Annotated in this window: 54 protein-coding genes; 25 read left to right on the top strand and 29 right to left on the bottom strand. The window is 72.5% G+C overall.

Annotated elements, in window-relative coordinates:
- Positions 1-114 precede the first annotated feature (114 nt).
- Positions 115-1,290, bottom strand: coding sequence for an elongation factor Tu (tuf, locus tag ACFVIU_RS20920; protein WP_385844177.1), 1,176 nt, complete (start codon positions 1,288-1,290; stop codon positions 115-117).
- A gap of 315 nt (positions 1,291-1,605) precedes the next feature.
- Here tuf and ACFVIU_RS20915 point away from each other — a divergent pair, with 315 nt between their 5' ends.
- Positions 1,606-2,346, top strand: coding sequence for a TVP38/TMEM64 family protein (locus tag ACFVIU_RS20915; protein ID WP_385844175.1), 741 nt, complete (start codon positions 1,606-1,608; stop codon positions 2,344-2,346).
- 53 nt (positions 2,347-2,399) lie between these two features.
- Entirely contained in the window at positions 2,400-2,870 is a 471-nt protein-coding gene (locus ACFVIU_RS20910; protein ID WP_385844174.1) for a winged helix-turn-helix transcriptional regulator, read from the top strand.
- A gap of 22 nt (positions 2,871-2,892) precedes the next feature.
- Here the strand turns inward: ACFVIU_RS20910 and ACFVIU_RS20905 are convergent, their stop codons facing one another.
- The 3 genes from ACFVIU_RS20905 to ACFVIU_RS20895 are packed head-to-tail and all read right to left on the bottom strand — an operon-like array spanning position 2,893 to position 5,689.
- On the bottom strand, positions 2,893-3,618 hold the full coding sequence (locus ACFVIU_RS20905; protein ID WP_385844172.1) for a cupin domain-containing protein: 726 nt from the start codon (positions 3,616-3,618) through the stop codon (positions 2,893-2,895).
- Positions 3,615-4,544, bottom strand: coding sequence for a PmoA family protein (locus ACFVIU_RS20900; RefSeq protein WP_385844171.1), 930 nt, complete (start codon positions 4,542-4,544; stop codon positions 3,615-3,617). Before ACFVIU_RS20900 ends, ACFVIU_RS20905 begins: the two co-directional genes overlap by 4 nt.
- Positions 4,541-5,689: a Gfo/Idh/MocA family protein gene (locus tag ACFVIU_RS20895; protein WP_385844170.1), complete on the bottom strand. Its 1,149-nt coding sequence runs from the start codon at positions 5,687-5,689 to the stop codon at positions 4,541-4,543. The genes ACFVIU_RS20900 and ACFVIU_RS20895 overlap by 4 nt, the downstream gene beginning before the upstream one ends.
- 429 nt (positions 5,690-6,118) lie before the next feature.
- Between ACFVIU_RS20895 and ACFVIU_RS20890 the strand changes: the two genes are divergently transcribed.
- Positions 6,119-6,634, top strand: coding sequence for a GNAT family N-acetyltransferase (locus tag ACFVIU_RS20890; protein WP_385844168.1), 516 nt, complete (start codon positions 6,119-6,121; stop codon positions 6,632-6,634).
- 337 nt (positions 6,635-6,971) lie between these two features.
- Positions 6,972-7,151 (top strand): hypothetical protein, encoded by a 180-nt coding sequence (locus tag ACFVIU_RS20885; protein WP_385844167.1) that lies wholly within the window; start codon positions 6,972-6,974, stop codon positions 7,149-7,151.
- Between the two features lie 36 nt (positions 7,152-7,187).
- On the opposite strand, the gene ACFVIU_RS20880 is transcribed toward ACFVIU_RS20885, so the two are convergent.
- Entirely contained in the window at positions 7,188-7,817 is a 630-nt protein-coding gene (locus ACFVIU_RS20880; RefSeq protein ID WP_385844165.1) for a DUF4291 domain-containing protein, read from the bottom strand.
- A gap of 95 nt (positions 7,818-7,912) precedes the next feature.
- Between ACFVIU_RS20880 and ACFVIU_RS20875 the strand changes: the two genes are divergently transcribed.
- Positions 7,913-8,395 carry a nuclear transport factor 2 family protein gene (locus ACFVIU_RS20875; RefSeq protein ID WP_385844164.1) on the top strand — a complete coding sequence of 161 codons (483 nt, stop codon included), beginning with the start codon at positions 7,913-7,915 and terminating at the stop codon, positions 8,393-8,395.
- A 7-nt stretch (positions 8,396-8,402) separates the two neighbouring features.
- Here the strand turns inward: ACFVIU_RS20875 and ACFVIU_RS20870 are convergent, their stop codons facing one another.
- Positions 8,403-8,816, bottom strand: coding sequence for a GNAT family N-acetyltransferase (locus ACFVIU_RS20870; protein ID WP_385844163.1), 414 nt, complete (start codon positions 8,814-8,816; stop codon positions 8,403-8,405).
- Between the two features lie 134 nt (positions 8,817-8,950).
- On the opposite strand from ACFVIU_RS20870, the gene lnt reads away from it, so the two are divergent.
- On the top strand, positions 8,951-10,543 hold the full coding sequence (lnt, locus tag ACFVIU_RS20865; protein WP_385844162.1) for an apolipoprotein N-acyltransferase: 1,593 nt from the start codon (positions 8,951-8,953) through the stop codon (positions 10,541-10,543).
- On the opposite strand, the gene ACFVIU_RS20860 is transcribed toward lnt, so the two are convergent.
- Both ACFVIU_RS20860 and ACFVIU_RS20855 read right to left on the bottom strand, forming a co-directional pair.
- Positions 10,461-11,372, bottom strand: a complete 912-nt coding sequence (locus tag ACFVIU_RS20860) for a Gfo/Idh/MocA family protein (RefSeq protein WP_385844161.1) — start codon at positions 11,370-11,372, stop codon at positions 10,461-10,463. The two genes, lnt and ACFVIU_RS20860, sit on opposite strands and share 83 nt — an antisense overlap.
- Positions 11,369-12,562 (bottom strand): FAD-dependent monooxygenase, encoded by a 1,194-nt coding sequence (locus ACFVIU_RS20855; protein WP_385844160.1) that lies wholly within the window; start codon positions 12,560-12,562, stop codon positions 11,369-11,371. Before ACFVIU_RS20855 ends, ACFVIU_RS20860 begins: the two co-directional genes overlap by 4 nt.
- Positions 12,563-12,646: 84 nt before the next feature.
- On the opposite strand from ACFVIU_RS20855, the gene ACFVIU_RS20850 reads away from it, so the two are divergent.
- The 3 genes from ACFVIU_RS20850 to ACFVIU_RS20840 all read left to right on the top strand — a co-directional run bounded on the left by ACFVIU_RS20850 (position 12,647) and on the right by ACFVIU_RS20840 (position 14,425).
- Positions 12,647-13,237 (top strand): TetR/AcrR family transcriptional regulator, encoded by a 591-nt coding sequence (locus tag ACFVIU_RS20850; protein WP_385844159.1) that lies wholly within the window; start codon positions 12,647-12,649, stop codon positions 13,235-13,237.
- 57 nt (positions 13,238-13,294) lie between these two features.
- Positions 13,295-13,807, top strand: coding sequence for a DinB family protein (locus ACFVIU_RS20845; protein WP_385844158.1), 513 nt, complete (start codon positions 13,295-13,297; stop codon positions 13,805-13,807).
- A gap of 114 nt (positions 13,808-13,921) precedes the next feature.
- A complete protein-coding gene (locus tag ACFVIU_RS20840) occupies positions 13,922-14,425 on the top strand; it encodes a hypothetical protein (protein ID WP_385844157.1) in 504 nt (167 codons plus the stop codon).
- 31 nt (positions 14,426-14,456) lie between these two features.
- On the opposite strand, the gene ACFVIU_RS20835 is transcribed toward ACFVIU_RS20840, so the two are convergent.
- The 7 genes from ACFVIU_RS20835 to ACFVIU_RS20805 form a co-directional block, all read right to left on the bottom strand.
- Positions 14,457-14,957, bottom strand: coding sequence for a hypothetical protein (locus tag ACFVIU_RS20835; RefSeq protein ID WP_385844156.1), 501 nt, complete (start codon positions 14,955-14,957; stop codon positions 14,457-14,459).
- A 166-nt stretch (positions 14,958-15,123) separates the two neighbouring features.
- A complete protein-coding gene (locus ACFVIU_RS20830) occupies positions 15,124-15,807 on the bottom strand; it encodes a uracil-DNA glycosylase (RefSeq protein WP_385844155.1) in 684 nt (227 codons plus the stop codon).
- Positions 15,808-15,898: 91 nt separating this feature from the next.
- Positions 15,899-17,476 carry an ABC transporter substrate-binding protein gene (locus ACFVIU_RS20825; protein ID WP_385844154.1) on the bottom strand — a complete coding sequence of 526 codons (1,578 nt, stop codon included), beginning with the start codon at positions 17,474-17,476 and terminating at the stop codon, positions 15,899-15,901.
- 188 nt (positions 17,477-17,664) lie between these two features.
- The gene (locus ACFVIU_RS20820) at positions 17,665-18,423 is read right to left on the bottom strand and encodes an SDR family oxidoreductase (RefSeq protein ID WP_385844153.1); all 759 of its coding nucleotides are present in this window, start codon (positions 18,421-18,423) and stop codon (positions 17,665-17,667) included.
- A 12-nt stretch (positions 18,424-18,435) separates the two neighbouring features.
- A complete protein-coding gene (gene fabG / locus ACFVIU_RS20815) occupies positions 18,436-19,197 on the bottom strand; it encodes a 3-oxoacyl-ACP reductase FabG (protein WP_385844152.1) in 762 nt (253 codons plus the stop codon).
- Positions 19,198-19,347: 150 nt separating this feature from the next.
- Positions 19,348-19,797: a DUF3037 domain-containing protein gene (locus ACFVIU_RS20810; RefSeq protein ID WP_385844151.1), complete on the bottom strand. Its 450-nt coding sequence runs from the start codon at positions 19,795-19,797 to the stop codon at positions 19,348-19,350.
- Positions 19,794-20,558: a HipA family kinase gene (locus tag ACFVIU_RS20805; RefSeq protein ID WP_385844150.1), complete on the bottom strand. Its 765-nt coding sequence runs from the start codon at positions 20,556-20,558 to the stop codon at positions 19,794-19,796. Before ACFVIU_RS20805 ends, ACFVIU_RS20810 begins: the two co-directional genes overlap by 4 nt.
- Before the next feature lie 164 nt (positions 20,559-20,722).
- On the opposite strand from ACFVIU_RS20805, the gene ACFVIU_RS20800 reads away from it, so the two are divergent.
- Complete coding sequence (locus tag ACFVIU_RS20800; RefSeq protein ID WP_385844149.1) at positions 20,723-21,151, top strand: Rieske (2Fe-2S) protein; 429 nt, start codon at positions 20,723-20,725, stop codon at positions 21,149-21,151.
- Here the strand turns inward: ACFVIU_RS20800 and ACFVIU_RS20795 are convergent.
- The gene (locus ACFVIU_RS20795; RefSeq protein WP_385844148.1) at positions 21,138-21,779 is read right to left on the bottom strand and encodes a cysteine hydrolase family protein; all 642 of its coding nucleotides are present in this window, start codon (positions 21,777-21,779) and stop codon (positions 21,138-21,140) included. The genes ACFVIU_RS20800 and ACFVIU_RS20795 overlap by 14 nt on opposite strands.
- A gap of 89 nt (positions 21,780-21,868) precedes the next feature.
- On the opposite strand from ACFVIU_RS20795, the gene ACFVIU_RS20790 reads away from it, so the two are divergent.
- The gene (locus tag ACFVIU_RS20790; protein WP_385844147.1) at positions 21,869-22,339 is read left to right on the top strand and encodes a pyridoxamine 5'-phosphate oxidase family protein; all 471 of its coding nucleotides are present in this window, start codon (positions 21,869-21,871) and stop codon (positions 22,337-22,339) included.
- Positions 22,340-22,343: 4 nt separating this feature from the next.
- On the opposite strand, the gene ACFVIU_RS20785 is transcribed toward ACFVIU_RS20790, so the two are convergent.
- On the bottom strand, positions 22,344-23,252 hold the full coding sequence (locus ACFVIU_RS20785) for a LysR family transcriptional regulator (protein WP_385844146.1): 909 nt from the start codon (positions 23,250-23,252) through the stop codon (positions 22,344-22,346).
- Between the two features lie 38 nt (positions 23,253-23,290).
- Between ACFVIU_RS20785 and ACFVIU_RS20780 the strand changes: the two genes are divergently transcribed.
- The gene (locus ACFVIU_RS20780) at positions 23,291-24,301 is read left to right on the top strand and encodes a DMT family transporter (RefSeq protein ID WP_385844145.1); all 1,011 of its coding nucleotides are present in this window, start codon (positions 23,291-23,293) and stop codon (positions 24,299-24,301) included.
- Between the two features lie 29 nt (positions 24,302-24,330).
- Here the strand turns inward: ACFVIU_RS20780 and ACFVIU_RS20775 are convergent, their stop codons facing one another.
- Positions 24,331-25,662: an aminotransferase class I/II-fold pyridoxal phosphate-dependent enzyme gene (locus tag ACFVIU_RS20775; protein ID WP_385844144.1), complete on the bottom strand. Its 1,332-nt coding sequence runs from the start codon at positions 25,660-25,662 to the stop codon at positions 24,331-24,333.
- Between the two features lie 47 nt (positions 25,663-25,709).
- Here ACFVIU_RS20775 and ACFVIU_RS20770 point away from each other — a divergent pair, with 47 nt between their 5' ends.
- Positions 25,710-26,390, top strand: a complete 681-nt coding sequence (locus ACFVIU_RS20770) for a pyridoxamine 5'-phosphate oxidase family protein (protein ID WP_385844143.1) — start codon at positions 25,710-25,712, stop codon at positions 26,388-26,390.
- Between the two features lie 37 nt (positions 26,391-26,427).
- Here ACFVIU_RS20770 and ACFVIU_RS20765 read toward each other — a convergent pair whose 3' ends face one another.
- Both ACFVIU_RS20765 and ACFVIU_RS20760 read right to left on the bottom strand, forming a co-directional pair.
- Positions 26,428-27,432, bottom strand: coding sequence for a DMT family transporter (locus ACFVIU_RS20765; RefSeq protein ID WP_385844142.1), 1,005 nt, complete (start codon positions 27,430-27,432; stop codon positions 26,428-26,430).
- 84 nt (positions 27,433-27,516) lie between these two features.
- Positions 27,517-28,095 carry a Clp protease N-terminal domain-containing protein gene (locus ACFVIU_RS20760; protein WP_385844141.1) on the bottom strand — a complete coding sequence of 193 codons (579 nt, stop codon included), beginning with the start codon at positions 28,093-28,095 and terminating at the stop codon, positions 27,517-27,519.
- A gap of 226 nt (positions 28,096-28,321) precedes the next feature.
- Here ACFVIU_RS20760 and ACFVIU_RS20755 point away from each other — a divergent pair, with 226 nt between their 5' ends.
- The gene (locus ACFVIU_RS20755; protein WP_385844355.1) at positions 28,322-28,516 is read left to right on the top strand and encodes a hypothetical protein; all 195 of its coding nucleotides are present in this window, start codon (positions 28,322-28,324) and stop codon (positions 28,514-28,516) included.
- A 98-nt stretch (positions 28,517-28,614) separates the two neighbouring features.
- On the top strand, positions 28,615-29,043 hold the full coding sequence (locus ACFVIU_RS20750; RefSeq protein ID WP_385844140.1) for an SRPBCC family protein: 429 nt from the start codon (positions 28,615-28,617) through the stop codon (positions 29,041-29,043).
- Between the two features lie 71 nt (positions 29,044-29,114).
- Here ACFVIU_RS20750 and ACFVIU_RS20745 read toward each other — a convergent pair whose 3' ends face one another.
- A complete protein-coding gene (locus ACFVIU_RS20745; protein WP_385844139.1) occupies positions 29,115-29,762 on the bottom strand; it encodes a PadR family transcriptional regulator in 648 nt (215 codons plus the stop codon).
- A 120-nt stretch (positions 29,763-29,882) separates the two neighbouring features.
- Positions 29,883-30,338 (bottom strand): nuclear transport factor 2 family protein, encoded by a 456-nt coding sequence (locus ACFVIU_RS20740; protein WP_385844138.1) that lies wholly within the window; start codon positions 30,336-30,338, stop codon positions 29,883-29,885.
- A gap of 170 nt (positions 30,339-30,508) precedes the next feature.
- On the opposite strand from ACFVIU_RS20740, the gene ACFVIU_RS20735 reads away from it, so the two are divergent.
- Complete coding sequence (locus tag ACFVIU_RS20735) at positions 30,509-31,153, top strand: AAA family ATPase (RefSeq protein WP_385844137.1); 645 nt, start codon at positions 30,509-30,511, stop codon at positions 31,151-31,153.
- Positions 31,154-31,184: 31 nt separating this feature from the next.
- Positions 31,185-31,601, top strand: coding sequence for a DUF6193 family natural product biosynthesis protein (locus ACFVIU_RS20730; protein ID WP_385844136.1), 417 nt, complete (start codon positions 31,185-31,187; stop codon positions 31,599-31,601).
- 34 nt (positions 31,602-31,635) lie between these two features.
- Here the strand turns inward: ACFVIU_RS20730 and ACFVIU_RS20725 are convergent, their stop codons facing one another.
- Positions 31,636-32,001: a MerR family transcriptional regulator gene (locus ACFVIU_RS20725; RefSeq protein ID WP_385844135.1), complete on the bottom strand. Its 366-nt coding sequence runs from the start codon at positions 31,999-32,001 to the stop codon at positions 31,636-31,638.
- Between the two features lie 92 nt (positions 32,002-32,093).
- Between ACFVIU_RS20725 and ACFVIU_RS20720 the strand changes: the two genes are divergently transcribed.
- Together ACFVIU_RS20720 and ACFVIU_RS20715 are read left to right on the top strand one after the other, a co-directional pair.
- Positions 32,094-32,528 (top strand): hypothetical protein, encoded by a 435-nt coding sequence (locus ACFVIU_RS20720; protein ID WP_385844134.1) that lies wholly within the window; start codon positions 32,094-32,096, stop codon positions 32,526-32,528.
- Positions 32,529-32,572: 44 nt separating this feature from the next.
- A complete protein-coding gene (locus ACFVIU_RS20715; RefSeq protein WP_385844133.1) occupies positions 32,573-33,388 on the top strand; it encodes a PhzF family phenazine biosynthesis protein in 816 nt (271 codons plus the stop codon).
- A 20-nt stretch (positions 33,389-33,408) separates the two neighbouring features.
- Here ACFVIU_RS20715 and ACFVIU_RS20710 read toward each other — a convergent pair whose 3' ends face one another.
- Both ACFVIU_RS20710 and ACFVIU_RS20705 read right to left on the bottom strand, forming a co-directional pair.
- Positions 33,409-34,209, bottom strand: a complete 801-nt coding sequence (locus ACFVIU_RS20710) for a CPBP family intramembrane glutamic endopeptidase (RefSeq protein WP_385844132.1) — start codon at positions 34,207-34,209, stop codon at positions 33,409-33,411.
- 240 nt (positions 34,210-34,449) lie between these two features.
- Complete coding sequence (locus ACFVIU_RS20705) at positions 34,450-35,967, bottom strand: glutamate--cysteine ligase (protein ID WP_385844131.1); 1,518 nt, start codon at positions 35,965-35,967, stop codon at positions 34,450-34,452.
- 567 nt (positions 35,968-36,534) lie between these two features.
- On the opposite strand from ACFVIU_RS20705, the gene ACFVIU_RS20700 reads away from it, so the two are divergent.
- Both ACFVIU_RS20700 and ACFVIU_RS20695 read left to right on the top strand, forming a co-directional pair.
- Positions 36,535-37,137, top strand: a complete 603-nt coding sequence (locus ACFVIU_RS20700) for a hypothetical protein (protein WP_385844130.1) — start codon at positions 36,535-36,537, stop codon at positions 37,135-37,137.
- Between the two features lie 323 nt (positions 37,138-37,460).
- A complete protein-coding gene (locus ACFVIU_RS20695) occupies positions 37,461-37,667 on the top strand; it encodes a DUF5999 family protein (protein WP_061918215.1) in 207 nt (68 codons plus the stop codon).
- Positions 37,668-37,724: 57 nt separating this feature from the next.
- On the opposite strand, the gene ACFVIU_RS20690 is transcribed toward ACFVIU_RS20695, so the two are convergent.
- From ACFVIU_RS20690 to ACFVIU_RS20675, 4 genes are read right to left on the bottom strand one after another with little or no spacing between them, the layout of a single operon-like run.
- Positions 37,725-38,783 carry an endo-1,4-beta-xylanase gene (locus ACFVIU_RS20690; RefSeq protein WP_385844129.1) on the bottom strand — a complete coding sequence of 353 codons (1,059 nt, stop codon included), beginning with the start codon at positions 38,781-38,783 and terminating at the stop codon, positions 37,725-37,727.
- A 29-nt stretch (positions 38,784-38,812) separates the two neighbouring features.
- Positions 38,813-39,643 carry a carbohydrate ABC transporter permease gene (locus tag ACFVIU_RS20685; RefSeq protein WP_385844128.1) on the bottom strand — a complete coding sequence of 277 codons (831 nt, stop codon included), beginning with the start codon at positions 39,641-39,643 and terminating at the stop codon, positions 38,813-38,815.
- Positions 39,640-40,638 carry a carbohydrate ABC transporter permease gene (locus ACFVIU_RS20680; protein WP_385844127.1) on the bottom strand — a complete coding sequence of 333 codons (999 nt, stop codon included), beginning with the start codon at positions 40,636-40,638 and terminating at the stop codon, positions 39,640-39,642. The genes ACFVIU_RS20685 and ACFVIU_RS20680 overlap by 4 nt, the downstream gene beginning before the upstream one ends.
- Positions 40,639-40,676: 38 nt before the next feature.
- Positions 40,677-41,969 carry an extracellular solute-binding protein gene (locus ACFVIU_RS20675; RefSeq protein ID WP_385844126.1) on the bottom strand — a complete coding sequence of 431 codons (1,293 nt, stop codon included), beginning with the start codon at positions 41,967-41,969 and terminating at the stop codon, positions 40,677-40,679.
- A 436-nt stretch (positions 41,970-42,405) separates the two neighbouring features.
- Between ACFVIU_RS20675 and ACFVIU_RS20670 the strand changes: the two genes are divergently transcribed.
- From ACFVIU_RS20670 to modA, 4 genes are all read left to right on the top strand, one after another.
- Positions 42,406-42,936: a universal stress protein gene (locus tag ACFVIU_RS20670; RefSeq protein ID WP_385844125.1), complete on the top strand. Its 531-nt coding sequence runs from the start codon at positions 42,406-42,408 to the stop codon at positions 42,934-42,936.
- A 420-nt stretch (positions 42,937-43,356) separates the two neighbouring features.
- On the top strand, positions 43,357-45,315 hold the full coding sequence (locus tag ACFVIU_RS20665; RefSeq protein WP_385844124.1) for an amino acid transporter: 1,959 nt from the start codon (positions 43,357-43,359) through the stop codon (positions 45,313-45,315).
- 101 nt (positions 45,316-45,416) lie between these two features.
- Positions 45,417-45,812 carry a molybdopterin-binding protein gene (locus ACFVIU_RS20660; protein WP_385844123.1) on the top strand — a complete coding sequence of 132 codons (396 nt, stop codon included), beginning with the start codon at positions 45,417-45,419 and terminating at the stop codon, positions 45,810-45,812.
- A gap of 238 nt (positions 45,813-46,050) precedes the next feature.
- Positions 46,051-46,866, top strand: coding sequence for a molybdate ABC transporter substrate-binding protein (modA, locus tag ACFVIU_RS20655; protein WP_385844122.1), 816 nt, complete (start codon positions 46,051-46,053; stop codon positions 46,864-46,866).
- Positions 46,867-47,101: the final 235 nt, after the last annotated feature.

Here is a 47,101-nt window from a genome sequence, read left to right as displayed (position 1 = left end):
TAGCACGCGGAGGGGGGGGGGGGGGGGGGGGGGGGGGCGGGGGTGGGTTTCTCCCCCCCCCCATTGACCCGGGGGGGGGGGGCGCCCGGCCCCCCGCCCCCGGCCCCCCCCCCGCTACGACTCCACGGAGACGACCGTCCCCGCTCCGACGGTCCTGCCGCCCTCCCGGACGGCGAACCCCAGCCCCGGCTCCAACGGCACCTCCCGCCCCAGCTCGACGGTCATCTCCACCGTCTGCCCGGGCCGGGCGACCCCCGCCTCGCCGAGGTCCACGGAGCCGACCACGTCCGCCGTGCGGATGTAGAACTGCGGCCGGTACCCGGTCACGATCGGCGTCGTACGACCGCCCTCGCGCCCGGACAGCACATACACCCGGGCCGTGAACCGCCGGGCCGGTACCACGCTCGCCGGCGCCGCGACGACGTGCCCGCGCCGGACGGCGTCCCGCGGCACACCCCGCAGCAGCACGGCGACGTTGTCCCCGGCCTGGGCGTCCTGCATCGGCTTGCCGAAGGTCTCCAGCCCGGTGACGACGGTCTCCACGTCCGCGCCGAGCACCGACACCCGGTCCCCCAGGCGGAGCGTGCCGCGTTCCACGGCGCCCGTGACGACCGTGCCCCGGCCGGTGATGGTGAGCGCGTTCTCCACCGGCAGCAGGAACGGCGCGTCCAGGTACCGCTCGGGCATCGGCACATAGGTGTCGACGGCGTCGAGCAGCGCCTCGACGGACGCCGTCCAGCGCGGGTCGCCGGCCAGCGCCCGGAGGCCGGAGACCCGTACCACGGGAACGGTGTCGCCGGGGTAGCCCTGCGCGGTGAGCAGGTCGCGGATCTCCAGCTCGACCAGGTCGGTCAGCTCCTCGTCGGCCGCGCCGTCGGCCTTGTTGAGGGCGACGACGATGTGGTCGACGCCCACCTGCCGGGCGAGCAGCACGTGTTCGGCGGTCTGCGGCATGACCCCGTCGAGCGCGGAGACGACGAGGATCGCCCCGTCGAGCTGCGCGGCGCCGGTGACCATGTTCTTGACGTAGTCGGCGTGGCCCGGCATGTCGACATGGGCGTAGTGCCGGGTGTCGGTCTCGTACTCGACGTGCGCGATGTTGATGGTGATGCCGCGGGCGGCCTCCTCCGGGGCGCGGTCGATCCGGTCGAACGGCACGAAGGTGCCGGTGCCGCGCTCGGCGAGGACCTTGGTGATGGCGGCGGTCAGGGTGGTCTTGCCGTGGTCGACATGACCCATGGTGCCGATGTTCAGGTGCGGCTTGGTGCGCACGTAGGCCGTTTTGGACATGGGTGTACCTCGGAGCCTCTCCGGTCGTACGGGATGCGGGACCCCAAGGAGTGCGCCGACCCTCCCCCTGCGGGGTCCGCCGGTCTGTCCGGAGAGGGTCAGCTTCGGGCGCCGTGGGCAGCGGCCGGCAGAAGCGGGGCGGCAGCCTTCGGCGCATCCGCGACGGCGGATGCTGCGAGGAGGAAGGCATACCGGAACATGTCGTCGATCATCGCCGACACCGCACCCCGCGTCGAACGGTTTTCCGCGGTGCGCCAGGGTCGCCCCGCCCCGGCCCGGCGGCGATCAGGGCCCGGTGTCGGTTAGTGTCACCGGATGCTCGATGCCACCAGCACCGTCGCCGAGGCGCCCGCTCCGGCGGCGATACCGCTCCCCCGCACCGGGTTCGCCGCCCGCTGCACGCGTGCGCTGCTGTCGCCGTACGCCCGGCTGTCGCTGCTGCTGGCGCTGCTCGCGGGGGCGGCCGTGGCCGTGCTGGTGTTCGAGCCGCAGCGGCTGCTGACGCGGGGCTGGCCGCCGCAGCTGAGCGGGGCCGCGGCGGCGCTGGTGTTCGCGGGGGCGTACGGGCTGTGCAGCGTGGCGTTCGTCCCGCGTCCCCTGCTGAACCTGGCGGCGGGCGCGCTGTTCGGCGCGCCGCTCGGGCTGGCGACGGCGCTGGCGGGGACGGTGCTGGGGGCGGGCGTGTCGTTCGGTCTGGGCCGGGTGCTCGGGCAGGACGCGTTGCGTCCGCTGCTACGCGGCCGGTGGCTGAAGGCGGCCGACGGACAGCTCAGCCGGCACGGTTTCCGGTCGATGCTGGCGGCGCGGCTCTTCCCGGGGCTGCCGTTCGCGGCGGTGAACTACTGCGCGGCCGTGTCCCGGATGGGCTGGCTGCCGTTCCTGCTGGCCACGGCGCTCGGCTCGGTCCCCAACACGGCCGCCTACGCGGTGGCCGGGGCCCGCGCCTCGGCGCCGACCTCCCCCGCCTTCCTGCTCGCGCTGGCGGGCATCGCCGTACCGGCGCTCGCGGGGGCGCTGGTGGCCTGGCGCAAGCGCCACCAGCTGCGCGCCCGCTGAGCACACCGGCTCTCCGAGGGTTGGAAAACCGAACCCGCCACTAGACTGGGCGCATGGCCGCCACGAAGGATCCGCGCCCCTGCTCCATCGCCGACGCCCTCGCGCTCGTCGGCGAGAAGTACTCCCTGCTCGTGCTGCGCGAGGTGTTCCTGGGCAACGGCCGCTTCGACCAGCTCGTGCGCAACATCGGCGCCCCGCGCGACATCCTGGCCACCCGGCTGCGCCGCCTGGTGGACGCCGGGATCCTCGCCAAGCACGTGTACAGCGAGCGCCCGCAGCGCTTCGAGTACCGGGCGACACCGGCGGGCCTGGAGCTGGAGCCGGTCCTGATGACGCTCAAGGAGTGGGGCGACCGCCATCTCCGCAAGGGCGTCGACCTGCCCATGGTCGTCGAGCACAGCTGCGGCGCCGAACTGGTCCCGGTCGTCACCTGCCGGGCCTGCGGGGAGGAGGTCCGGCACGAGGACCTCACGGCCCGCCCCCAGGCCCCGGGCTGGACACTCACCGGCCCGACGGCGGCCTGACGGCACCGCAGGGCCACCGCGCCTACCGCGGCGGCCCGTACACGTCCAGCCGCCCGCACATGCCGAACCGGCCGCGATCGGCGGGCAGTTCGGCCCGTACGACGGCCTCGGCGAGGTGTCCGGGATCGCCCTCCGCCAGCCGGTCCAGATGCCGCCCCGTGGTCTCGGCCGCCGCCTGCGCACCCCGCCGCCACCGCTCTCTCCACTCGGCGACCCGGGGCCGTACGAGCGCCACAGCGGCCTGATGGAAGGCGGCCAGCGCTTCCGGCTCCCGAGCGGCCCGCAGGGCTCGGTAACCCTCCAGAGCCAGGTCACGCCGAGCGCGGGCGACCCGCTCCCGCTCCGCCTCCGGCGCGTCCGCCGGGATCGTGGTCGCGGCGGCGTACGCCTCCGGGTCGGCGAGGTACTCGGGCGGCAGCGTGAGCACCGCGTCCCCGGCCTCGGGCAGCCCGCTGTTCTGCATGAGGACGGTGATGCGCAGGTCGTCCTCGTTGACCAGCCGGTGGATGGTGCCCGGCGTGAACCAGGCCACCGTGCCGGGCGCGAGCGGGGTGACCTCGTAGCCGGACGCGGTCAGGGTCTGCACCGCGCCCCGGCCGCCGGTGACGACGTACGCCTCCGAACAGGCCAGGTGCACATGGGGGGTGCCGCCGCGGACCCCGTCGGCGGCGGGCCAGTCGTACACGCACAGCCGGGACACGGCGACCCCGCCCGGCAGGCCCGGGAACCCGCTCCCCGCGGCGCTCACCACGGGTGCGCCGCCAGGTACGCGACGACGTCCTCGCGCTGCCAGGCACCGTCCGCGACGACGATCCGGTAGCGCCGGCGGAGGGTGTCGCCGGGGGCGAGTTCCAGTTCCTCGAAGAAGGCCCAGGAGGGGGCGACGGCGGCGAACGGGTCGTTGCGGACGAACCAGTGCGCCGGGTGGGTGCCGGCGGCGCCGGAGTGGTCGTTCTCGGGGGCGTGGGCGAAGACCAGGGTGGCGTGGCCGTCGGTGCCGTCGTGCTCGCCGGAGTACGCCAGCCACGGCGCCCGGGTGCCCATCAGCGCGGGCCCCTCGCCCTCGGGTGCGAGGATCCGCCCGTCCCGGAAGGACCGCGGGCCGCGCCAGAACAGGCCGGTGTAACCCGCGAGTTCGCGTCCGGCGGTGGTGGGGCTGCCGAACCGCAGCGGCTCGGCACGGCGGTTGGTGATCGCGCTGGTCCAGGTGAGCGCCCAGGAACCGGCACCGGGGTCGACGTCGTGGACCTCGATCCGCCGTTCCTCCTCGGCCCACAGCTCACCGTCGTACGGGTGCCAGGTCAGCCGCTCGGCGATCAGTGCCCGGCCGTCGTCCGCCACGATCTCGTCGAAACCGGCGTGCCGCATCGAGCCGACCCGCTCGGGGAGTTCGAGATAGCCCTGCCCGGGCACATAGGTGTTGCCGCCCCACAGGTTGGCGCCGGACAGGTGCGAGGCGGTCAGGGACAGGCCCTTGTGCCAGCGGTGGTCGTGCGGGCGGTAGCCGGTGACCACGTCACCGGCGAGGGTGCGGACCGGGTGGAGGTAGGGCCGGGGTGCCTCCCAGGCCGCCTCGGGACGGTAGACGTAGGCGAACAGCTCGACGCCGGTGGTGGGTTCGGTGACGGTGATCCGGTCGCCGAGGACGTGCGCCGTCCGCAGTCCGCCGCTCACGCCAGGGCCCCCTCGGCGGTCACCGGCGCCCAGCCGGGGGCGCCGCCGTGCAGGGCGGTGTAGTACGGGTCGCCGGGCCCGATCTCCCCCGCGCGCACGGTCGTGTCCGTGAACGCCGCCTTGTACAGCGCGGTGATCAACTCCAGGCTGGTCCGGCCGTCCGCGCCGCTGCTGCGCGGGCGCTCACCGGCGCGCATGTCGGCGATCAGCTCGCGCAGCTGGGCGAGGTGCGAGCTGGGCACGTCCGGCCCGAAGTCCCGCCACCGCTCGGCCTGTTCGGCGGGGACACCGGGGGCCGGGGTGATGCGCCAGTCGTCGTTGGCGTGGCCGTAGAGGTGGGTCAGCTCCACGGTGGCGCGCTCGCAGTCGATACGGATGCGGCTGACCTCGTCGGGGCTCAGCACGCTGTTCACCACGGTGGCGAGGGCGCCGTTGTCGAACCGGACCAGTGCGGTGGAGACGTCCTCGGTCTCCACGTCGTGCACCAGCCGCCCGGCCATCGCCCGCACCTCCCGCCACGGCCCGAGCAGATCGAGCAGCAGGTCCATCTGGTGGATGCCGTGGCCCATGGCCGGCCCGCCGCCCTCGGTGTGCCAGCGGCCCCGCCAGGGCACGGCGTAGTAGGCGGTGTCGCGGTACCAGGTGGTCTGGCAGTGCGCCACCAGCGGCCGCCCGAAGGCGCCTTCGGCGAGCAGCCGGCGCACATGGGCGGAGCCGGATCCGAAGCGGTGCTGGAAGACGATCGCCGCGTACGGCCCCCCGTCGGCGCCCTCCTCGGCCTCGATCGCGTCGAAGTCGGCGAGCGAGGGCACCGGCGGCTTCTCGCACCACACCCAGGCACCGGCGCGCAGCGCGGCCACGGTCTGCGCGCGGTGCAGGGTGGGCGGGGTGCAGATGGTGACGAGGTCGGGCCGCTGCTCGGCGAGCATCCGGTCGAGGTCGGTGTAGGCGTGCGGAACGCCGGCCTCGGCGCGGAGGGCTTCGACGGCGTCCCGGTCGATGTCGACGGCGGCGACGACCTCCGTCTCGCCCTCCTCGGCAAGCCGCGCCAGCGCGGGCAGATGGGAGCCGCGCCCGATGGCACCGGCGCCGACGACCGCGGCCCGGATGCGCCGGCCGGCGAAGGGAAGTGAAGAGCGGGGCATGGGCGGGTTCAGCACTCCTCCGAACGCGGCGGGCGCGCAGCCGGCCGAGAGACCCAGCAAGCGCTTTCTCCTGCGCTGCAACGTAAGCGGCGGCGCCCGGAACGGTCAACAGCGCGGACCGCTTTGCAGGCCGGGGGCGCCGTCGGGCGTCTCCGTAGACTAGGGCCTGTCTTTCGGATCAGGTCGGCTGCGGCGCCGGCGCCTTCTCGGCCGACCCGAGCGGGCTCATGGGGGTGCCCCCTGCTCGAGCGGAGTCGAGAGCTTGGGGGAGCGTGCAGATGCAAGGCGGAGGAGGGAAGCGACGCGGAGCGATGGGGGTCCCCCCGCGCGAGCGCAGCCGAGCGTGGGGGAGAGCGACGACAACACAGCAGATGTGCGTGCCAGAGCCCGCGACGCCGACAAGATCCGAAAGAGAGGCCCTAGGGGCTCGTGATCGCTCTCCGGCCCGGCCTCATCCGTACCGAGCGGCTGACCCTGCTGCCCCTGCGGGTCGAGCATGCCGAGGAGATGGCCGCGGTGCTGTCCGATCCCGGCCTGCACGCCTTCATCGGCGGCGCCCCGCACACCGCTCAGGCGCTGCGGGCCCGCTACGAGCGCCTCGTCGCGGGCTCGCCCGACCCGGCCATCTCCTGGTGCAACTGGGCGATCCGGCTGCGCGACGCGGCCTGTCTGACCGGCACGGTCCAGGCGACCGTCAGCGCCGACGACCGCGGAGCCACAGCGGAGATCGCCTGGGTGGTGGGGACCTCCTGGCAGCGGCGCGGTATCGGCACCGAGGCGGCCCGGGGCCTGGTCGCCTGGCTGCGCGGGCAGCCGGTGCACACGGTCACCGCGCACATCCACCCGGACCACACGGCGTCCGCCGCCGTCGCCACCGCGGCGGGCCTGACCCCGACCGACCAGTGGCACGACGGAGAGGTCAGGTGGCAGATGGCGGTCGGCTGAGCCCACGGGCGCGCCCCCGGCCGGCTCGGTCGCCGTTTCCGGACATCTCCCGGGCGCCGGGGGGGGCGCCGCGACGGCAGGCCCAGGGGGACGGCCGCGACGGTCCGCGCGGTGGCCGCCGCCTGCGGATACGCGGCTCCAGGGGCGGCATACAGGCCGGTCGCCCGGCGCGGCCGGCCTCCGCCTGTGCCGGACCCAGCGGGCGATCGCGTCGGGCATATGCGCCCTGGGCTGGTTCGACCCGGCGCGTGGCCCTCCGTCGGCGGTGACCAAGCCCATACGGTCTGCGTAGCCGAGCGGTAGCGCAGTGTCAGTTCTTGCCCCTAGGCTGGCCCGCATGTCCCCCGATTTCATGCCCCTTGGTTCCGTGCGGTCTGCCGCCGAAGTGAACGAGCAGATCCGGGCGTTATGGCTGCGTGCGGGCGGCACCCTGTCGGCCCAGGAGCGCGCGGAGTACGAGTTGTTGGTGATCGAGTGGGCGAGGGCGGTCCGCGACGGGATCATCGAGGCGGCCTGAGATGAGCCGACGACTCCGGCCGGCCGGACCGCGCGGTCACGCCCGCAGATGCGCGAGCGCCTCCTCGGCGATCGGGTACGGCCGCTCCTCGGGCAACAGCCGTGCCGCCGCCTCCTCTTCACCGGCCCGCACCAGCGCGTGGATCTCCGCGGCCAGCGGGGTCACGTCCTCGATGCCGACGATCCACTCGTCGGCGTACCGGGCCGCCGCGGCGCCGGCGAGGCCGAGCTGCAAGGAGCGGTACGGCAGCGGGTTGTGGTGCAGATCGCGCTCGGGGTCCCACTGGACCCGCGCCGGGGACTGCCGCAACTGCCGCTGCCAGTCGGCCTTCTCACCGTGCAGCTCCGCGACATGATGCGACAGGCAGGCGTGGCGCAGCGCCCACTCGAAGCCCCCGCGGTCGATCTCGACGGCCAGGACCGTCTCCTGGCCCTCCTTGGTGCCCCAGCCGCAGCGGTACATCATCCACAGGAAGGACGGCTTGATCCAGGTCATGCGGTCCCGCTTCCAGGAGGCCGGGAAGCGACCGGTGCGGGCCGCCGGCCCGCCGATCTCCGGGCGGTAGGCCTGGTAGACGGTGACCGTGGACTCGGTGTGCCGGGCCCGGATGCGGAACGTCGGTTCGGGGGCGAGGGCTTGGTCGTTCGTGTCGTTCTGATCGTTCACAGGGACAGGTTCGGCGCTCGGTGCCGCTCCGTACCACCGAATATCGGGCGCGCACGCCTCTTGGCTCCGCGCCGCGCGTGCCCAACACTTGGCCGATGACGCAGCGTGTGGAACTCGCGACCGTGCGGGACCGGATGGCCGTGGACGAGCTGATCACCGAGTACGCGGCGGCGGTGGACGACGGTGACTGGGCGGCGTACCGGGGGCTGTTCACGGCGGACGGGCGCGCCGACTACCGTTCGGCCGGCGGCGTCGAGGGCGACGCGGGGCGGGTCGCCGGATGGCTTGCCGAGAGCCTGGGGCTGTTCGCCGTACGGCAGCATCTCATCGTCAATCGCCGGATCCGGTTCGAGGTCCTGGAGCAGGACACCGGGGACACGGCCCGGGTCCGGGCCGACTATGTGAACCCGATGCGGTTCACGGACGCCGATCGGTCCGGCGCCCCCGACCTGGTGTGCGGCGGCCGGTACGCGTTCGCGCTGCTGCGCACGGCCGAGGGATGGCGGCTGCGTGAGGTGGTCGTGCAGGAGAAGTGGCGCCGGCTGCCGGACCGCGGCGCCGCGCCACTGCCCGGCTGAGCCTCGGCTACCCGGCCGCCGTCGCCGAAAGGTCGAGCAGCCCCGCCTCCGTCGGCCGGAAGCCGCAGCCCTCCAGATAGAAGGGGCGCAGGTGGGCCTCGTAGTCGGCGTGCAGCCAGGCGCAGTCCGCCGCGCGGGCGGAGCGTGCCGCGGTGGCCACCAGGCCGCTGCCGACACCGCTACGGCGCAGGTCGGCGGCGACCATCGTGTCGAGCAGAAAGGCGTGGGCGCCGCCGTCCCAGGCGACGTTGACGAAGCCGACCAGTCGGCCCTCCGCCCGGGCGCAGACCCAGCCGAGGCTGTGCCGGTGCAGGCGCGTGTGCCAGTCGACGGGGGTCGAAGGATGCCCGAACGCCTCGGCGTGCAGGGCGTCGACGGCGGCGTTGTCGAAGGCGCCGCGCCATTCGTACATGATCGTCATGGCCCGCATCGTAGAGCGCGGCCGGTCCGCGCCGACGGGGGTTCCCGCAGGTCCCGGGCTGTCCCACCGGCCCATCTGTCGGAGATCGGCGCGGGCGCGCACACTGGGAACCTGCCTGGGTAGGGAGAGTCCGTATGAGGATGATCGACCACTGGCTGACCTCCCCCTGGCGGCGCTCCTGCGCCGCCGCGCTCGCGGGCGCGCTGCCCGTGCTCGCGTTCCCTGCTCCGGCGCTGTGGTGGTTCGCCTATGTCGCCCTGGTCCCCTGGATCCTGCTGGCCCGCTCGGCGCCCACGGGGCGGCGGGCGGCGTACGACGGCTGGTGCGGCGGCTTCGGCTTCATGGTCGCCCTGCACCACTGGCTGCTGCCGAGCCTGCACGTCTTCATCTTCCTGATCGGCGCGCTGCTGGGCGCGCTCTGGGCGCCCTGGGGCTGGCTGGTGCGCCGGTACCTCGGCGGGCTGCCCTCGCCGGGCCGGTGCGCGGCCGCGCTGCTGGTGCTGCCCTCGGGCTGGCTGCTGGCGGAGCTGGTGCGGTCCTGGCAGGGGCTGGGCGGGCCGTGGGGGCTGCTGGGCGCCAGCCAGTGGCAGGTGGGCCCGGCGCTGCGGCTGGCCTCGGTCGGCGGGGTGTGGCTGCTCAGCTTCCTGGTGGTGGCCGTGAACGTGGCGGTCGCGGTGCTGCTGGCCGTGCGCGCCGCGCGGCTGCCCGCCGTGGCCTCGCTGGTCGCCGCAGCCTCGCTGGTCGCCGTGGCGGCCGCGACCTCCGCGGCCTGGGCGTGGGCGCCGCGTCCCCGGATCGACGGGCGGGCGCGGATCGCCGTCGTACAGCCGGGTGTCGTGGGCGGGCGGGACAGCGCCGAGCGGCGGTTCGATCGCGAGGAGCAGCTGACCCGGCGGCTCGCCGGGCGGGGCGTGGACCTGGTGGTGTGGGGCGAGTCCAGTGTCGGCTTCGACCTGGCGGACCGGCCCGACCTGGCCCGGCGGATCACCGCGCTGTCCCGGCGGACCGGTGCGGACGTGCTGGTGAACGTGGACGCCCGCCGCTCCGACCGGCCCGGCATCTACAAGAGTTCGGTGCTGATCGGGCCGGACGGCCCGACCGGCGCGCGGTACGACAAGATGCGGCTGGTGCCGTTCGGGGAGTACATACCGGCGCGTTCGCTGTTCGGCTGGGCCACCTCCGTGGGCAAGGCGGCCGGCGAGGACCGCCGGCGCGGCACCGCGCAGGTGGTCATGGAGGCCGGGCACGGGCTGCGGATCGGCCCGTTGGTCTGCTTCGAGACTGCCTTCCCCGACATGAGCCGGCATCTCGCGGGGGACGGTGCGGACGTCCTCCTCGGCCAGTCCGCCACCTCCACCTTCCAGGACAGCTGGGCACCGGCGCAGCACGCCTCACTTGCCGCGCTGCGCGCCGCGGAGACCGGCCGGCCGATGGTGCACGCGACCCTCACCGGGGTCTCCGCCGTGTACGGGCCGGGCGGGCAGCGGCTCGGACCGTGGCTCGGCACCGGTGCGAGCACCGCCCGGGTGTACGACGTACCGCTCGCGCACGGTGTCACGCCGTACGTCCGCTACGGCGACTGGCCGGTGCACGGCGCGCTGCTGGTGCTGGTGGTGGTGTGCGCGGCGGAGGGGACACGGGCGCTCAGGCTGCGCCGGAACGCTCCTGAACCGCTCGTACCACCCGCTCGCACAGCTCATGGGTCGCCAGCGCGTCCCGGGCGCTGAGCACCTTGCCGGCCCGCACGGCGTCCAGGAAGGCGAGGACCGCCTGCTCGATGCCGCGCTGCCGGGCGACCGGCACCCAGTCGCCGCGCCGGCGCACGGTCGGCTGGCCCTTGTGGTCGACGACCTCGGCGAGGTTGAGCACCTGGCGCTTGGTGTCCTGGCCGGAGACCTCCAGGATCTCCTCGGTGGAGCCGCTGAGCCGGTTCATCACGCCGAGCGCGGTGAAGCCGTCCCCGCCGAGCTGGAGCACGACGTGGTGCAGCAGACCGTCCCGGACGCGGGCGCGGACCGTGATGTCGTCGACCGGGCCCGGCACCAGGAAGCGCAGGGTGTCGACGACATGGATGAAGTCGTCCAGGATCAGCGAGCGCGGCTCCTCGGGCAGTCCGATCCGGTTCTTCTGCATGAGGATCAGCTCGCGCGGGTGGTCCAGGCACTGCGTGTATCCGGGGGCGTGGCGCCGGTTGAAGCCGACGCAGAGGGAGACGCCGCGCCGCTCGGCGAGGTCCACCAGCCGTTCGGAGTCGGCGAGTTCGTAGGCCAGCGGCTTGTCGACGTAGGTCGGGACGCCCGCCTCCAGCAGCCGGGTGACGATCTCGGGGTGGACGGCGGTGGGCGCGTGCACGAAGGCGGCGTCGAGGCCGGCGGCGAGCAGCGAGTCCAGGTCCGCGTGGCGCTGCTCCCGCGGCAGGTGCAGGGCGTCGGCGACCCGGTGGAGGGTCGCGGGGGTACGGGTCTGGAGGTGGAGTTCGGTTCCCGGCTGGGTGCCGAGCACCGGCAGATACGCCTTCTGGGCGATGTCCCCGAGTCCGATGCAGCCGATCTTCACCTGTGTCTCCCCTGCCGCTGTCCGGCGTGTGCCTGCTCGGAAGCATACGGGGGCCGCCAGTCGGCGATGCCGTCGAAGCCGCGCAGGAACAGCGCGGGTCCGGCCTTCGACAGCACGGCGACCGCGGTGTCGCGTACGGCGACGGCCGCCCGGCCGCGGGCCAGGTTCACGCGGGCCACCTTGACGGCCCGGCGGGCGATCCCGGTGGTCCGCGGCAGCCGGTCCGCGGTGTAGGCGACGAGGTCGGGCGCGTGGTGGGCGAGCACCACCGCGTCCTCGATGGCCTGGTTGCCGCCCTGGCCGAGGGTGGGCGGCATGGCGTGGGCGGCGTCGCCGAGGAGGGCGGTGCGGCCCAGGTGGTAGGCGGGCAGGGGCGTGGCGATGTGGTGCACGTCGTGCCGGAGGACGTCCTCGGGACGGGCGGCGGCGAGGACGGCGGGGATCGGCTCGTGCCAGTCGCCGAAACGGCGCAGCAGTTCGGCCTTCTCGCCGTCGGCGGCCCGCTCGCCGGCCGGGGCCAGGGCGGCCGCGTACGCGTAGACCCGGCCGTCCTTGAGCGGGTGGGTGCCCCAGATCCGGCCGCGGCCCCAGGTCTCGTGGGAGGCGAACCGCGCGCCGGGCAGGGGCAGCAGCAGCCGCCAGGTGGTGAACCCGGCGTGGACCGGCCCGGGGTGCAGGGGGAACAGTGCGGCGCGCACCCGGGAGCTGATGCCGTCCGCGGCGACGACGAGGTCCGCTTCCCGTTCGGTGCCGCCGGTGGTGACCCGGGCGGGCCGGTCGCGGTCGCCGGGGTCGGTGAGGGTCGCGGCGGAGGCGGTCCGGACGGCGCCGGGCGGGAGCAGGGCGGCGAGCCGGTCGACCAGGGTGGCGCGGGGCAGCAGGACCAGAGGTCCGCCGAAGCGGTCGGCGGCGGCCCGGGCACTGGACCGGGACAGCCAGCGGCCGCTCGGCGTGCGCAGCCCGCCGTCGCCCTGCCAGGCGGCCAGGTCCCGGATCTCCTCGCCGACGCCGAGGACGTCCAGGGCGGCGAGGGCGTTCGGGGCCAGCGAGATGGCCGCGCCGACCGGCTCCAGCGAGCGGGCCCGCTCCAGCACGGTCACCTGCCAGCCGCGCCGGTGCAGGGCCGCGGCGGCGGTCAGGCCGCCGATCCCGCCCCCGATGACCACCGCACACGCCGACCGCTTCACCATGACCCCTCCACCCAATCACTACAGATGTAGTTAACCGATGCGTCGACCGTACTACAGAAGTAGTGACTCGGATAGGGTCACCCCATGCCCGCAAGCAGCCCGAACGCCTCCCGCGCCGAACTCGTCGCCGACGCCGCCCTCGCCCTGCTCGCCGAACGCGGGATGCGCGGGCTGACCCACCGGGCGGTGGACGAGACGGCCGGGCTGCCGCCGGGCTCGACGTCGAACGTGGCGCGCACCCGGCAGGCCCTGCTGGAACTCGCGGTACGGCGGCACGCCGAGCGGGAGGCGCGGGTACTGGCCCTGGACGAGACCCCGGACCCCGGGGACGGACCCGATGCGCTGGCCGAGGGGCTGGCCCTCGCGCTGCACCGCTCCCTGACCCGCAACCGCGAGCTGCTCATCGCCCGCTACGAACTGGCCCTGGAGGCCACCCGCCGCCCCGAACTCCGCGCCTTCTACGACGCGACCGGCGCCGTCTTCAAGGAGCAACTGGCCGCACTGCTCACCGCCGCCGGCTCCCCCGACCCGGACCGGCATGTGCTGTCGCTGGTCGCCTGGGCGGACGGGCTGATGTTCTCCTGCGCGGCGGGCTCCTTCGGCGCACGGACCCCGGGCCTGGCCGAGATCCGCACCGGCCTGCGCGAGCTGCTCACCGGCATGCTGGGCCGCTGAGCCCCGGAGCCGAAAAACCGATGGTTTCCCCGGTCCGCACCGGGTGAGGATGCCGTCATGACCATGGAACGCCGTGAACCCGCGACCACCGCCGACGAACGCACCATGCTGGAGGGCTGGCTCGAATACCATCGCCAGACCCTGGCCCACAAGTGCGAGGGCCTGACCGACGCCCAGCTCCGGACCGCGTCCGCGGAGCCGTCCATGCTGTCTCTGATGGGGCTGGTGCGGCACATGGCGGAGGTCGAGCGGAACTGGTTCCGCCGGGTGCTGGCGGACGAGCAGGCCGGGCCGATCTACTTCACCGAAGAGGGCCCCGACGGCGACTTCCGGGTCACCGAGTCGGACACCTGGGCGGAGGCCCACGCCACCTGGCAGGCCGAGATCGAGGCGGCCCGGCGGCACGCGGCCGGCTTCGCTCTGGACGACCTCTCCAAGGGCCGGCACCGGCGCACGAACGAGTCGTTCAACCTGCGCTGGATCTACACGCACATGATCGAGGAGTACGCCCGGCACAACGGCCACGCCGATCTGCTCCGCGAGCGCATCGACGGCGTCACCGGCGACTGAACGTCAGCCCCGAGCCGCCGAAACCCCTCGTCCGGGGCACGCAATCACCCGTGCGGGGGTCCGAACCTTCGCTCCCCGGTGCGAAACGACGGGCCGACCCAGCATTCTTGCGCGGTGCATCGAACGACCACCACCGCAGCGCTCCTGGTCACCATGGCCGTATCGGCCCTCACGGGCTGTATGACGGTTCCGCGCCCGGCACCTCCCGGGCCCCCGCCCGCATCGGCGACCGCGCTGCCGCCGGTGCCCCGGCCGGACGGCAGCGGGGAGCCCCGGGTGGTGCAGGCACCGGCCCGTGAGGCGCTGGAGATGGTCGGGCCGTACCCCCCGCACCCGAAGCACTCCGGGCCGGCGACTCCGCACCGGCCCGCCGCCGCACCCCCGGCCGTCCACCACCCGCACATCCCGGCGGCTCCGGCCGCTCCGGCGGCACCGCCGCGCCCGCGCGCTCGGCCGCACCACCCGCATCACCACCACCGGCGCACCCACACCCGCGTTCCGGGCCTGCCCCGGACGATCCCGAAGACCCCGGACGTCTGCGCGCTGGGCAGGCAGTACGGCGGCTGGCGCAAGGACAGCCCGGAGGCGGTGATCTGCGAGGAGACCTACGGCCGCTGACCGGCGCCGCCGATCGGCAGCGCCCCGCCGGCTACCGCTGGCGCGGCGGCCCGCAGCTGCCGTCGCCGTCCTCCCCCAGCCGCACGGCCAGGCGCCTGATCGCCGCCCGCACGCCGGCCCCGTACCCGTCGTCCGTGAGCGTGCCCGCGGCACTGCGGGCCCGGCGGAGGTGGCTGCGGGCGGCCTCGGGGCGGCCCAGCTTGGCGTAGTCCGCGGCCAGGTTGAGATGCAGGGAGGGAAAGAAGCCCCGGACGGTCAGCGGATCGCCGCCGCGCCCGTCGGCCAGCTCCTCCGCCGCGGACAAGGCCCGCAGGTCCCAGGCGAGTTCGTCCGCCGGATCGTCCTGGGTGTCGGCGAGGTAGTGGGCGAGGGTGCAGCGGTGCAGCGGGGCGCCGTGCTCGCCGACCTCCGCCCACAGGTCGAGGAAGCGGCTGCGGGCCTCCTCCCGGTCGCCGCCGTGGTGCAGCATCACGACCTGGCCGATCCGCGTCAGCAGGGCGTCCGGCGCCGCCTGGTCCTGTCGCTCCACCACCGCGTCCTCCGGGCCGTCGTCAGGTGTCTGTCTTCGACGCTAACCGGCTATGCGGGGTTTCCGGGTCAGGCGGCGCCGTTGTGCTTGCCGGCCGCGGTCGGGTGCGGCATCGTCGTGGCTGGTCGCGCAGTTCCCCGCGCCCCTTCGGGGCGCTCAGCCTCGGCGCTCAGCCCAGGTTCGGGATGGTCCAGTCGATCGGGGTGTGGCCCTGGCGCGCGATCGCCTCGTTGATCTGGGTGAAGGGGCGGGAGCCGAAGAACTTCTTCGCGGAGAGCGGGGAGGGGTGGGCGCCCTTCACCACCGCATGCCGCTCCTGGTCGATCAGCGGGAGCTTCTTCTGGGCGTAGTTGCCCCAGAGCACGAACACCGCCGGGTCGCTGCGGTCGGCCACCGCGCGGATCACCGCGTCGGTGAACTTCTCCCAGCCCTTGCCCTTGTGCGAGTTCGCCTCGCCCTCGCGCACGGTGAGCACCGCGTTGAGCAGGAGCACGCCCTGGCGGGCCCACGGCATCAGGTAGCCGTTGTCCGGGACCGGCAGGCCCAGCTCCTCCTGCATCTCCTTGTAGATGTTCCGCAGCGAGGGCGGGGTCTTCACCCCGGGGCGCACCGAGAAGCACAGGCCGTGCCCCTGGCCCGGGCCGTGGTACGGGTCCTGGCCGAGGATCAGCACCTTGACCTGGTCGTACGGCGTGGCGTCCAGCGCGGCGAAGACCTCCTCGCGCGGCGGGTAGACAGGACCCTTCGCCCGCTCCTCCTCGACGAACTCGGTCAGCTCCTTGAAGTAGGGCTGTTGCAGCTCGTCGCTCAGAACCCCGCGCCAGGACTCGGGCAGCATGGCGGTGTCGGTCACGTCAACGTCCTCACGATGTGCGGTCACTTGCTCGCCTCAGAACCTACAGGCGACCACTGACAACCGGCACGACAAGGGTCGGGCACCGGGCTCACCAGCTGGTCTTGCGGTGCAGCATCCACATCATCATGATCGTCGACGGGTCGAGGGCCTGCTCGCCGCCGGAGATGTCGTCGCTCGCGGCCACGTACTGCCGGCCCTGCCACAGCGGGATCAGCCGGGCGTCGTTCACCAGGATCTGCTGGGCCTGTTCCACGTCCTTGACGGTCTGCGCGCGGTCGCTCTGCGCGCGCGAGTGGGGCAGCAGCTTGCCGGTGATCTCCTTGGCCGGGTACGGCGTGCCGAGCGCGTTGTGCTCGCCCACGAAGGGGGCGATGAAGTTGTCCGCGTCGGGGAAGTCCGGGAACCAGCCGCGCCCGAACACCGGGTACTCGCCCTTCTGGTAGCCGACCACGTAGCTCTTCCAGGGGCGGCTCTTGAGGGTGATGGTGAACAGCCCGGAGGCCTCCAGCTGCCGCTTGAGCTCCTGGAACATCTGGCCCGTCTCGGAGCCGTAGCGGTCGGTGGTGTACCAGAGGGTGAGCGGGACCGGCTGGTGGATGCCGGCGGCGGTCAGCAGGGCGCGGGCCTTGTCGGCGCTGGGGTCGCCGTAGTCGTCGAAGAAGCCGGTGGTGTGCCCGGTCAGGCCCTTGGGGATCATGGAGTACAGCGGGTCGACGGTGTCCTTGTAGACCTTGTGGGCGATGGCGCCCCGGTCGATGACCTGGGCGACGGCCCTGCGCACGGCGGGCTGCTTGGCCCAGGGGTCCTTGGGGTTGAAGACCAGGTAGCTGATGTCGGTGCCGGCGCCGTCGACGAGCTGGAGGTCGGTGGTGGCGTGCTGCTGGAGGGCGAGGATGTCGTCGGCGGCGAGACCGCGGTAGGTGACGTCGATCTGCTTCGCCCGCAGGGCCTTGACCATGCTGGACGAGTCCTGGAAGTAACGGATGGTCACCGCGTCGTTCTGCGGCTGGGCGAAGCCGTGGTAGTTGCCGTTGCCGACGAGGACGGCCTCCTTGTCCTCCTCGTACGACTGGAGCTGGTAGGGCCCGGAGCCGAAGACCTTGCCGTCCGTGCGCAGCGAGCGGGCCGGGTAGTCGTCGGGGTCGACGATCGACATGGCGGGGGTGGCCAGCACGAACGGGAAGGTGGCGTCGGACTGGTTGAGATGGAAGACGATGTTCCGGTCGCCGCTCGTCTCCACCCGGTCCAGGCTGTCGAGCAGGCCCGCGGGGCCGCCGGGGGCGTTGATGGTGCGGATGCGGTTGATGGAGTAGGCGACGGCCCGGGCGGTGAGCGGGTCGCCGTCGGCGAACTTCAGGTTCGCGCGCAGGGTGCAGCGGTAGGTGCGGCTGCCGGAGTCGGTGAAGGAGCAGCTCTCGGCGGCGTCGGGCTGCGGGGTGGTCGCGCCGTTCGGGTAGGCGAGGAGCGTCTGGTAGATGTTGCGGTACAGCTCCCAGGAACCGTCCCAGGCGCCGGCCGGGTCCAGGGTGCTCGGCGCACTGGTGGTGCCGACCACGATGGGCCCCTTGCCGGCCGGGTCTCCGTCGGAGAACAGACCGCATCCGGTCAGCAGGGATATGGACGCGATCGCCGCGACTCGCCGCAGGAATCGGTTCCGGTTGAACACGCGCACGCTCCTCGATCTGCCGTACCAAGGGTCGGCAGACCATACCGCAGCGTCCGGCTAGTCGAACCACCCCTGGAATCCCGGCTCTTGATCGATTGCGCTGTGACGACGTTGTCATCCCACTGGGTGGATCGTGTACGGCGTTCCGGGCGCCGATCCGTCGGAAGTTCGGCGCCCGGAACGGACGATCAGCTGACGCCGGCGTTGAGGAAGATGCCGCCGTCCAGGACGAGCGTCTGACCGGTGATCCAGTCGGACTGACCGGAGGTGAGGAAGGCCGCGGCGCCACCGATGTCGGAGGGCAGGCCGAGCCGGCCGAGCGGGTAGGCGGCGGCCGCCTCGTCCTCGCGGTTCTCCCACAGCGCCTGGGCGAACTTGGTCTTGACCACGGCCGGGGCGATCGCGTTGACCCGGACCTTCGGCGCGAACTCGTGCGCCAGCTGCTGGGTCAGGTTGATCATCGCCGCCTTGCTGACGCCGTAGGCGCCGATGAACGGCGAGGGCGCGAGGCCCGCGACCGAGGCGATGTTGACGATCGCGCCGCCGTTCTCCTTCTGCCAGGCGTGCCAGGCCTTCTGGGCGAAGCCGAGCGCGGAGATCACGTTGGTGTCGAAGACCTTGCGCGCGACGTTCAGGTCGAGGTCCGCGAGCGGCCCGAAGACCGGGTTGGTGCCCGCGTTGTTGACCAGGAAGTCCAGGCGGCCGAAGGCCTCCATGGTGCGTTCGACGGCCTCGGTCTGGTGGTCCGGGTCATGGGCCTTGCCCACGACGGCGATGACCCGGTCGGCGCCGAGCCGGTCGACGGCCTCCTTCAGGCTGTCCTCGGTGCGGCCGGTGATGCAGACCCGGTCACCGCGCGCGACCAGGGCCTCGGCGATGCCGTACCCGATGCCGCGGCTGGCGCCCGTGATGAGGGCGACCTTGCCGGAGAGTTCCACGGAAGTCATGGTGCGTGTTCCTTAGTTGAGCGGGCCGCCGGCGACGTACAGCACCTGGCCGGAGACGAAGCCGGCCGCCTCGCCGGTGAAGAAGGCGATGGCGTTGGCGATGTCCTCGGGCTCGCCGACGCGCTGCACCGGGATCTGGGTGGCGGCGGCCTTCTTGAAGTCGTCGAAGCCCATGCCCACCCGGTCGGCGGTGGCCTTGGTCATCTCCGTGGCGATGAAGCCGGGGGCCACGGCGTTGGCGGTGATGCCGAACTTGCCCAGCTCGATGGCGAGGGTCTTGGTGAAGCCCTGGAGACCGGCCTTGGCGGCGGAGTAGTTGGCCTGGCCGCGGTTGCCGAGCGCCGAGGAGGAGGACAGGTTGACGATCCGGCCGAAGCCCGCGTCGACCATGTGCTTCTGCACGGCCTTGGTCATCAGGAAGGAGCCGCGCAGGTGCACGTTCAGGACGGTGTCCCAGTCCGAGACGCTCATCTTGAACAGCAGGTTGTCGCGGAGCACCCCGGCGTTGTTGACCAGGATGGTCGGCGCGCCCAGCTCCGCGGTGATGCGGGCGACGGCCGCCTCGACCTGCGCCTCGTCGGACACGTCGGCGCCGACCGCGATCGCCGTGCCGCCGGCGGCGGTGATCTTCTCGACGGTGTCCTTGCAGGCGGCCTCGTCCAGGTCGATCACGGCGACCGCGCGACCCTCGGCGGCCAGCCGTACGGCGGTGGCGGCCCCGATGCCGCGCGCCGCTCCGGTGACGACCGCGACCCGCTGTTCAGTGGTGGACATTACTGCTTCTCCTCGCCCTTGAGAGAACCTGTCGGGCCCCTCGGCAGGGACCCCTCGTGCGCGGTGAGCGACCGCTTAGTACCTTCAGCACCCGTGACGCTAGAAGGCCTGGCACCCGGTGTCAACGGGGCGCCCGGCCGGTGTGATCCATTACCTCACCAGGAGGTCCAGCAAGCGCTCCGCCTCGGCCGCCGGGTCGGTGGTGAGTCCGGTGTGCACCGGACCCGGCTGGACGACGGTGGAGCGGGGCGCGATCAGCCAGCGGAAGCGCCGGCCGGCGTCGTCCCGGGCCGCCTGCCCGGCCTCCTCGCCGCCCGCGCAGATCCTCTCCACGGCACCGAGGGCGGCCCGGATCCCGTCCGCGTCCGCCGCCGGGTCCAGGGCCCGCAGCCGGGCCTCGTCCAGATGGGTGCGGGCTCCGACGTAGCCCCGCGCCCGGCAGTAGAGGATCACGCCGGCGTTGATGTACTCGCCGCGCTCGATCCGCGGCACGACCCGCAGCAGCGCGTACTCGAACACGTCCCGGTCGCCGCCCTGGCCCGCCCGGGTGATGTGCCGCTCGGTGACATGGCCGGCCACGTGGATGTGCCGCTCGCTCACTTGCCCTCCTCGATACCGGTGATGCGCTCGGCGATGACGGCCGCCCGGGCCAGCAGCGGGCGCGCATAGGCCCGCCGCAGCTCGTCCGGGGTGTCGAAGCCCGGCTCGTCGACCAGCCAGGCGTCGGGGATCTCGGCGGTGACCTCGGCGAGCAGGTCCTCGGTGACCAGGGGCGCCAGCTCGGCCGCGGCGGCGGTGACGTCCGGGGCGAAGCGGGCGAGGGCGTGGTCCGAGGCGTCGTAGGGGCGGGCGGCGGAGGCCCCGGCGGAGGGCCAGTTGTGGTGCCAGATCATGGTGGCGCCGTGGTCGATGAGCCACAGTTCGCCGCGGTGCACCAGGAGGTTGGGGTTGCGCCAGGAGCGGTCGACGTTGTTGACGAGCGCGTCGAACCAGACGATCCGGCCGGCCTCCTCGGGGCGCACCGGGAAGGCGAGCGGGTCGTAGCCGAGGGCGCCGGAGAGGAAGTCCATGCCGAGGTTGGCGCCACCGCTGCCGCGCAGCAGGTCCTGCACCTGCTGTTCGGGCTCGCCGAGGCCGAGGACCGGGTCCAGGCGCAGGGTGACCAGCCGGGGCATCCGGAACCCGAGCCGCCGGGCCAGCTCGCCGCACACCACCTCGGCCACGAGCGTCTTGCGGCCCTGTCCGGCGCCGGTGAACTTGATGACATAGGTCCCGAAGTCGTCGGCCTCGACGAGTCCCGGCAGCGATCCCCCCTCACGCAGCGGCGTGATGTAGCGGGTCGCGGTGACTTCCTTGAGCATCGCCCCAGGTTACTGGGGCGCGGCCGGGACCGGCCGACAGCTCGCGCACCGCTGCCTGCGCATGCCCGGGCGGCGAGGATCGGGGTTCCCCGTCTGAACAGGTGGCGCCCGGGGGCCTTACCCCTCGGCGGACCACGAACCGCACCGCGGAAGGGAACCCCCACATGACCAGCGCATCGCTCAACTCCCCCGCCGGACCGGCCCGCCGTACCGTCGTGGCGGCGGCCGGAGCGGCGGGGCTCGCCGCCGCGCTGACGGCCTGCGGCTCGGGCGACGACTCCTCGAAGAGCGTGACCACCGGCTCCGGCACCGCACTGGCCAAGACCTCCGACATCCCGGAGGGCGGCGGCAAGGTCTTCAAGGACCAGGGGGTGGTGGTCACGCAGCCGACCGCCGGCCAGTACAAGGCGTTCTCGTCGAAGTGCACCCATCAGGGCTGCGCGGTCAGCAGCGTGGCGAACGGGGTGATCGTGTGCCCGTGCCACAACAGCCACTTCTCCGCCGAGGACGGCAGTGTGAAGCAGGGTCCGGCGACCCGGCCGCTGCCCGCGGCGAAGATCACCGTCTCCGGCGAGGACATCACGCTGGCCTGACCCGTGCCAGATGGCCGAGGACCTCGTCGGTGGTCGTGACCGTGGCGACCAGCGCGAGGGTGTGCCGGACCAGCTGGGGGGTGTAGTCGGCGGGCACCCCGGCGATGGCGTCGGCCGGGACGACGACCGTGTAGCCGAGGTTGACGGCGTCGAACACCGCGTTGGGCACGGCCACGTTCGCCGAGACACCGGTGACGACCAGCGTGCGGCAGCCGAGATTGCGCAGCAGCGGGTCGACGTCGGTGCCGTGCAGCGGGGACAGGCCGTGCAGCCGCCGTACGACGAGATCCTCGTCGCCGACCTCGATCGGGGGCGCCACGCGCACCGCCGTGCTGCCGCTGAGCTGCTGCACCGGGAGGCGTTCGGCGGCCCGGAACAGGCGGGCGTTGCGGCTGGCGCCGCGGCCGTCCGGGCGGCGCTCGGCGATGGCGTGGATCACCTGCACACCGCTCGCGTGGGCGGCGGCGACCAGCCGGGCGACATTGCGCAGGGCGCCGGAGGCGCGGGCCGCTCGGGCGAGTTCGGGCAGTGCGCTGTCCGGTCCGACGACCCCCCGCTGGCACTCCACGGTCAGCAGGACGGTGTGCACGGGATCGAGCAGCTCGGCGAGCCGGTCGTACGACGGCATGAGGGACCCCCTTGATTTTCTGACGGAATGTCAGAGGATCGCTCTGACACGATAGTTGGCCGGTTACAGGGGACAGAAGAGGGGGCCGCATGAGCGTCAGTCAGCAGCGCAGGGGCCGGAGGATCATGATGACGCCCGGCGAGCTGGACGCGTTCCTCACCACACAGCGCACCTGCCGGGTCGCGACCGTCTCGGCCGACGGCACCCCGCATGTGAGCGCCCTGTGGTTCGCCTGGGACGGCACCTCGCTGTGGCTGTACTCGGTGGTCCGCAGCAGGCGCTGGGCACAGCTGCGGCGCGATCCGCGCGTGGCCGTCGTGATCGACTCCGGCGAGGAGTACGACGAGCTGCGCGGGGCCGAGCTGTCCGGGCGGGTCGAGTTCGTGGGCGAGGTGCCGCGCACGGGTGAGCTGTGCGCCGAACTCGACACCCCGGAGACCCTGTTCGCCCGCAAGAACTTCGGCCTGGAGGAGATGCCGCACGACGGCCGGCACGCCTGGGCCCGGCTGACCCCGGAGAAGATCGTCTCCTGGGACTTCCGCAAGCTGGGGACGCGCTAGGGGGCTAGGGCCGGCTCACCTGGCGGGCGGCTGACTGGAGGGCGTCCACGGCCGCGCGGATCGAGGGCCGGCGGTCCGCGTCCGCCCGCCAGATCACGTAGACATGGCGGCGCACGCGGGGCCGCACCGGCACCAGGACGACCCCCTCGGGTACCGGGTGGCGGCCCAGCAGCGGTGCGATGCACACGCCCAGCCCGGCGGCCACCAGCCCGAGTTGGGTGTGGGTCTCCCCGGCGCGGTGGCCGACGATCGGCTCGACGCCCTTGGAGCGGAGCGTGAACATCAGCCACTCGTGGCAGAACTCGCCCTCGCCCCAGGTGATCCACTCGTCCTCGGCGAAGTCGGTGAGGTCCACCTCGGCCCGGTCCGCGAACCGGTGCCCGGCGGGCATCGCGACATCGGCCGGGTCGTCCAGCAGGGGCGCCTTGACCAGGCCGTCCGGCACCGGCATCGGCTTGTTGTACCAGTCGAGGACCACGGCGAGGTCGAGGTCGCCGCGGACGACCGCCGCGATGCCGCGCTCCGGCTCCAGTTCGCTGGAGCGCACCCGCAGCCCCGGGTGCGCGCTGCGCAGCGCGCCCAGGGCGGCCGGGAAGAGGCCGCGGGCGGCGGTCGGGAACGCGGACAGCCGCAGCTCGCCGACGACCTGGCCGCGGTGCGCCTCGAGGTCGGACTCGGCCAGCTCTACCTGGGAGAGGATGCGTGCCGTGTGCTCCGCCAGCAGCCGGCCGGCGTCGGTGAGCCGTACCCCCCGGCCGTTCTTGGCGAGGAGCTGCTGACCGACCTCCCGCTCCAGCTTGCCCAGCTGCTGGGAGACGGCGGAGGTGGTGACGTGCAGCGCTTCGGCGGCCGCGCTGACCGAGCCGTGCCGGGCGAGGGCGTCCAGGGTGCGCAGGCGCTCCAGATTCAACATGTAAGGGATTCTAAGAGGTACCTGAGGGAAAATCTCGATTGTGCTACGAGATCGCCCAGGGCATCGTGGAGGGCATGAGCACCCCCGCCCCGAGGACGGCCCCCGCGCCGCGACCGCAGTCCCCCAAGCTCCCCACCCGCACCCCCGCCTCCGCCCCGGCCGGCCCGCGCGCCCGCCTGGACTGGCGGCTCCGCTTCGGCGCCCTGTCGCTGATCTGGGGCTTCAGCTTTCTGCTGATCAAGGTGGGCACGGAGGGCTACGCGCCCTTCCAGGTCACCCTGGGGCGGCTCGTGTTCGGTACGGCGGTCCTGGCGGCGACGATGGCCGTCAAGCGGGAGCGGCTGCCGCGCGGAGCGCGCCTGTGGGGCCACATGGCGGTCGCCGCGTTCTTCCTGAACGCCCTGCCGTTCTCCCTCTTCGCCTACGCGGAGCTGACGATCCCGTCCACGCTGGCCGGCATCTGCAACGCGACCTCCCCGCTGTGGGGCATGGCGCTGTCCCTGGTCGCACTGTCCGAGGACCGGCCCACCCGGGTCCGCGTCGCCGGGCTCGGCCTCGGCTTCCTCGGGGTGCTGACGGTCCTCGGAGCCTGGCAGGGCTTCCACGGGCTGGACGCCACGGGTACGGCGATGGCACTGCTGGCCTCGCTGAGCTACCCCGTCGGCTGGATCTACGTCCGGCGCACCCTCGCCGGCACCGGGAACTCGCATCTGTCCATGACCGGCGGCCAGCTGCTGCTGGCGACGGTCCAGCTGGCCCTGGTCACCCCGCTGTTCACCGACCTCCCCGCCCATGTCCGGCTCGTCCCGCTGCTGGCGATCGCCGCGCTGGGGGCGCTGGGCACCGGGCTGGCCGTCCTGATCCAGTACGGCCTGGTCGCGGAGGTCGGGCCGACCACGGCACAGATGGTCACGTACTTCATCCCGGTCATCGCCACCGCCGCGGGCGTAGCGATCCTCGGCGAGTCGCTGCGCTGGACGACCCCGGTCGGCGCCGTGATCGTCCTGGCGGGAGCGGCACTGACCCAGGTGCGCCGCAAGGCCGGCTGAGCCGGCGCCGTCCTCAGGCAGTGCTCCGGTCACCCGTAGACGCGCTCCGGAGACGGCCGTACCGCCGCCGCCACCGCCTCGGCCAGGGGCTCAATGTCCTCGGCGGTCAGGGTCGAGACGGTGATCCGGACGCCCGGGGGGCTGTTCAGCCGGAAGCGGGCGCCCGGTGCGACCGCCCAGCCGGCCTGGAGCAGCCGGGCCACCGCGACCGTCTCGTCGGGGACCGGGACCCAGACGTGCAGACCGCTGCGGCCGTGGGCGGTCAGGCCGTGGCCGGCGAGCGCGTCGATCAGGAGCTGCCTGCGGTTCCGGTACGCCGCCGCCACCGCCGCCCGGTCCACGGCGCCCTCGCTCCACAGCCGCACCACCGCCCGCTGGAGCAGCAGGCTCACCCAGCCAGGCCCGAGGCGCTGGCGGCCGCGCACCCGGTCCAGCGTGACCGGGTCCCCGGCGAGGACGGCGAGGCGCAGATCGGGGCCGTAGGCCTTGGCCACGGAGCGGACGAAGGCCCAGTTCCGGGTGACACCCGCGAGGGGGTGCAGCGGCTGGTCGACGATGCCGTTGCCGTGGTCGTCCTCGATCAGCAGGGTCTGCGGATGCTCCCGCAGCACCGCGCGCAGGGCACGCGCGCGCGTGGCCGACACCGCGGCGCCGGTCGGGTTCTGGGCGCGGTCGGTGACGATCACGGCGCGGGCCCCGGACTCCAGCGCGCGGCGCAGATCCTCGGCGCGCGGTCCGTCGTCGTCCACGCCGACCGGGAGCGCGCGCAGCCCCAGCGCGGGCACCAGGTCGATGACGCTGCCCCAGCCGGGGTCCTCGACGGCGACGGCGTCGCCCGGCCGGAGGTGGGCGACGAGCACCCGCTCGACGGCGTCGAGGGAACCGGAGGCCACCATGACCGGCCCCTCCGGGACGCCGTCCGCGTCGAGTTCGGCGCGGGCGAGGCGGACGAGGTCCGGGTCGACAGGCTCGGCCCCGTAGAGGACCGGATCGCGGTCCGCGGCCTCCGCCGCCGCGGCGAAGGCCGGGCCGAGGCGGGGCATCAGGGCCGGGTCGGGGTTGCCGGCGGCGAGGTCGCGGCCGCCCGGCGGCACCTGGACGCGCAGCTCCTTGCGCCCGGTGGTGGCCGGTTTCGCCCGCACCCGGCTGCCCCGGCGGCCGGCGGTCTCGATCACCCCGCGCTCGCGCAGGGTGCGGTAGGCGGCCGCCACCGTATTGGGATTCACCCCGAGCCGGGCCGCCAACTCCCGCATGGGAGGCAGGGGTTGGCCCGGCTTCAGCTCGCCGGAGCCCACCGCGCGCTCGACGCTCGACGCGATCTCGGCTGCGCCGCGCCCTTCGATCGGATATTCTCCTAGCACAAAGCCAATTATGCACTAGTGCAATAACTTTTTCACGGAGGACCGCCATGCCGGGCACGACCGAGGAACCGCAGTCCGCCTCCTACCCCGCCACCGACCGCACAGTGCCCACGCGCTCGGCGGACCGCGCGTCGTACGACAAGGACGTGGTGCACGCGATACTCGACGAGGGTTACGTCTGCCACCTCGGCTTCGTCCGCGACGGCGCGCCGGTGGTGCTGCCGACCCTGTACGGCCGGGTCGGCGACCGGCTCTATGTGCACGGCTCCACGGGTTCGCGCCCGCTGCGGATGGCCGGCCAGGCCGATCCGGGTCTGCCGGTGTGCCTGACGGTCACCCATGTCGACGGCCTGGTGCTGGCCCGGTCCGCCTTCCACCACTCGATCAACTACCGCTCGGTCGTGGTGCACGGCGTCGCGCACGAGGTCACCGACCCCGAGGAGCGGCGACTGGCGCTGGACGCGCTGGTCGACCATGTCGTCCCGGGCCGGGCCGCCGACTCGCGGCCCGCGAACAAGAAGGAACTGGCCGCCACCGCCGTGATCCGCCTGGACCTGGAGCAGGTCTCGGCGAAGATCCGCACCGGCCCCGCCAACGACGAGCCCGAGGACCTGGACCTCCCGCACTGGTCCGGCGTGGTCCCCCTCCGCAAGGGTTACGACACCCCGATCCCCAACCCCGACCTGGCCCCGGAAGTGCCCCTGCCGGACTACCTCTCCGCGCACTAGCCCGAACGCCCAGCCCGCTCCGTCCAGGGCAGCCCCCTCAGGCCGCCGTGCCCCGCGCGGACAGCTCCCTTTCCGCGCCGCCCGCCGCCACCGGTTCCGCGGCCCCCTTGGCCGGTGTCGAGGACTGGGCGATGAAGGCGCCGACCAGCACGACCGCGCCACCGGCGACCTGGGGAGCCGACAGGTGTTCGCCGAGCAGTACCCAGGCCAGCACCGTCGCGATCACCGCCTCCAGGCAGGCGACGACCCCGGCGACCTGCGGCGACAGCCGCCGCACCGAGAGCACACCGGTGACGTACGCGACGACGGTGGCGACCAGGACGATCCAGCCCAGCAGGGCGAGAGCCGGTACGGCGGTGCCGTTCAGGTCCGCGGAGCCGGTCAGCACCGACCACGGCATGGTCCAGGGCCGGGCGACGACCGTCAGCACGGCCGCGCCGACCAGCAGGCCGTAGGCGATGACGCCGAGCGGGTCCGGTGCCTCCGCGCCCGCGTCGCTGCCCTGGTCGGCCAGGACGAAGTAGCCGACCTGGCAGCAGGCGGCGCCGAGCGCGAACAGCAGGCCGAGCGCGTCGAAGCTCAGCCCCGACCACACCTCGACCACACAGGCGAGCCCGCCGGCCGCGAGGACCACACCGAGCGCGGCGGCCCGCGAGACCGGCCGCCGCTGTACGAACCGCACCCAGCCGAGCACCAGCGCGGGAGCCAGGTACTCGATGAGCAGCGCCACCCCGACCGGGATACGGGAGAGCGCGGCGAAGTAGCAGGCCTGGACACCGGCGACGGCCAGCAGCCCGAACCCGGCGAGCAGCGCGGGGCGCCGGCGCAGCAGGGCGCGGTGCCGGACCGCGAGGGGAAGCATCACGAGGGCGGCGCCGGTGACCCGCAACCACACCACGTGCAGCGGGTCGAGGCCCGCCTCGATCAACGGCTTGGCGGCCACTCCCGACCCGCCGAACGCCACCGCCGAGGCCAGCGCGAGACCGAGTCCCGCCCCCTTGCCCCGGCTGCCCTGACTGCTCTCAGACGTATGCACCGGCACATCATGACAGCGGACGACAGGAGCGTCATCCCCCATGACACCTGTCTCAGGAGATGGACGGACACCGGCCCGGCAGGTGCCCCGTCAGCAGGCGGCGCCCTGGTCGTCCGCGCCCGCCTCCACACCGCGGTCGAGGCGGGTGCGCAGCTCGCGGGCGGGGATACCGGCGCGCTCGAGCACCTGGACGGCGCGGGACTCCGGGTCCGCGATGAGCGCGGCGAGGAGATCGGTGCCGGCGGCGCGGGGCTCACCGCGCCGGTGCGCCCGCGCCCGGGCCTCGACGAGCGCCGCGGCCGCGACCGGCGACCAGCCGCCGGAGCCATCGGAGCCGGCGGAGCCGTCAGGCCGGGCCACGACGGCTATCGCCCCGGAGTCCTCCACACTCCCCTGCCAGCGCAGCCCGTATCCGATACTGCGCTGCACGAGATAGCCGAACAGCCGGGCGAGCTGCGCCGGTCCGCCGACCGCGGCACGCACCTCGGGGTCGTGCTCCAGCAGGGAGTGGAGCAGATGGGCGGTGTCGATCTGCCGGTCCCCGTCCCGCACGGCCCGGCGGCGGGCAGCGGCGACGATCGCGGCACAGGCCGCGCCGAGCCCTGCGGCGTCGTCCGGGCACGGGCTCGCCTCGTCAGGGGCGGTCGGGCCGACTATACGGGAGTGCACATCGCCTACCCCATCAGTCCCCACGGGCCGGGTCATCCCCGAGCGGAACCATTTTCGCGTCCCACGCAGAGTGGACATCGCCGGTCGGGATCTCCTCCTTGGGGAGGAGATCAGGCCGATCCGGTCCACGGGGGCGCGCGCCGGCCTGGCACGCGCCCTGAAGGCAACCGGCGCACGCCTGGGTACGTCCCACAGGGACATGGAGAGCGTGGGCGGGTGCTGGCTCGTGGCGCTGCCGGCGGTGGACGGCAAGCAGTACGTGTACCGGGTCTACGCACCCGAGGACGCAACGCTCGCCGACCTGTTCTGGGAGGCCTGGCACTGCCACGACGAGAGTGCGCTGCCGCGCGCCTGGGACGCGTTCGACGCGGCGGAGATACGGCGCGTGGGCCGGTCCGCGCCCGACACCGACCATTCCTGACAGTTCATCAGTATTGAATGTTCGCCGTCGTGCGGCTACGTTCCGCGACACCGCAGCCGGATACACCCGACTCGAACCCGATCCGAAGGGGTGGTCGCATGGCCGAAGTCAGCGCGGAGGCACGCATCCAGGCACCGGCCGAGAAGGTGTGGGGCCGGCTCACCGACTGGTCGTCGTACGGGGAGTGGAACACCACCCACACCGGCTTCCCCGAGGGCGGACCGACGGACCTCGCCGTGGGCGGCACCTTCCGGGAGAACATGAAGCTGATGGGCTTCCCGGCGGAGGTCGACTGGACCGTCGAGGAGCTGGAACCGGCCCGGGTGCTGGTGATCCGCGGCAAGGGTCCGATGGCGGTGGCGCTGACCACCCGCTACACGCTCACCCCCGCCGGCGACGCCACGGCCGTCCGGATCGACGGCGAGTTCACGGGGGCCGCGGTGTCCCTGATGGCGGGCAAGCTGAAGGACTCGGCCGGTGCCGCCCTGACCGAGTCGCTGCGCAGGCTGGCCGCGCTGGTCGAGTGAGCGGGGGGCGGGGACATCCGAAGGCGCCCCGCGCGGTGTCCACGCGGGGCGCCTCGGCCGCCGGTCGGGTCTCAGTGCTCGTCGGCGAGGATGAGGTACAGCTTCTTGCGGGCGTCGTTGAGGACGGCCAGCGCCTTCTCGCGCTGCTCCTTGCTGCCGGTCTTGCAGACCTGCCCGAAGGCCTCCATCAGACCGGAGCCGGCCTGGCGGATCTCCCCGAGCGCCTCCCAGTCGACCCCGCGCGAGGCCTCCTCCCACGGCGCCTCGGCCCCCTCCTCGGCGGCAGCGCGGCCGCTCTCGGTGAGGGAGAACAGCTTCTTGCCGCCCTCGCTCTCGCTGGTGATCAGGCCCTCGTCCTCCAGCAGTTGCAGCGTCGGGTAGACCGAGCCGGGGCTGGGCTTCCACGCGCCGCCGCTGCGTTCGGCGATCTCCTGGATCATCTCGTAGCCGTGCATGGACCGCTCCTTGAGCAGGGCCAGGATCGACGCGCGTACGTCGCCGCGCCGCGCCCGCCCCCGCGGGCCGCCCCGCCCTCGCGGCCCCCAGGGTCCCGGCCCGAACCCGGGGCCGAACCCCGGACCACCGGGCCCGAACCCGGGTCCGCCCGGACCCCCCGGCCCGAAGGGCCCGAAGGCGGCCCGCCGGCCCTCGAATCCACCCATACCCCGTCGGCCGAAGCCCTCGTGCCGGTGTCCACGCTCGTATCCATGGGAACGCATCGCGATCACTCCATTTCCATCGCCGATCTTTCACGTCTGCATCGCGTATCGTTCGCGATGCTTCGACGATATATCGGAACCGATCGCATAACAAGCCCCTCCTCAAGCCAGACCCGGCCCTCAGCGAGTCTCGCCCGGCTCCTTCCTGTCGAAGGCCACGGCGACGGCCAGGCTGTCTTCGTAGACGTGATGCCGGGTGACAAGACCGTCTTCGACGGTGAGGTGCAGGGCGAACCGGGCACGGTAGGCACGCCCGGTGGAGCGGGCGGTCTGCCGGATCTCGCCGAGCACCACCGCGTCGCGGCCGTCGACGAGGATGCGCTCGATCTCGGTCGCCGCCTGCCCGGGCACATGGTGATCACCGAGCTCGCGGTAGTGGGCGGCGGCATCGGCGCGGGTGGAGCGGTGCCGGATCCATGGAGTGGCGGTCCGACCGTGCTCGGCCTCCGGCCAGTCCAGCTTCCAGTCGCAGGCCACGGCATACAGCTCGGCGATGCTCTCCGGATCGCCCTCGCCGATCCGGCGCAACAGCTCCTCCACGACAGCGCGCGTGGCCGCGGCAGCGGCTACGGACATGACTCATCACCCCGATCCGATCTGCCGCGTCCGCATGACGCGACAGGCCGGCATTCTCACCGGCGCCGGCAGACCGCTGCCATTACCTCCCGGGTAACGGCGCACGCGGCGAACGTGGCTTCCGCGCCGGAAACGGGCAATCGGAAGGGGTGGGAGAAGACTGCGAAGAGGTGCCCGACGCCGTGCGGCTCGCGGCGCGGCTGGGGAACGTGTTCTGGATCGGCGGCGGGAGTGGCGCGGGCAAGTCGACGATCGCCCGCCGACTCGCCGACCGCCATGGCTGGCGTCTCTACTCGACCGACGACGCGATGCGCGACCACGCGGAGCGGACCACGGCCGAAGACGCCCCGCTTCTGCACGCGTTCATCGCCATGGACATGGACGAGCGCTGGGTGAACCGGACTCCGGACGTCATGCTGGAGACGTTCCACTGGTACCGGGGCGAGGGCTTCGGCCTGATCGTGGAGGACCTCCTCCGCCTGCCGCCGGAACCGTGCGTCGTCGTCGAGGGGTTCCGGCTGCTGCCCCACCTCGTGCAGCCTCTGCTCGCCGCTCCGGAGCGCGCGGTCTGGCTGCTTCCCACACCCGCCTTCCGCCAGGCCGCCTTCCGGAGTCGCTCGGCACCGGGGGAAGGGTTCCTGTCGAAGACCAGCGACCCCGCGAAGGCCGGTCGCAACCTCGCCGAACGCGACCGCATGTTCACCGGACGCCTGGAGGAGGAGATCCGGCGCCTCCGGCTGCGCGCCATCCACGTCGACACCACGATGACGGAAGCGGAACTCACTGATCAGGTGAGCAGGGCGTTCCGGCTCTGACGGGCCGACCGGGATGATGTTGGCTATGGACATGACGACATCGAGCCGGGCTGCGGTCGAAGCGGGCTGGCAGAAGGTCCGCGCCGACGGCCGGGTCCGTCCGGAGCTGCTCGAAGCTGCCTGCGCCGAACCCCGCCTACGGCAGCTGTTCCCCTGGACCGGGATGGGAGAACTGCACTTCAGCCGCTGCACGGAGTGGCCGGGGACCTGGGACATCCCCTACATCCAGCCCGCGGCGGACGGCGGCTACGCGGTCTCCGGCCCGTCGCGAAGCCAGCATGTGGGACCGGCCGCGACGGCGCAGGAGGCCATCGCGATGGTGGTCGAACGCCTCCCCGCGAACGCCGGAGCGGTCTTCGTCGGGACCCGGGAGGAACTCGCGGCCCACGAAGCCACGGCCGGGTCCGCGGCCGCCGGCTCACCGGACCGCGACCGCTGCGCGGACTGAAGGGAGGGCTGCCGCACCCCCGGGGTGCGGCCGCTCAGCTGGCTCGCTCCGCCGCCCGCAGGGGGCACCCCGTGCCGACGCGGGCGGCGAGGTCGGCGCGCAGCGCGGACAGTTGAGCCATACGCTCGTCGATGACCTGGATCTTCTCCGCCAACAGCACGGACAGGGCGGTCGCGCTGTCCGGGGCGTCCCGCAGCTCCGCGCCGTGCCGGGCGATCTCGGCCAGAGTGAACCCGAGGGCCTGCGCGGTCCGGATGTAGTGCAGCCAGGGCACCGTCTCCGGCGGGAAGTCGCGATAGCCGTTGGGCCGCCGGTCGCCCTCGATCAGACCGATCCTCTCGTAGAAGCGCAGCGTGTCCCTGGACACCCCGGTCCGCGCGGCCAGTTCACCGATACGCATGACTCCCCCGTCAGGTCGCTCGACTTGACCTTGGAGCGTACTCCGCTGTTTAGCGTGGGCGGCGCCCGAGCGACCCCTGCCGAGGAGCCCCCGTGAACCCCGCCGCCCCCGCCTACCTCCGTCTCGTCCGCGCCAGCGGCTGGTACGACCTGATCGTCACCGCGTCCTTCGCGACACCATGGACCTACGCACTGGCCCACCACGCGCTGTCGGCGGCGGGTACCGCGAGCGGCCTCGGCCCCATGCCCGCGCTCACCCCGATGCAGACCCTGTACGCCAACCTGATGGGGTCGGTCGTGGTGGTGTGGTCGGTCCTGCGCGTCGTACGGCCCCTGCCGCTGCACGGTCTTCTCGACGGCACCGCACGCGCCCTGTTCGCCCTGTGGCAGGCGTACGCGCTGGCGCACGGCGGGCCCGGGGTGCTGTGGCCGTTCCTGGTGCTGGAGGTGTCCTTCGGGGTGGCGCAGCTCCTGCCGTGGCTGCGGCCGGCTGCGGCCACCCTGCGGAATCCAGGCCAGAACCCGTGAATTGGCCTTGGGTCGAAACCAACCGAAGCACCTAGCCTCGGCTCATGCGCATTCGAATCGTGGACGCCTTCGCCGACCGCCCCTTCACCGGCAACCCCGCCGGCGTCCTGCTCCTGGACGACGACGCCTTCCCGGCCGACGACTGGCTCCAGAGCGTCGCCATGGAGGTCAACCACGCCGAGACCGCGTTCGCGCACCGGCTGCCCGGGGGCGGCGGGGCGGACTGGGCACTGCGCTGGTTCACGCCCGTCGCCGAGGTCGCGATGTGCGGGCACGCCACGCTCGCCACGGCCCATGTGCTGCACACCGGCGGCGCCCACACCGGCCCGGTGCGGTTCGCCACCCGCAGTGGTGTGCTGATCGCCACGCCCGGCGCGGACGGCTCGATCACCCTGGACTTCCCCACCGCCCCGCTGACCCCGGTGGAGGCCCCGGCCGGGGTCGCCGAGGCGCTGGGCGCGGAACCGGTGGCCACCTTCGACACCGGGCCGAACGTCGGCGACCTGCTGGTGGAACTGGCCGACGAGAAGACGGTGCTGGGGCTCGCCCCGGACCACAAGGCCCTGGCCGCCCACTCCAGCCGCGGGATCATCGCCACCGCCCGCGCCGCGGACCCCGCCGCCGGCCACGACTACGTCTCCCGCTGCTTCTTCCCCCGCGTCGGCATCGACGAGGACCCGGTGACCGGCAGCGCCCACACCGCGCTCGCCCCGCACTGGTCCGCCCGGCTCGGCCGCGACGACCTCACCGGGCTCCAGGCCTCCCGGCGCACCGGTCTGGTCCGCACCGGTCTGCGCGGCGAACGCACCCTGCTCACCGGCCGCGCGGTCACGGTGATCGAGGGCGAACTGCACGCCTGAGTACGGCCGGTCCGCCGCGCTCAGGCCGTCGGCAGCCAGCCCACCTTGCCGGCGAGCAGGGCGTAGCCGACGAACGCGCCGATGTCGAGCAGGGAGTGTGCGACGACCAGCGGACCGACCCGGCCCCAGCGGCGGTACAGCCAGACGAACACCACGCCCATGACCATGTTGCCGAGGAAGCCGCCGATGCCCTGGTAGAGGTGGTACGAGCCGCGCAGCACCGCGCTCGCCACCAGCGCGGTGGCCGGGGTCCAGCCCAACTGGCCGAGCCGGCGCAGCAGATAGCCGACGACGATGACCTCTTCGAGGATGGCGTTCTGCATCGCGGACAGGATCAGCACCGGGTACTTCCACCACACGCCCGGCAGTGCCTCGGGCACCACGGTCAGGTTGAAGCCGAGGCCGCGGGCGGCCAGGTAGAAGGCGATGCCGGTACTGCCGATCACCGCGGCGACGCCGGCTCCCCGGGCGAGGTCGGGCCAGGGGCGGGTGCGGTCGAAGCCGAGGGTGCGCAGGCTGCGCCCCTCCCGCATCAGGAGGTGGGCGACCAGGGCGACCGGGACCAGGGCGGTGGCGATGCCGAAGAGCTGCCAGGCGAGGTCCAGCCAGGGGCGGCCGGGCGCGGCGGAGGCGTTGAGGGTGGCCGCCTGGTCCTTCAGCCCGCCGGGCTTGGTGACCGAGCCGATGAAGCTGATCAGCGCCGAGACCCCGCTCGCGCCGAGGGAGAGGGCCAGCACCAGCAGCGTCTCGTCCCGCAGGATCCGCCGCGGGTCGCGCCCCCGCGCCGAGGAATCGGCCACCGCGTCAGCCTCCACCTGCACCCCTGCCTCCTGCCGGCTCACGGGCCCCTGGCCCACCTTGCCCGCAAGGATCGCAGAAGCGGCGGCGAGGACGACGCACCGGGCCGCACCCGGAACACACCCGCGCACCCTGGCGCCACCCGCGCACACCGGCCGCCGGCACCCGGTGCCGGCCGCACCCCAACCCGGAGTACGGCCCGCACCACAGCCCGGACCCGACCCGTCCGCCGACAGCCCGCACCCCTCGTGCCGGCACCGCACTCAGCCCAGGGGCACCGGCTCCGGCAGGCCCACCGGCCAGGTGTGCACCGGCTCGCCCCCGTGCATCAGCTCGGCATAGCGCCGGGTGGTCGCGGCCAGGGCGGCCTCGCGGGACAGCCCCTGCTCCAGGAGCCGGTGGAAGGTGGCCGCCTGCCAGGTGGCCCCGTTGACCCGGCGTCGGCAGCGTTCGTCGATGACGCCCAGGTAGAGATCCCGGTCGGCGCTCTCGACACCCCACGCGGCCAGCCCGGCCTCGGCCATCGGCAGCAGCTCGTCGCGGATCAGCGTCACCGCGTCGACCTCGCCGGTCCCGCCGTACCGTCCCCGGCGCGGCCAGACGAAGCGCGCGTCGATGCCGTACCGGCAGGCCGCGTCGAAGTTGACCTCGGCCACGGAGAAGGGGAGGCGGGTCCAGACCGGCCGGGACTCCTCGGCGAGGGCGCGCACCAGGCCGTAGTAGAACGCCGCGTTGGCGATCACATCGGTGATGGTGGGCCCGGCCGGCAGGACCCGGTTCTCCACCCGCAGGTGCGGGACGCCGTCGGCGATGCCGTACACGGGCCGGTTCCAGCGGTAGATCGTGCCGTTGTGCAGGACGAGTTCGGACAGCCGGGGCACCCCGCCGGCGTCGAGGACCGCCGACGGGTCCTCGTCGTCGCACAGCGGCAGCAGGGCCGGGAAGAAGCGCAGGTTCTCCTCGAACAGGTCGTATGCGGAGGTGATCCACCGCTCGCCGAACCAGGTCCGGGGCCGAACCCCCTGCGCCTGGAGTTCCGGCGGGCGGGTGTCGGTGGACTGGAGGAACAGCGGCGGGCGGGACTCGCGCCACAGCTCGTGCCCGAAGAGGAACGGGGAGTTCGCGCCGACGGCGATCTGCGCGGCGGAGGCCACCTGGGCCGCGTTCCACACATCGGCGAAGCGGGCCGGGGTGACCTGGAGGTGCAGCTGGACCGAGGTGCAGGCGGCCTCCGGGACGATCGACTTCGAGGTGCACACCAGATGCTCCACACCCTCGATGTCCAGCCGGAAGTCCTCCCCGCGCGCGGCCACGATCTGGTCGTTGAGCAGGGTGTAGCGGTCGACCTCGGACAGGTTGGAGGAGACCAGGTCGTCCCGGTCGAGGGTGGGCAGGATGCCGATCATGACGATGCCGGCGTCGACCTCACCGGCCTTGCGGTCGGCGTACGCGAGCGAGGTGCGCAGTTCCTCGGCGAGCCGGTCGAATACCCGGCCGCCCAATCGGTGTGGGGCTATGTTGACTTCCAGGTTGAACATGGCGAGTTCTGTCTGGAAATCCCGGCTCGCGATGCGTTCCAGTACTTGCCCGTTCAGCATTTTCGGCATGCCGTCCGGTCCCGCGAGATTCAATTCGATCTCCACGCCCATAAGGTTCTTGGGGCGGTCGAACCGCTTCTCCCGCAGCAGTCGCTCCAGTCCCGCGAGGCACTTCTGGAGCTTTTCGCGGTAGCGCTGGCGATCGGACAGGTCGAACTGCCCCGCCACGACCTTCTCCCCCATCGAAGCGTCCCTCCTCAGATGGGCGGCCCGGGGTTCCGGCCGCCGGGCTCCCGGGTGCAGGGGGGATGATGCCCAGTGGAAGCGATAGATAACGCCCCGCGGGAACCCGGCACCCGCTACTCTGTCGGAATGTTCCCCGCGGCACATTCACGGGGCATGCGTCAGCCTGCATCCCCGTGTTCCCCTAACGCCTCGTGAGAAACACCGACGGCATTCGGCCGAACGTTACCGGTGCGTATGCCGAGGTCAGCGAAGGGGACCGGCCGGGAAATCGGGATGATTCCCGCAAATCAACGCCTGATTAAGACCTTGCCAGGCCCGCCGGAATCATATAGACGAAACAACAGCCGAACACGCGTCGTATAAACTTCGTCCACAAGGCTGAAGGTAGGCGCCCTCGGTCCCTGGTTCCTGCCGTGCTCCCGCCGTCACCACGACGCGCGGCGGACCGAGCCACACCTCGTCCACCGATCCGGGCCCCCATCCCTTCGGCCTTCCGTGAGCAGACAGCGCCGTCCGCCCCACCCTCCTCGCGCCGCCGCGCCTGTCGAATGAGAGGCGACCCACATGCCGCTGCACGTTCCCCCTGCCCCCGCGCCTGCCCTGCGCTCCGTCCTCGCCGCTCTCGGATCTCCCACCGCGGTCCAGGAGGCCCGCACCCCGTCCCTGCGCGCCGCACAGGGACCCACGACGCCCGAACTCCCGCTGCCCGTCCATGTGCTGGACCGGATCACCGTGCAGGGCCTGTCGGCGACCCGACTGGCCGGCTGGCGCTTCCTGATCCGCTGCGGCGACCGGGCGGTGGCAGCGGCCGACACCATGCTGACCCCGGACGGCTGGGCCTTCTCGCACTTCTTCGAGGGCCCGTACGTCGCCTCCACCGAGCGCGCGCTGCACCAGGCCGAGGCGCTCCAACAGCCGTACCAGGCACGCCTGTTGTCGGTACCGGGCCTGTACATGCTCACCCTGTGGCTGCACGGTGACCCCGCCGCCGACGGCGCCGACGGGCACCCGGCCGCCACCGATCTGCTCGTCCCGCTCGCACCGGCACCGCCCGGCATCCCGGCGCACCGCCCCTTCCGGGTCGCCGAGCTGCTTCCGGTGCTGACCCGTCGCATGACCCGGCTGCCGCTGCTCGACTCCCCGGCGCTCGACTCCCCGGCGGCCTGACCCCGCTCGCACCGCATCCGTACCCCGCCGTCCGCCCGGCCGGCGGGGTACGGCCGTCTTCACCGGCGGCGCCCGCAGCTCCCGTCGGCACCCGCGGGGAGGGCTTCGCTCCCGTCCGGACTAGCCCTTTGTGACCACTGCAAACCATCCGAAGTGGCGGTGCAGTTGGACTGAACCGTCCGCGCGGATGACGCGTCCTGAACCTGTGAGAAGCGGTGCTGCCAAATGCCTGCGGATCGACGCCCGGAGGGCAACACTGGGTTCCGACCGACTCATCATGACGGGGGACGGACATGACCAAGACAGAGCGAAAGATCCCGCCCATGTGCCAGCACCAGCCACCGTGCCCGCCAGCAGAATCCGCCGACCGGGAGTCCGCCCGTCTCGTGGCGCACCACCCGGAGCAGGGGTGGAGCCTGCTGTGCAACGGTGTCCTGCTCTTCGAGGACACCGGTGAGCTGCTGCCCGACGGCCGGGTCATCGCCCCGCACCGTCCGCTCGGTGCGGACCAGGTGATGACGGCGGCCTGAGCACGACCCGGGCGGTACCGCCGTACCGCCCGGCGCCCTGGGCCGCCTCTGGGCCGGCTAGCGCAGCGCCTCCCGCAGCGCCTGGTAGGCGGGCTTGGGGTTCAGCTGCTCGTCCCAGGGCAGCGCCGCACCCTCGCCCGGGAACACGGCGGGGATCCAGGAGTACTTGTCGGTGTAGTCCCAGATGGTCACGCCCACACAGCGGTGTACGGCCAGGCACGCCTTGGTCAGGTTCCGGTACCAGTCCGCCTGCTCGGCCAGCTTCTCCTGGGTCGCGGGCAGTTGCATCCGCACGTCGACCTCGGTGAGCGCGGTGTCGAGGCCCAGATGGGAGAAGCGGCGGAGGTTGTCCTCCACGGTGGTGGGATAGCCGTACTGGAGAGCCAGATGGCTCTGGAAGCCGATCCCGTCGAGCGGGACGCGCTGCGCCCTGAGGTCCTTGACGAGCCGGTAGTAGGCGTCGCTCTTCGGGCCGATCGCCTCGATGTTGTAGTCGTTCAGGTAGAGCTTGGCGTGCGGGTCCGCCTGGTGGGCCCAGCGCAGTGCGTCGGCGATGTAGCCGGGGCCGAGGGTCTTGTACCAGATGGTCTCGCGATAGGTGCCGTCCTCGTTGAACGCCTCGTTGACGACGTCCCAGGAGTACACCTTGCCCCGGTAGTGCCGTACCTCGGTGGTGATGTGCTTCTTCAGCACGGCCCGCAGTTCGGTGGCCGTCCACTGCTTCGAGGTCAGCCAGTCGGGCAGCTGGCTGTGCCAGACCAGCGTGTGGGCGCGGACCCGCTGGTGGTGGTGGCGGGCGAGGCGGACGATCTGGTCGCCGGCACTCCAGTCGAAGACACCCTGCTGGGGCTCGGTGGCGTACCACTTCATGCCGTTGCCGGGTGTGATCATGTCGAACTCGCTGCCGAGGATCTTCGTGTAGGCGGAGTCGGTGAGTTCGGGGTTGTCGGTGGCGCTGCCGAAGTAGCGGCCGTGGCGCTCGGCGAGGTCGGCGAGGGTGGGCTGCCGGGTGGGCTGCCGTTCATGGGCCTGGGCGGCGGGGGCGGCGAACCCGGCGGTCATGAGGGCGGCCGCGAGGACGCCCGCCAGTCTGAGACGCGTGCTCTTGCTGGGCATGGTGCGGTTCCTGTCTGTCGAAGGGGGGTTCAGCCCTTGGTGGCGCCGGCGGTCAGGCCGCCGACGAGCTGGCGCTCGGCGACCGAGTAGAAGGCGAGGGCCGGAACCATGGCGAGCACGAGGTAGGCGAAGACCCGTGCGGTGTCGGAGGAGTACTGGCCCTGGAACTGCTGGACGCCGATCGGCACGGTCCACCAGGTGCTGTCGGTGAACACCAGCAGCGGCAGGAAGAAGTTGTTCCAGCTGGCGACGACGGCCAGCACCGACACCGTGCCGAGCGCGGGCCGGGCCATCGGCAGCAGCACCCGCCAGAAGAAGCCGAGCGGCCCGCAGCCGTCGAGGGTGGCCGCCTCCTCCAGCTCGCCCGGGATCTGCCGGAAGAAGCCGCGCAGGATGATGATCGTCATCGGCAGCCCGAAGGCGGCCTGCGGCAGGATCACCCCCAGCGGGTTGTCCAGCAGGTGCATCGAGCGCAGCAGCAGGAACAACGGCAGCGCCGCGACCGCGAAGGGGAACATCAGCCCCATCGTGAACAGCGTGAACAGCAGCTCCCGGCCGCGGAAGGCGAACCGCGCGAAGGAGAACGCGGCGAGCGCGGAGACCGCGACGACGATGACCGTCGTACCGACCGCGATCAGTGTGCTGTTGCCGACCAGCCGCCAGAAGGACCCCGACTTCAGGATGCCGTCGTAGTTGGCGAAGACCCAGGGGTGCGGCAGCCCGACCGGGTTGCGGGAGAGCTGGTCGGTGGACTTGAAGCCGGACAGCAGCGCGTACAGCAGCGGTACGGCCATGACGGCGCCGACCGCGACGAGCACCACGTGCAGCGGCAGCGTACGACCCCGGCGGCGGACACTCATCCTTGCGCTCCCCTCATGTTCGTGGTGGCCCCCTCCAGATCGCGGCGCAGGACGAACCGCTGGTAGGCAAGGGCGAAGACCAGGCTGATCACGAACATGACGACGCTGATCGCACTGGCGTAGCCGACCTGGTAGCGCTTGAAGCCGTACTGGAACATGGTCACGGCCAGGGTCTCGGAGTGGTGGTCGGGGCCGCCCGCGGTGACCACCCACACCAGGTCGAAGAGCTGGATCGATCCGATCACGGCCAGGAAGACGCTGATCCGCAGCGTGGGCGCGAGCAGCGGCAGGGTGACGTGCCAAAAGCGCTGCCAGGGATTCGCGCCGTCGACGGTCGCCGCCTCGGTCAACTCGGCCGGGATCGCCTGGAGTCCGGCCAGGTAGAGCATCATGTGGAAGCCGAAGTACTTCCACATCATGACCAGGAAGAGGGTCGCCAGCACGGTGGAGGTGCCGGAGAACCACTCGCCGCCGAGGCCCTCGAGGCCGATGCTCTTCAGCACATGGTCGGCAAAGCCCTCGTCCGGCGCGAAGATCATGCTGAACAGCACGCCGGTGATCGCCTCGGACAGCACGTACGGCGCGAAGAACAGCATCCGGTAGACCGCACGGCCGCGCACCTTCTGGTTGAGCAGCACGGCCATGGCGAGCGCGAACGGCAGTTGCAGCACCAGCGACAGGCCGACCAGCAGCAGCATGCGCCACAGGTCGCCGATGAACACCGGGTCCTGGAAAAGGCGGCTGAAGTTCTCGGTGCCGGCGTAGTCGGACGGCATCCCGAAGCCGCCCCAGCGGAAGAAGGAGGCGTACAGCGCGAACAGGATCGGCAGCAGGACCAGCACGCCGAACAGGACGAGGGCGGGCAGTTGCAGGCCCACGGCGGTGAGCCAGTGCAGGGCCCGTCGCCGGGACCGGCCGCGCGCCGCGCGCGCGGCCGGGGGCAGCCGGTCGGCGGCGGGACCGCTCCGCTTGTCCGGGAGGTAGGTGGAGGTCATGGCCCGTCCGGGAGGTAGGTGGAGGTCATCGCCGGCCCTCACGCTTCCTTCGCGGCCTGCGTGATGGACTGCGTGACCTGCTCGGGCGACTTCGAGCCGGCGATCAGCGCGGCCACACTGTCGTTGACCTCCTGGCCGACGGCGGGCACATAGGCCTGGTCCAGGTAGAGCTGGAAGCCGGTGGCGGCCTTCAACTGGGCCTGTACGGCCTTGAGGTTGCGGTCGGTGAGCACGCTCTCGGCGGCCGGGACGACCGGCAGCGTGCCCGTCTTCTTGACCAGTTCCCGGTCGGTGGTCTCGGAGGCGAAGAACTTCAGGAAGTCGTAGGCGGCCTGCGGGGCACCCTTGCGCAGCGCGTGGCCGCCGCCTCCGCCGAACACCTCGGTGATCTTCCCCTGGCCGCCCTCGACCTCGGGGAAGGGGAAGAAGCCGAGATCGGCGCCGAGTCCCTTGCCCGAGTCGGCCTCCACGATCGGCGCCCACTGGCCCATCAGCTCCATCGCGGCCTTGCCGTTGCCGACCGCGGCGGCCTGGCCGGTGGGCGTGGAGTAGGCGGCGCCGAGGTAGCCCTTCTGGAAGGGCTGGAGGTCGACCAGCTCCTTCAGGTGCCGGCCCGCCTCGACGAAGCCGGCGCCGGTGAAGTCCTTGGCGTCGGCGGCCTTCTGGAGGGCGTCGGCCCCGGCGGCGCGCATCGAGAGGTAGGCCCAGTAGTACATGCCGGGCCACTTCTCCTTGCCCGCGAGGGCGATCGGGGTGATGCCGGCCGACTTCAGCTTCCGTACGGCGTCGAGGAAGCCGCTCCAGGTGGTCGGGGGCGCGGTGATGCCGGCCTTCTTGAAGAGCGACTTGTTGTACCAGAAGCCGACCATGCCGATGTCGAACGGGATGCCGTAGAGCTTGTCCTCGACGAGGTACGGCTGCTTGGCCACCGGCAGCAGGCCGGCGGAGAAGTCCTTCGTCCGGTCCGTGAGGTCCTCGACCAGGCCCGCCTCGACCTGCTGCTTCAGCACGCCGCCGCCCCAGGTGTGGAAGATGTCCGGCAGCTTCCCGGAGGCGATGAGCGCGGTCATCTTCGACTTGTAGGCGTCGTTCTCCAGCTGGACGATCTTCACCTTGATCTTGGGGTTCTGTGCCTCGAACTTCTTGGCGAGATTGGCCCAGACGGTCTTGGTCGGCTGCGTGGTCGAGATGTTCCACCACTCGATCGTGGTCGTCCCCGAGGACGACCCCCCGTCCGAGCCGCCGCCACAGCCGCTGAGTGCGGTCATCCCGACACCGGCGGCGACGGAGGCCGCCAGAAAGCCGCGGCGGGACAGTGCAGGGTCGCCCATCTTGCGCTCCTTCGGAAACTTTCGGAGTTGCTTCAGGAAGTGCTGTCCGAAACATTCGAAGAAAATCCCGAACGTTCCGAACCCGGACTCTAGGAAGGCAGGTGATAAGCGTCAAGGTGTTACGCAGGAGCAGGCAGCACTCGGTTTGCCTCAGGGGTGTCACCGGTCGTGCGCCGAGGGCGGCTCCGGGCCCGCCGGACCGGGACGGAAGCCCGGGATGACAAGGCCGCCGCCGGTCCCTGCACCCCAGCCGGAGCTGCACCCGTCGCACCGGACCGAAAGTTTCGACTACGACGCCGCCGCCGGGCGCGGAGCGGGCCTCGCCCGGCTGGTCGATTTCCCGCCGAGGGGGTGGGATGGAAGGAAGGGAACAAGGGCCTCGCAGGCGGGCATGCCCACGAGCGTCGACCGCGGGCGCCCGCGAGGACGGTGGATCATGTCCGGTTACGACGCCTCCGCGACCCCGCGAGTGGTGGTCGGCGTGAGCGGCTCCCTCGGCAGCGTCACGGCCCTGCGCCGGGCCACCGCACTCGCCCGCCGGCTGGGGGCCGAACTCTGGCCGGTGCTGGCCTGGGAGCCACCCGGCGGAGATCCCGCCACCCGCCGCTGCCCGGGCGCGGACCTGCCGGTCGAGGAGTGGCAGCGGCTGGCCCGCCGGCGACTGGCCTCGGTGCTCGAGGAGATCTTCGGCGCGACGGGTCCCGGGGTGCCGATGTGCGCCGTCATCGTCCGGGGAGCGCCGGGCCCGGCGCTGGTGGCGACCGCCGACCGCGAGGACGACGTCCTGGTCGTGGGCGCGGGGCGGCGCGGCCTGCGCCGCGCCTTCTCGGGCCGGGTCCCCCGCCACTGCCTGTCCCACGCGACCTGCCCGGTGCTGGCGGTACCGCCCTCCCCCCTCCAGTCCGACCTCCTCGCGGTCCACCGCAGAAACACATGGCACCTGCGGATGGACACCCGGGGACTGTGAACAGGGGGGCTGGTCAGCAGGACCACCAAGAGCTGGCTGAGCACCGGACACCGCTATCGCGCCTATCGCGGCTACCGGACCTATCGCGCCAGGAGGAGACGGATGGAGACACCGGCCAGGCCACACCGGACCCCCGGATGTGACCCAGAACATAACGCAGGGTGGTCGCCCCCGGCGCCTGTCCCACCGGGCCCCGCCCCGCTCCCTCTCCGGCCTCGCCTCCGCGCCGTGACCTCACCCTTTCGACGCGAGCCCCGCACCCTCTTCGCCGCGTCACGTGCACCCCGGGGCCATTCTTAACGCAAGATTGACGCCTCCCGGGCCGGGATTCAGGGGCCTGAGCATCACTCTCCGCTTACGCTGATCCGGCCGACCGCAGGACGGCCGGAAACAGCTGAGCTGCACTTCAGGAGCACGCCGATGGCGACCACCGAACACCCTCCCAGTACCAGCCGGTTGCGCACCTGGATGCTGGAGGGCCTGTCCGACATGGGCAAGCACGGCGCGCACACCGGTCCACACGCCGAGCCGACGCCCCCGCACCAGGGCCAGCGCTGGTACCGGGTGATGTGCCTGACCGGCGTGGACTACTTCTCCACCCTCGGCTACCAGCCCGGCATCGCCGCCCTGGCGGCCGGGCTGCTGTCGCCGGTGGCGACCGTGGTGCTGGTGATCGTCACCCTGGCGGGCGCGCTGCCGGTCTACCGCCGGGTCGCGGAGGAGAGCCCGCACGGCGAGGGTTCCATCGCCATGCTGGAGCGGCTGCTCTCCTTCTGGCAGGGCAAGCTGTTCGTCCTGACGCTGCTGGGGTTCGCGGCCACCGACTTCCTGATCACCATCACCCTCTCCGCCGCCGACGCCTCCACCCACCTGGTGGAGAACCCCCATCTGACCAGCGCGCTGCACAGCCACAAGATGCTGATCACCCTGCTGCTGGTGGCGCTGCTCGGCGCGGTCTTCCTCAAGGGCTTCCTGGAGGCGATCGGGGTCGCGGTCGCCCTCGTGGTCACCTACCTCGCGCTCAACGCCGTGGTCGTGGCCGTCGGCTTCTGGCATGTGCTGACCGCCCAGCACGTGGTCACCGACTGGGCCAACGCGCTCACCGCCCAGCACGGCAGCATCTTCGCGATGATCGGCGTCTCCCTGCTGGTCTTCCCCAAACTCGCCCTCGGTCTGTCCGGTTTCGAGACCGGCGTCGCCGTCATGCCCCATGTCCAGGGCGACCCGGACGACACCGAGGAAAAGCCCACGGGCCGCATCCGCGACACCAAGAAGCTGCTCACGGCCGCCGCGCTCATCATGAGCGTCTTCCTGATCACCACCAGCTTCATCACCACCGTCCTCATCCCCGCCGACGACTTCAAGGCCGGCGGCCCGGCCAACGGCCGCGCCCTCGCCTACCTCGCGCACGAATACCTCGGCGGCGCGTTCGGCACGGTCTACGACCTCTCCACGATCGCCATCCTGTGGTTCGCGGGTGCCTCGGCGATGGCCGGGCTCCTCAACCTCATGCCGCGTTACCTGCCCCGCTACGGCATGGCCCCGCACTGGGCCCGCGCGGTACGCCCGATGGTCCTCGTCTTCACCCTGGTCGCCTTCCTCGTCACCTGGGCCTTCGACGCCAATGTCGACAAACAGGGCGGCGCCTACGCCACCGGCGTGCTCGTCCTGATGTCCTCCGCAGCCATCGCCGTGACCATCGCCGCCCGAAAGGCGGGGCAGCGCCACTCGTTCATCGCCTTCTCGGTCGTGGCCGCCGTCATGCTCTACGTGACGGTCGTCAACGTCATCGAACGCCCGGACGGCGTGAAGATCGGTGCCTGCTTCATCGTCGGCATCATGCTGGTCTCGTTCGTGTCCCGGCTCGCCCGCGCCTTCGAGCTGCGCGTGACCAGCGTGACGCTCGACCCGATGGCGGAACGATTCATCCGGGACATGGCCAGCCGGAAGATACGGCTCATCGCCAACCAGCCCGGCCACCGCGACAAGGCCGAGTACCGCGACAAGGTCGAGCAGATCCGCGCCGACAACGACATGCCCGAGCAGGAGGACTTCGTCTTCGTCGAGGTCACGGTCACCGACCCGTCCGAGTTCGAGGCCGGCCTGACGGTCCGCGGCGAGGTCCTGCACGGCCGCTACCGCGTGCTGACCCTGGAGTCCGCCTCCATCCCCAACGCCCTGGCCGCCCTCCTGCTGCACGCCCGGGACATGACCGGCTGCACCCCGCACATCTACTTCGAGTGGACCGAGGGCAACCCCTTCGCCAACTTCCTGCGCTTCTTCCTCTTCGGCCAGGGCGAGGTCGCCCCCGTCACCCGAGAGGTGCTGCGCGAGGCGGAACCGGACCGGGTACGCCGCCCCCGCGTCCACACCGGCTGAGCCGGACCCGATCCGAGCCGGCGCCAAGGGGCCGGGGCAGCAGGCCCCCGGCCCCTTTCGGCATTCCGCGGTTCGCCGCCTCGGGCCCTATCGTGACCGGCATGCAGTCGTACACGATCGGCCAGGCCGCGCGGCTCCTCGGCGTGAGCCCGGACACCGCCCGCCGCTGGGCCGACGCGGGCCGGATGACCACCCATCGCGACGAGGCCGGGCGGCGCCTCATCGACGGCAGGGACCTCGCCGCGTTCTCCGTCGAGCTGGCCAGGACGGGCGGCGGCGAGGAGGACGTCTCCCACACCTCCGTGCGCAACGCCTTCCCCGGCATCGTCACCGCGATCAAGCTGGGCGACGTCGCCGCCCAGGTGGAGATCCAGGCGGGCCCGCACCGGCTGGTCTCCCTGCTCACCCGGGAGGCCGTGGAGGAACTCGGCCTGGAGGTCGGCATGGAGGCCACGGCACGCGTGAAGTCCACGAACGTGCACATCGACCGCACCTGACGCCTTCTTCCTCCTCCCCCCTCCCCTACGCGCACGTGGCGCCCCGCTCGGCACCTCCACCTCTCGTGACGACCACTCCGTACAACCGCATATGCAAGCTACAAGCCGGGACCGCTCAGCTCATGCGATGCGACAGAAGACTTAACCCTGGCAGATGCGGAAGTATGATCCGGGCACGGCCGGGGCTCGGCCGTGGCAGGGCGCGACGTGTGTACCGAGATCCGAGGAGTAGATCGTGATGACCCGTTCCGTGCGCCGGACCAGGCGAATGCTGAAGGTGGCCGGCGCTGGAGCCGCCGCCCTGCTGGCCCTCAGCGCCTGCTCCTCCTCGTCCAAGTCCACCACCGGCACCTCGGACGAGCCCTCCTCCGGAAAGCTGTCCGGCACCGTCACCGTGTTCGCGGCCGCCTCCCTGAAGGAGAGCTTCACGACCCTGGGCAAGGAGTTCGAACAGCAGCACCCGGGCACCAAGGTCAGCTTCAACTTCGGCGGCAGCGACACCCTCGCCGCCAGCATCACCGGTGGCGCCCCGGCGGACGTCTTCGCCGCCGCCAGCCCCAAGACCATGGCGATCGTGACGGCCAAGAAGGACGCGGCCGGCACCCCGGCCACCTTCGTGCGCAACAAGCTGGAGATCGCCACCCTGCCGGGCAACCCGCAGAAGGTGTCCTCCCTGAAGGACCTCACCACGTCGGGCCTGAAGGTCGTCCTGTGCGACAAGACCGTGCCGTGCGGCGCGGCCGCCCAGAAGGCCCTGGACGCCGCCAAGCTCAAGCTCACCCCGGTCTCGTACGAGCAGGACGTCAAGGCCGCCCTGACCAAGGTGGAGCTGAAGGAGGCCGACGCCGCGGTGGTGTACCAGACCGATGTGAAGGCCGCGGGTGACAAGGTGGAGGGCGTGGAGTTCCCCGAGTCCGCCCAGGCCGTCAACGAATACCCGATCGCACCGCTGAAGAACGGACAGAACGCCCAGGCCGCCAAGGCGTTCATCGCCCTCGTGCGGTCCGCCGAGGGCCAGAAGGTGCTGAGCCAGGCCGGGTTCCTCAAGCCATGACCTCGCTCGACCAGCCCGGTGCCCCGGCCGGCCCCCGCACGGGCCGGCCGTGGCGCCGCCCCGGGGGGACCGGGGGGCGCGCCGGGGGGCGGGCGGGGGCGCGGGCCCCGCCACCGCCTCGCGGCCCCCCCCCCGGGGGGGGGCCCCCGCGGGCGCGCGCCCCCCCGTGGGGGGGGGGGCGCGGCGGGGCCCGCCCCCCCCGACGGCGTCTGTGCACAGCTGCATACCTGGGGGC

This window comes from Streptomyces sp. NPDC127190 (assembly GCF_042672505.1).
In the GTDB taxonomy this organism is placed as follows: Bacteria; Actinomycetota; Actinomycetes; order Streptomycetales; family Streptomycetaceae; genus Streptomyces.
This window is presented reverse-complemented; position numbering and strand designations above follow the sequence as displayed.

Coding starts and splice junctions, on each gene's coding strand:
- ACFVIU_RS20875 (WP_385844164.1), top strand. CDS start 7,913: ATGACGCAGCGTGTGGAACTCGCGACCGTGCGGGACCGGATGGCCGTG.
- ACFVIU_RS20850 (WP_385844159.1), top strand. CDS start 12,647: ATGCCCGCAAGCAGCCCGAACGCCTCCCGCGCCGAACTCGTCGCCGAC.
- ACFVIU_RS20745 (WP_385844139.1), bottom strand. CDS start 29,762: ATGCGTTCCCATGGATACGAGCGTGGACACCGGCACGAGGGCTTCGGC.
- ACFVIU_RS20740 (WP_385844138.1), bottom strand. CDS start 30,338: ATGTCCGTAGCCGCTGCCGCGGCCACGCGCGCTGTCGTGGAGGAGCTG.
- fabG (WP_385844152.1), bottom strand. CDS start 19,197: ATGTCCACCACTGAACAGCGGGTCGCGGTCGTCACCGGAGCGGCGCGC.
- ACFVIU_RS20715 (WP_385844133.1), top strand. CDS start 32,573: ATGCGCATTCGAATCGTGGACGCCTTCGCCGACCGCCCCTTCACCGGC.
- tuf (WP_385844177.1), bottom strand. CDS start 1,290: ATGTCCAAAACGGCCTACGTGCGCACCAAGCCGCACCTGAACATCGGC.
- ACFVIU_RS20670 (WP_385844125.1), top strand. CDS start 42,406: ATGTCCGGTTACGACGCCTCCGCGACCCCGCGAGTGGTGGTCGGCGTG.
- ACFVIU_RS20915 (WP_385844175.1), top strand. CDS start 1,606: ATGCTCGATGCCACCAGCACCGTCGCCGAGGCGCCCGCTCCGGCGGCG.
- ACFVIU_RS20690 (WP_385844129.1), bottom strand. CDS start 38,783: ATGCCCAGCAAGAGCACGCGTCTCAGACTGGCGGGCGTCCTCGCGGCC.
- ACFVIU_RS20750 (WP_385844140.1), top strand. CDS start 28,615: ATGGCCGAAGTCAGCGCGGAGGCACGCATCCAGGCACCGGCCGAGAAG.
- ACFVIU_RS20700 (WP_385844130.1), top strand. CDS start 36,535: ATGCCGCTGCACGTTCCCCCTGCCCCCGCGCCTGCCCTGCGCTCCGTC.
- ACFVIU_RS20785 (WP_385844146.1), bottom strand. CDS start 23,252: ATGTTGAATCTGGAGCGCCTGCGCACCCTGGACGCCCTCGCCCGGCAC.
- ACFVIU_RS20730 (WP_385844136.1), top strand. CDS start 31,185: ATGACGACATCGAGCCGGGCTGCGGTCGAAGCGGGCTGGCAGAAGGTC.
- ACFVIU_RS20660 (WP_385844123.1), top strand. CDS start 45,417: ATGCAGTCGTACACGATCGGCCAGGCCGCGCGGCTCCTCGGCGTGAGC.
- modA (WP_385844122.1), top strand. CDS start 46,051: ATGACCCGTTCCGTGCGCCGGACCAGGCGAATGCTGAAGGTGGCCGGC.
- ACFVIU_RS20800 (WP_385844149.1), top strand. CDS start 20,723: ATGACCAGCGCATCGCTCAACTCCCCCGCCGGACCGGCCCGCCGTACC.
- ACFVIU_RS20870 (WP_385844163.1), bottom strand. CDS start 8,816: ATGACGATCATGTACGAATGGCGCGGCGCCTTCGACAACGCCGCCGTC.
- ACFVIU_RS20795 (WP_385844148.1), bottom strand. CDS start 21,779: ATGCCGTCGTACGACCGGCTCGCCGAGCTGCTCGATCCCGTGCACACC.
- ACFVIU_RS20725 (WP_385844135.1), bottom strand. CDS start 32,001: ATGCGTATCGGTGAACTGGCCGCGCGGACCGGGGTGTCCAGGGACACG.
- ACFVIU_RS20855 (WP_385844160.1), bottom strand. CDS start 12,562: ATGGTGAAGCGGTCGGCGTGTGCGGTGGTCATCGGGGGCGGGATCGGC.
- ACFVIU_RS20895 (WP_385844170.1), bottom strand. CDS start 5,689: ATGCCCCGCTCTTCACTTCCCTTCGCCGGCCGGCGCATCCGGGCCGCG.
- ACFVIU_RS20845 (WP_385844158.1), top strand. CDS start 13,295: ATGACCATGGAACGCCGTGAACCCGCGACCACCGCCGACGAACGCACC.
- ACFVIU_RS20790 (WP_385844147.1), top strand. CDS start 21,869: ATGAGCGTCAGTCAGCAGCGCAGGGGCCGGAGGATCATGATGACGCCC.
- ACFVIU_RS20910 (WP_385844174.1), top strand. CDS start 2,400: ATGGCCGCCACGAAGGATCCGCGCCCCTGCTCCATCGCCGACGCCCTC.
- ACFVIU_RS20820 (WP_385844153.1), bottom strand. CDS start 18,423: ATGACTTCCGTGGAACTCTCCGGCAAGGTCGCCCTCATCACGGGCGCC.
- lnt (WP_385844162.1), top strand. CDS start 8,951: ATGAGGATGATCGACCACTGGCTGACCTCCCCCTGGCGGCGCTCCTGC.
- ACFVIU_RS20805 (WP_385844150.1), bottom strand. CDS start 20,558: ATGCTCAAGGAAGTCACCGCGACCCGCTACATCACGCCGCTGCGTGAG.
- ACFVIU_RS20695 (WP_061918215.1), top strand. CDS start 37,461: ATGTGCCAGCACCAGCCACCGTGCCCGCCAGCAGAATCCGCCGACCGG.
- ACFVIU_RS20685 (WP_385844128.1), bottom strand. CDS start 39,643: ATGAGTGTCCGCCGCCGGGGTCGTACGCTGCCGCTGCACGTGGTGCTC.
- ACFVIU_RS20665 (WP_385844124.1), top strand. CDS start 43,357: ATGGCGACCACCGAACACCCTCCCAGTACCAGCCGGTTGCGCACCTGG.
- ACFVIU_RS20885 (WP_385844167.1), top strand. CDS start 6,972: ATGTCCCCCGATTTCATGCCCCTTGGTTCCGTGCGGTCTGCCGCCGAA.
- ACFVIU_RS20705 (WP_385844131.1), bottom strand. CDS start 35,967: ATGGGGGAGAAGGTCGTGGCGGGGCAGTTCGACCTGTCCGATCGCCAG.
- ACFVIU_RS20675 (WP_385844126.1), bottom strand. CDS start 41,969: ATGGGCGACCCTGCACTGTCCCGCCGCGGCTTTCTGGCGGCCTCCGTC.
- ACFVIU_RS20770 (WP_385844143.1), top strand. CDS start 25,710: ATGCCGGGCACGACCGAGGAACCGCAGTCCGCCTCCTACCCCGCCACC.
- ACFVIU_RS20680 (WP_385844127.1), bottom strand. CDS start 40,638: ATGACCTCCACCTACCTCCCGGACAAGCGGAGCGGTCCCGCCGCCGAC.